The 54,058-nt window shown below is 55.0% G+C and carries 62 protein-coding genes and 2 tRNA genes (2 of these 64 cut by a window edge); 30 read left to right on the forward strand and 34 right to left on the reverse strand.

All coding sequences use genetic code 11. The features are described 5' to 3' along the window. Both CS910_RS00615 and thrC read left to right on the forward strand, forming a co-directional pair. Positions 1-430 carry the end of an eCIS core domain-containing protein gene (locus CS910_RS00615; protein ID WP_099209246.1) on the forward strand. 665 nt of this gene lie to the left of the window's left edge, so the window shows 430 of its 1,095 coding nt (coding positions 666-1,095); its start codon lies off the left edge, out of view; the stop codon is at positions 428-430. Then, positions 420-1,553: a threonine synthase gene (gene thrC / locus CS910_RS00620; RefSeq protein ID WP_099209247.1), complete on the forward strand. Its 1,134-nt coding sequence runs from the start codon at positions 420-422 to the stop codon at positions 1,551-1,553. The genes CS910_RS00615 and thrC overlap by 11 nt, the downstream gene beginning before the upstream one ends. Position 1,554: 1 nt before the next feature. On the opposite strand, the gene CS910_RS00625 is transcribed toward thrC, so the two are convergent. Then, positions 1,555-1,842 carry a hypothetical protein gene (locus CS910_RS00625; protein ID WP_145955314.1) on the reverse strand — a complete coding sequence of 96 codons (288 nt, stop codon included), beginning with the start codon at positions 1,840-1,842 and terminating at the stop codon, positions 1,555-1,557. Between the two features lie 109 nt (positions 1,843-1,951). On the opposite strand from CS910_RS00625, the gene CS910_RS00630 reads away from it, so the two are divergent. The 5 genes from CS910_RS00630 (at position 1,952) to CS910_RS00650 (ending at position 6,331) form a co-directional block, all read left to right on the forward strand. Beyond that, on the forward strand, positions 1,952-2,743 hold the full coding sequence (locus tag CS910_RS00630; RefSeq protein ID WP_099209249.1) for a DODA-type extradiol aromatic ring-opening family dioxygenase: 792 nt from the start codon (positions 1,952-1,954) through the stop codon (positions 2,741-2,743). A gap of 229 nt (positions 2,744-2,972) precedes the next feature. Further along, positions 2,973-3,197, forward strand: coding sequence for a hypothetical protein (locus CS910_RS00635; protein ID WP_099209250.1), 225 nt, complete (start codon positions 2,973-2,975; stop codon positions 3,195-3,197). Positions 3,198-3,209: 12 nt separating this feature from the next. Beyond that, the gene (locus tag CS910_RS00640) at positions 3,210-3,869 is read left to right on the forward strand and encodes a hypothetical protein (RefSeq protein WP_145955315.1); all 660 of its coding nucleotides are present in this window, start codon (positions 3,210-3,212) and stop codon (positions 3,867-3,869) included. A gap of 66 nt (positions 3,870-3,935) precedes the next feature. Then, a complete protein-coding gene (locus CS910_RS00645; RefSeq protein ID WP_099209252.1) occupies positions 3,936-5,021 on the forward strand; it encodes a hypothetical protein in 1,086 nt (361 codons plus the stop codon). 59 nt (positions 5,022-5,080) lie between these two features. Then, on the forward strand, positions 5,081-6,331 hold the full coding sequence (locus CS910_RS00650; protein WP_099209253.1) for an ATP-binding protein: 1,251 nt from the start codon (positions 5,081-5,083) through the stop codon (positions 6,329-6,331). On the opposite strand, the gene CS910_RS00655 is transcribed toward CS910_RS00650, so the two are convergent. Further along, entirely contained in the window at positions 6,312-6,773 is a 462-nt protein-coding gene (locus CS910_RS00655; RefSeq protein WP_099209254.1) for an alanyl-tRNA editing protein, read from the reverse strand. The genes CS910_RS00650 and CS910_RS00655 overlap by 20 nt on opposite strands. Positions 6,774-6,980: 207 nt before the next feature. On the opposite strand from CS910_RS00655, the gene CS910_RS00660 reads away from it, so the two are divergent. After that, positions 6,981-8,330 carry a cyclic 2,3-diphosphoglycerate synthase gene (locus tag CS910_RS00660; RefSeq protein ID WP_099209255.1) on the forward strand — a complete coding sequence of 450 codons (1,350 nt, stop codon included), beginning with the start codon at positions 6,981-6,983 and terminating at the stop codon, positions 8,328-8,330. A 30-nt stretch (positions 8,331-8,360) separates the two neighbouring features. Further along, the gene (locus CS910_RS00665) at positions 8,361-8,609 is read left to right on the forward strand and encodes a hypothetical protein (RefSeq protein ID WP_099209256.1); all 249 of its coding nucleotides are present in this window, start codon (positions 8,361-8,363) and stop codon (positions 8,607-8,609) included. A 147-nt stretch (positions 8,610-8,756) separates the two neighbouring features. Here the strand turns inward: CS910_RS00665 and CS910_RS00670 are convergent, their stop codons facing one another. Continuing rightward, positions 8,757-9,167 carry a secondary thiamine-phosphate synthase enzyme YjbQ gene (locus CS910_RS00670; protein WP_099209257.1) on the reverse strand — a complete coding sequence of 137 codons (411 nt, stop codon included), beginning with the start codon at positions 9,165-9,167 and terminating at the stop codon, positions 8,757-8,759. Next, positions 9,164-10,051 carry a thiamine-phosphate synthase family protein gene (locus CS910_RS00675; protein ID WP_099209258.1) on the reverse strand — a complete coding sequence of 296 codons (888 nt, stop codon included), beginning with the start codon at positions 10,049-10,051 and terminating at the stop codon, positions 9,164-9,166. Before CS910_RS00675 ends, CS910_RS00670 begins: the two co-directional genes overlap by 4 nt. A 115-nt stretch (positions 10,052-10,166) precedes the next feature. Here CS910_RS00675 and pyrB point away from each other — a divergent pair, with 115 nt between their 5' ends. Then, positions 10,167-11,102 (forward strand): aspartate carbamoyltransferase, encoded by a 936-nt coding sequence (gene pyrB, locus CS910_RS00680; protein ID WP_099209259.1) that lies wholly within the window; start codon positions 10,167-10,169, stop codon positions 11,100-11,102. Continuing rightward, a complete protein-coding gene (gene pyrI, locus CS910_RS00685) occupies positions 11,103-11,558 on the forward strand; it encodes an aspartate carbamoyltransferase regulatory subunit (RefSeq protein WP_099209260.1) in 456 nt (151 codons plus the stop codon). A gap of 28 nt (positions 11,559-11,586) precedes the next feature. Here pyrI and CS910_RS00690 read toward each other — a convergent pair whose 3' ends face one another. From CS910_RS00690 to CS910_RS00715, 6 genes are all read right to left on the reverse strand, one after another. Next, complete coding sequence (locus CS910_RS00690; RefSeq protein WP_099209261.1) at positions 11,587-12,210, reverse strand: ECF transporter S component; 624 nt, start codon at positions 12,208-12,210, stop codon at positions 11,587-11,589. 68 nt (positions 12,211-12,278) lie between these two features. Continuing rightward, the gene (locus CS910_RS00695) at positions 12,279-12,890 is read right to left on the reverse strand and encodes a hypothetical protein (RefSeq protein WP_099209262.1); all 612 of its coding nucleotides are present in this window, start codon (positions 12,888-12,890) and stop codon (positions 12,279-12,281) included. A gap of 60 nt (positions 12,891-12,950) precedes the next feature. Continuing rightward, the gene (locus CS910_RS00700) at positions 12,951-13,856 is read right to left on the reverse strand and encodes a hypothetical protein (protein ID WP_099209263.1); all 906 of its coding nucleotides are present in this window, start codon (positions 13,854-13,856) and stop codon (positions 12,951-12,953) included. A 48-nt stretch (positions 13,857-13,904) separates the two neighbouring features. Beyond that, a complete protein-coding gene (locus CS910_RS00705; protein ID WP_099209264.1) occupies positions 13,905-15,032 on the reverse strand; it encodes an ATP-NAD kinase family protein in 1,128 nt (375 codons plus the stop codon). Positions 15,033-15,036: 4 nt separating this feature from the next. Next, positions 15,037-16,473, reverse strand: coding sequence for a potassium channel family protein (locus CS910_RS00710; protein ID WP_099209265.1), 1,437 nt, complete (start codon positions 16,471-16,473; stop codon positions 15,037-15,039). Between the two features lie 24 nt (positions 16,474-16,497). Then, positions 16,498-17,442, reverse strand: coding sequence for a radical SAM protein (locus tag CS910_RS00715; RefSeq protein ID WP_099209266.1), 945 nt, complete (start codon positions 17,440-17,442; stop codon positions 16,498-16,500). Positions 17,443-17,536: 94 nt separating this feature from the next. On the opposite strand from CS910_RS00715, the gene CS910_RS00720 reads away from it, so the two are divergent. Further along, a complete protein-coding gene (locus tag CS910_RS00720; protein WP_099209267.1) occupies positions 17,537-19,180 on the forward strand; it encodes a bifunctional aspartate transaminase/aspartate 4-decarboxylase in 1,644 nt (547 codons plus the stop codon). Positions 19,181-19,194: 14 nt separating this feature from the next. Here CS910_RS00720 and CS910_RS00725 read toward each other — a convergent pair whose 3' ends face one another. Both CS910_RS00725 and CS910_RS00730 read right to left on the reverse strand, forming a co-directional pair. After that, positions 19,195-19,437 carry a DUF4405 domain-containing protein gene (locus tag CS910_RS00725; RefSeq protein WP_099209268.1) on the reverse strand — a complete coding sequence of 81 codons (243 nt, stop codon included), beginning with the start codon at positions 19,435-19,437 and terminating at the stop codon, positions 19,195-19,197. Positions 19,438-19,440: 3 nt separating this feature from the next. Continuing rightward, positions 19,441-20,286, reverse strand: a complete 846-nt coding sequence (locus CS910_RS00730; RefSeq protein WP_223211902.1) for a hypothetical protein — start codon at positions 20,284-20,286, stop codon at positions 19,441-19,443. Positions 20,287-20,326: 40 nt separating this feature from the next. On the opposite strand from CS910_RS00730, the gene CS910_RS00735 reads away from it, so the two are divergent. From CS910_RS00735 to CS910_RS00750, 4 genes are all read left to right on the forward strand, one after another. After that, a tRNA-Ala gene (locus CS910_RS00735) sits at positions 20,327-20,404 on the forward strand. A 46-nt stretch (positions 20,405-20,450) separates the two neighbouring features. Then, positions 20,451-20,996 carry a hypothetical protein gene (locus CS910_RS00740; RefSeq protein ID WP_099209269.1) on the forward strand — a complete coding sequence of 182 codons (546 nt, stop codon included), beginning with the start codon at positions 20,451-20,453 and terminating at the stop codon, positions 20,994-20,996. Further along, positions 20,989-22,095, forward strand: a complete 1,107-nt coding sequence (locus CS910_RS00745; protein ID WP_099209270.1) for a M20 family metallopeptidase — start codon at positions 20,989-20,991, stop codon at positions 22,093-22,095. Before CS910_RS00740 ends, CS910_RS00745 begins: the two co-directional genes overlap by 8 nt. A gap of 97 nt (positions 22,096-22,192) precedes the next feature. Then, entirely contained in the window at positions 22,193-22,942 is a 750-nt protein-coding gene (locus tag CS910_RS00750; protein ID WP_099209271.1) for a lipoate--protein ligase family protein, read from the forward strand. A 155-nt stretch (positions 22,943-23,097) separates the two neighbouring features. On the opposite strand, the gene taw3 is transcribed toward CS910_RS00750, so the two are convergent. Then, complete coding sequence (taw3, locus tag CS910_RS00755) at positions 23,098-23,721, reverse strand: tRNA(Phe) 7-((3-amino-3-carboxypropyl)-4-demethylwyosine(37)-N(4))-methyltransferase Taw3 (RefSeq protein WP_099209272.1); 624 nt, start codon at positions 23,719-23,721, stop codon at positions 23,098-23,100. A gap of 142 nt (positions 23,722-23,863) precedes the next feature. Here taw3 and CS910_RS00760 point away from each other — a divergent pair. Beyond that, a tRNA-His gene (locus tag CS910_RS00760) sits at positions 23,864-23,940 on the forward strand. A gap of 947 nt (positions 23,941-24,887) precedes the next feature. On the opposite strand, the gene CS910_RS00765 is transcribed toward CS910_RS00760, so the two are convergent. From CS910_RS00765 to CS910_RS00790, 6 genes are read right to left on the reverse strand one after another with little or no spacing between them, the layout of a single operon-like run. Next, entirely contained in the window at positions 24,888-25,712 is an 825-nt protein-coding gene (locus CS910_RS00765) for a DMT family transporter (protein WP_099209273.1), read from the reverse strand. 30 nt (positions 25,713-25,742) lie between these two features. Continuing rightward, on the reverse strand, positions 25,743-26,081 hold the full coding sequence (locus tag CS910_RS00770) for an ATP-binding protein (RefSeq protein ID WP_223211903.1): 339 nt from the start codon (positions 26,079-26,081) through the stop codon (positions 25,743-25,745). Positions 26,082-26,114: 33 nt separating this feature from the next. Further along, a complete protein-coding gene (gcvT, locus tag CS910_RS00775) occupies positions 26,115-27,311 on the reverse strand; it encodes a glycine cleavage system aminomethyltransferase GcvT (RefSeq protein ID WP_099209274.1) in 1,197 nt (398 codons plus the stop codon). Positions 27,312-27,355: 44 nt separating this feature from the next. Continuing rightward, on the reverse strand, positions 27,356-28,579 hold the full coding sequence (locus CS910_RS00780; RefSeq protein ID WP_099209275.1) for an ABC transporter permease: 1,224 nt from the start codon (positions 28,577-28,579) through the stop codon (positions 27,356-27,358). Then, positions 28,572-30,425 (reverse strand): COG1361 S-layer family protein, encoded by a 1,854-nt coding sequence (locus CS910_RS00785; protein ID WP_099209276.1) that lies wholly within the window; start codon positions 30,423-30,425, stop codon positions 28,572-28,574. Before CS910_RS00785 ends, CS910_RS00780 begins: the two co-directional genes overlap by 8 nt. After that, positions 30,422-31,114 carry an ABC transporter ATP-binding protein gene (locus tag CS910_RS00790; protein ID WP_099209277.1) on the reverse strand — a complete coding sequence of 231 codons (693 nt, stop codon included), beginning with the start codon at positions 31,112-31,114 and terminating at the stop codon, positions 30,422-30,424. The genes CS910_RS00785 and CS910_RS00790 overlap by 4 nt, the downstream gene beginning before the upstream one ends. Before the next feature lie 92 nt (positions 31,115-31,206). On the opposite strand from CS910_RS00790, the gene CS910_RS00795 reads away from it, so the two are divergent. Next, positions 31,207-32,043 (forward strand): universal stress protein, encoded by an 837-nt coding sequence (locus tag CS910_RS00795; RefSeq protein WP_099209278.1) that lies wholly within the window; start codon positions 31,207-31,209, stop codon positions 32,041-32,043. Between the two features lie 89 nt (positions 32,044-32,132). On the opposite strand, the gene CS910_RS00800 is transcribed toward CS910_RS00795, so the two are convergent. Both CS910_RS00800 and cutA read right to left on the reverse strand, forming a co-directional pair. After that, complete coding sequence (locus tag CS910_RS00800) at positions 32,133-32,720, reverse strand: endonuclease dU (RefSeq protein WP_099209279.1); 588 nt, start codon at positions 32,718-32,720, stop codon at positions 32,133-32,135. After that, positions 32,717-33,031, reverse strand: a complete 315-nt coding sequence (cutA, locus tag CS910_RS00805) for a divalent-cation tolerance protein CutA (protein WP_099209280.1) — start codon at positions 33,029-33,031, stop codon at positions 32,717-32,719. Before cutA ends, CS910_RS00800 begins: the two co-directional genes overlap by 4 nt. A 69-nt stretch (positions 33,032-33,100) precedes the next feature. Here cutA and CS910_RS00810 point away from each other — a divergent pair, with 69 nt between their 5' ends. Next, a complete protein-coding gene (locus CS910_RS00810) occupies positions 33,101-33,376 on the forward strand; it encodes an acylphosphatase (RefSeq protein ID WP_099209281.1) in 276 nt (91 codons plus the stop codon). Here the strand turns inward: CS910_RS00810 and CS910_RS00815 are convergent. Then, positions 33,366-33,953 (reverse strand): regulator of amino acid metabolism, contains ACT domain protein, encoded by a 588-nt coding sequence (locus CS910_RS00815; RefSeq protein ID WP_099209282.1) that lies wholly within the window; start codon positions 33,951-33,953, stop codon positions 33,366-33,368. The two genes, CS910_RS00810 and CS910_RS00815, sit on opposite strands and share 11 nt — an antisense overlap. A 107-nt stretch (positions 33,954-34,060) precedes the next feature. On the opposite strand from CS910_RS00815, the gene CS910_RS00820 reads away from it, so the two are divergent. From CS910_RS00820 to CS910_RS00835, 4 genes are all read left to right on the forward strand, one after another. Further along, positions 34,061-34,933 carry an ADP-dependent ribose-1-phosphate kinase gene (locus tag CS910_RS00820; protein ID WP_099209283.1) on the forward strand — a complete coding sequence of 291 codons (873 nt, stop codon included), beginning with the start codon at positions 34,061-34,063 and terminating at the stop codon, positions 34,931-34,933. Between the two features lie 79 nt (positions 34,934-35,012). Next, positions 35,013-35,300 (forward strand): hypothetical protein, encoded by a 288-nt coding sequence (locus CS910_RS00825; protein WP_099209284.1) that lies wholly within the window; start codon positions 35,013-35,015, stop codon positions 35,298-35,300. A 135-nt stretch (positions 35,301-35,435) separates the two neighbouring features. Then, positions 35,436-35,975 (forward strand): transcription factor E, encoded by a 540-nt coding sequence (tfe, locus tag CS910_RS00830; protein ID WP_099209285.1) that lies wholly within the window; start codon positions 35,436-35,438, stop codon positions 35,973-35,975. Between the two features lie 40 nt (positions 35,976-36,015). After that, positions 36,016-36,747 carry a DUF2110 family protein gene (locus tag CS910_RS00835; protein WP_099209286.1) on the forward strand — a complete coding sequence of 244 codons (732 nt, stop codon included), beginning with the start codon at positions 36,016-36,018 and terminating at the stop codon, positions 36,745-36,747. Here CS910_RS00835 and CS910_RS00840 read toward each other — a convergent pair. The 3 genes from CS910_RS00840 to CS910_RS00850 all read right to left on the reverse strand — a co-directional run bounded on the left by CS910_RS00840 (position 36,734) and on the right by CS910_RS00850 (position 40,110). Beyond that, the gene (locus CS910_RS00840) at positions 36,734-38,092 is read right to left on the reverse strand and encodes a hypothetical protein (RefSeq protein WP_099209287.1); all 1,359 of its coding nucleotides are present in this window, start codon (positions 38,090-38,092) and stop codon (positions 36,734-36,736) included. The two genes, CS910_RS00835 and CS910_RS00840, sit on opposite strands and share 14 nt — an antisense overlap. Before the next feature lie 129 nt (positions 38,093-38,221). After that, positions 38,222-39,121: an Mrp/NBP35 family ATP-binding protein gene (locus CS910_RS00845; RefSeq protein ID WP_099209288.1), complete on the reverse strand. Its 900-nt coding sequence runs from the start codon at positions 39,119-39,121 to the stop codon at positions 38,222-38,224. Positions 39,122-39,204: 83 nt separating this feature from the next. After that, complete coding sequence (locus tag CS910_RS00850; protein ID WP_099209289.1) at positions 39,205-40,110, reverse strand: ATP-binding protein; 906 nt, start codon at positions 40,108-40,110, stop codon at positions 39,205-39,207. Positions 40,111-40,437: 327 nt separating this feature from the next. Between CS910_RS00850 and CS910_RS00855 the strand changes: the two genes are divergently transcribed. From CS910_RS00855 to CS910_RS00880, 6 genes are read left to right on the forward strand one after another with little or no spacing between them, the layout of a single operon-like run. Next, the gene (locus CS910_RS00855) at positions 40,438-41,052 is read left to right on the forward strand and encodes a 4Fe-4S dicluster domain-containing protein (protein WP_099209290.1); all 615 of its coding nucleotides are present in this window, start codon (positions 40,438-40,440) and stop codon (positions 41,050-41,052) included. Beyond that, positions 41,049-43,019, forward strand: coding sequence for an anaerobic carbon-monoxide dehydrogenase catalytic subunit (cooS, locus tag CS910_RS00860; protein ID WP_099209291.1), 1,971 nt, complete (start codon positions 41,049-41,051; stop codon positions 43,017-43,019). Before CS910_RS00855 ends, cooS begins: the two co-directional genes overlap by 4 nt. Positions 43,020-43,053: 34 nt before the next feature. Next, a complete protein-coding gene (locus CS910_RS00865) occupies positions 43,054-43,461 on the forward strand; it encodes a 4Fe-4S dicluster domain-containing protein (RefSeq protein WP_099209292.1) in 408 nt (135 codons plus the stop codon). Continuing rightward, a complete protein-coding gene (locus tag CS910_RS00870; protein WP_099209293.1) occupies positions 43,458-44,510 on the forward strand; it encodes an FAD-dependent oxidoreductase in 1,053 nt (350 codons plus the stop codon). The genes CS910_RS00865 and CS910_RS00870 overlap by 4 nt, the downstream gene beginning before the upstream one ends. Further along, positions 44,510-45,034, forward strand: coding sequence for a 4Fe-4S dicluster domain-containing protein (locus CS910_RS00875; protein WP_099209294.1), 525 nt, complete (start codon positions 44,510-44,512; stop codon positions 45,032-45,034). Before CS910_RS00870 ends, CS910_RS00875 begins: the two co-directional genes overlap by 1 nt. 26 nt (positions 45,035-45,060) lie before the next feature. Beyond that, positions 45,061-45,531, forward strand: coding sequence for a hydrogenase maturation protease (locus tag CS910_RS00880; protein ID WP_099209295.1), 471 nt, complete (start codon positions 45,061-45,063; stop codon positions 45,529-45,531). Here CS910_RS00880 and CS910_RS00885 read toward each other — a convergent pair. The 8 genes from CS910_RS00885 to CS910_RS00920 form a co-directional block, all read right to left on the reverse strand. Then, positions 45,528-46,073, reverse strand: coding sequence for a TATA-box-binding protein (locus CS910_RS00885; RefSeq protein WP_099209296.1), 546 nt, complete (start codon positions 46,071-46,073; stop codon positions 45,528-45,530). The two genes, CS910_RS00880 and CS910_RS00885, sit on opposite strands and share 4 nt — an antisense overlap. A 79-nt stretch (positions 46,074-46,152) precedes the next feature. After that, positions 46,153-47,148: a pyruvate synthase subunit PorB gene (porB, locus tag CS910_RS00890; protein ID WP_099209297.1), complete on the reverse strand. Its 996-nt coding sequence runs from the start codon at positions 47,146-47,148 to the stop codon at positions 46,153-46,155. Between the two features lie 10 nt (positions 47,149-47,158). Beyond that, the gene (porA, locus tag CS910_RS00895; RefSeq protein WP_099209298.1) at positions 47,159-48,343 is read right to left on the reverse strand and encodes a pyruvate synthase subunit PorA; all 1,185 of its coding nucleotides are present in this window, start codon (positions 48,341-48,343) and stop codon (positions 47,159-47,161) included. An 11-nt stretch (positions 48,344-48,354) separates the two neighbouring features. Continuing rightward, positions 48,355-48,672 carry a pyruvate synthase subunit PorD gene (gene porD, locus CS910_RS00900; RefSeq protein WP_099209299.1) on the reverse strand — a complete coding sequence of 106 codons (318 nt, stop codon included), beginning with the start codon at positions 48,670-48,672 and terminating at the stop codon, positions 48,355-48,357. Positions 48,673-48,736: 64 nt separating this feature from the next. Further along, entirely contained in the window at positions 48,737-49,672 is a 936-nt protein-coding gene (locus CS910_RS00905) for a 3-methyl-2-oxobutanoate dehydrogenase subunit beta (protein ID WP_099209300.1), read from the reverse strand. 5 nt (positions 49,673-49,677) lie between these two features. Further along, complete coding sequence (gene porA, locus CS910_RS00910) at positions 49,678-50,865, reverse strand: pyruvate ferredoxin oxidoreductase (RefSeq protein WP_099209301.1); 1,188 nt, start codon at positions 50,863-50,865, stop codon at positions 49,678-49,680. A gap of 1 nt (position 50,866) precedes the next feature. Beyond that, positions 50,867-51,184 (reverse strand): 3-methyl-2-oxobutanoate dehydrogenase subunit delta, encoded by a 318-nt coding sequence (locus tag CS910_RS00915; RefSeq protein WP_099209302.1) that lies wholly within the window; start codon positions 51,182-51,184, stop codon positions 50,867-50,869. A 41-nt stretch (positions 51,185-51,225) separates the two neighbouring features. Continuing rightward, on the reverse strand, positions 51,226-51,783 hold the full coding sequence (locus tag CS910_RS00920) for a pyruvate/ketoisovalerate ferredoxin oxidoreductase subunit gamma (protein ID WP_099209303.1): 558 nt from the start codon (positions 51,781-51,783) through the stop codon (positions 51,226-51,228). Between the two features lie 195 nt (positions 51,784-51,978). On the opposite strand from CS910_RS00920, the gene CS910_RS00925 reads away from it, so the two are divergent. Then, positions 51,979-52,941, forward strand: coding sequence for an inorganic phosphate transporter (locus CS910_RS00925; protein WP_099209304.1), 963 nt, complete (start codon positions 51,979-51,981; stop codon positions 52,939-52,941). On the opposite strand, the gene hflX is transcribed toward CS910_RS00925, so the two are convergent. Continuing rightward, on the reverse strand, positions 52,879-54,058 hold the 3' portion of the coding sequence (gene hflX / locus CS910_RS00930) for a GTPase HflX (RefSeq protein WP_099209305.1). The gene runs 149 nt beyond the window's last position; the window shows 1,180 of its 1,329 coding nt (coding positions 150-1,329); its start codon lies beyond the right edge, outside the window — the gene reads right to left on this strand; it ends in the stop codon at positions 52,879-52,881. The two genes, CS910_RS00925 and hflX, sit on opposite strands and share 63 nt — an antisense overlap.

A 54,058-nucleotide genomic window follows, 5' to 3' on the forward strand; every position in this document is an offset into this window, starting at 1 on the left:
TCTTGTGAACGAGGCCTACAGGCACTACCCAGTCTCAACGGCCCAGATAATGCACCCCGAACTCTATCTGGAGAACATAACGCCCGTGAACGTTTCGCTGAACGTTCCGGCCAACTGGAGCGTCATGAGGGACGACAGGATGGGCGAGTTCTACGTCTACGTTCTCCTCAGGGACGTCGCCAAACTCGACAACGGGACCGCATGGAACGTTTCAAGCGCGTGGCTCGGCGACCACCTCGTCCTCGCGACCAACGGAACCGACTACGTTCTCCTGTGGAAGGTTGAGTTCTCAAACGAGAATGCATCGAAAACCTTCGCCGAAACCCTCAAGAGCCTCGCCGAAAAGGACACCTACGCAAGGTTCACAATTACCCTCGACGGAAAGACCGTCACCCTAAAAGCCGTGAGGAGGGTTCGGGTTGAAGCTTAGGTGTCCAATCTGCGGCAGAACCTACGAAAAGCCCGTCCAGAGGTGCGAGTACGGTGAACCGGTCGAGTTTGAACTCTTTGAGGGAGAACCCTACATCGGAAAGAGCGTCTGGGAGCGCTTTTGGGACTTCTGGCCGGTCGAGCCGGCCCTTGAGTTTTCACTCGGAGAGGGCGACACCCCGCTTGTGAAGTCGAGGCTCGGCGACGAGTTCGGCGTTAGGCTCTACCTCAAGAACGAGACCGTCAATCCGACCTGGAGCTTTAAGGACAGGGGAACGTTTCTGGCGATGAGCTACGCACTCAAAGCCGGCTACAAGACCGTTGGGACAGTCTCTACCGGAAACATGGCGGCGAGCGTCTCAGCTTACGCTTCACGCTTCGGACTCAAAGCCAAGATTCTCGTCTCCGAGAGCGCGGGCGACGAAAAATTAAAGGCCGTCTCTGTCTACGGCGGAGAAGTGATAAGGGTTCTCGGGGACTACGGGAGGCTCTACTTCGAGAGCCTCAAGCTTGGAGAAAAGCTCGGGGTCTACTTCATGAACTCCGACAACCCCTTCAGAATCGAGGGCTATAAGGGGATAGCTTTCGAGATAGCCGAGGAGCTTACCCCGGACTACGTTCTAATCCCAACCAGCTCTGGCGGTCTTTTCAGGGGAGTGGCAAAGGGATTCCTTGAGCTTTACGAGAATGGGCTTATTGATGGCCTTCCAAAGCTGATAGCGGTTCAGGCAGAAGGCTGTTCTCCAATATGCAGGGCCTTCCGCGAGGGTAAGGAAAAGGTGGAGCGCTTCGAGAGCCCGAGAACGATAGCGAAGGCAATAGCGAACCCCTATCCTCCAAGTGGAAACGCCGTTCTGAAACTTTTGAGGGAGTTCGGTTGGGGTTGCGTTGCCGTTTCGGACGAGGAAATCAGAAAAGCTCAGGAAAGGCTCGCCCGCGAGGGTCTCTTCGTTCAGCCGGCGAGCGCAACGGGGATAGCAGCCATAGAAAAGCTAAACCTTCCCGAGGGGACTAAGGTTGTCTCGATTCTCACCGGTTCCGGCCTGAGAACGCTGAAAGATGCACCCACAGGAGAGATAAAGGAGTGCCCGCTCGAAAAACTCGAAGAGTTGCTCAAAGGATAACTCAGAGGTACTTCCCGAAGTTTTTATTCCTCTCACTCTGAACGGCGGTGATTGTTGAGTTATCCCCCACTGACCCAGGGTCCTCCCCAGAGATGAAACGGTATAGGCGTCGGATTACCATCTCAACCCCAATATACCCCACAATCAACAACCCAACGAGTCTAGTCGCCACGTGGGCAAAGAACAGTGGAATCCCACCTATGAAACCGAACGTAAAGGCTGTCATCAGCCTAAGAAGCACGTTGTAACCGTAACGTTCCATAAAGAGGGTGATATCCATGGATGTCACCTAACTTTTACATTGATGTAAAAGATTATAAACTTTTAGCCAGATAACGACGTTCGTAATGATAAAACGACTTAAAGTCAATGAGATGTACATTCAAGAGGTGATTGAGATGCTGGTTGGTGTTGGCCTAATGCCCCACGGCAACCCGGTTCTGGAACCGAAGGACGAGGAAACCGAGAGGCTCGCGGAAGTCCTGAGGAGAATCGGCGAGGAGTTCAGAGATGCGGACTCCTACGTCCTGATAAGCCCGCACAACGTGAGGATGAGTGACCACCTCGGCGTCGTTCTGGCGGAAAACCTCGTTGCATGGCTCGGCTTCGAAGGGAAGGAGCTACCTGGAGAGTGGAAAACCGATAGAGAGCTGGCGGAGAAGGTTTACAGGACTGAGAAGGAAGCTGGAATGCCAGTGGTAGATTTGAACTTTGCCGCGCTCAGTGGAGAGTACTCGCGCTGGCCCCTGAGCTGGGGCGAGCTGATTCCGCTCCAGTTCCTCAAAAGGAAACCACTCGTCCTGATGACGCCGTCTCGGGGAGTTAGCAGGGAAACACTCGTCCGCTTTGGCGAAATCCTCGGCGAGGTCCTTGAGCGGGAGGAGAAGAGGGTTGCGCTGATAATCAGCGCGGACCACGGGCACGGGCACGATGAAAAAGGCCCCTACGGAAAGGTGAAGGAGAGCGAGGAGTACGACAGGCTGATAATGAAGCTTATCAACGAAGACCGCCTCGAGGAGCTTCTCAGCATTCCCGAGGACCTCGTTAGGAAGGCCCTCGTGGACAGCTACTGGCAGATGCTGATAATGCTTGGAGCTATGAGAAAGGCCGAGTTCGAGCTAAAGGCGAGCGCCTACGCCTGCCCCACTTACTTCGGCATGGCCGGGGCGCTGTGGGTGCGGAAGTCTTGAACGTTAGTCTCTTCTTTTTCTATTCCCCGAAGAGGACACCCTCAACAATCAGAAGTCGTTCACCTTCGAGGGCGACTTCACGGTTCACGGGTTCATTATGGTTCCCTGAGAGCACAACACTTTCGGTGCATTGATAGCTTTATTAAAACACACAAGTTGGCAATCTTACCAAAAAGATTTTAACTTAAAGTTGATACATTAAATTGAAAAACAGTGGAGGTGATAGTACGTGACTTGGAATGTTGGTCTTTTCTACTATACTGGTAGTGGGACAACCCCAACATCGCAAATAAAAGACTTTGTAAGGGAGTTTGATGGGGCCATAATTTTAGGGCCAGAAACAGAGAGAGACTCAGCGGACATTGACAGGCTAATAGAGGTAATCAACAGGTTTTGGGACTTAAAGCCCGGATTCCAGTTGATAGCCGAAATTCCAAACCCCCACGGCACATAGACATATCCCCAAATGAAAGACTGGCTCAATACTATAGAGAGGGGGATAGGTTCCAAGGTTAGAGGGTACTACTTAGTCCCGGAGGGAGCTTACACTATGTATACAGCTAGAGCCAAAGACGGGACATACTGCCGTGATAACATCCAAAAAATTGTTGAAGACATCAGGAACATGAAAAAATATGCCGTGTGGATTCCGATTGAGGATAACCTAAGCTTTGAATACATGGACAAGTGCCAAGAGCACATACACTTCACCAACATAGCTCCTCAGCCCCACTACTATCAGGTCAGGGATGATACGGGGTACAAATACACTCCGAATTGCATAAAGGTAAAAGACCCACACAGACCAAACGGCATGAACTTCAATCAACTGAAAGCATTCATGCTGGAGTGCAAAAAACGGGGCTGGGGAGTTGAATTCGAATGCGATAACGCTGTAAGGGATGAATATGAGGGTGGAAAGAGGGAGAACTGCGGATGCCAGTGCATACCGGAGGAAGACTTGAGATGCACTAACCGGGCGGCAGGATATTACTGTGCAAGCGATGCAGTTGGGGGATTTGAGTATATCTATCATTATTTCAGCAATGACATTAGAAATTATTTAAAAGTAAAAAAAGAGTACACTAATAATTCTTGCAATGAAATAGTGAACAAAACTTGTTGAGCTCTTTGTACACAGTTTAATTTTTATTTTTAAGTTTTAAGATAGAAATACTTTGGGGGCCTGCAAATGAAGACAACCATACCGATTGTGGCGATGCTTATTGGGATTATGCTCCTCCCTTTAGCTATGGCGGGTAATAGGCTGGAGATATGGGGGCTCGCCTCCAACGGAACGGCCGCGATGGTAACGTACTACACTGGAAGCGAGTTTCACACGGTCCTCTACGACGGAAAAACCTTCTACGAGGTGCCCATTCCCTCAGGAAGAGATGACATAAAGAAAACTCCCTTTTTCCTCCAGCCCAACGACTGGACCTACTTTGATAGGCTGAACCCCTACGTCATCGGCTACTTCAAAGGCCTATGGATTTTCGGCGGCGTCGAAAGGGTCGCGACCTTGGACTGGAAGACGTTTAGGGTGTATTCAAACCCCGGCTGTTCAACTTGCCAGCCAATCGAGTTCAGAGCGGGACGCGACAGGGCGGCGCTCGTCATGGAGAAGACCACCATGATGACGTTTCAAATCCTAGTCTGGTTCAACGGGACGGACTTCGAGACGACGAACCTGACGGCCGACGAGATACACGTCGCGCCCATCGGGAACGAATGGCTTGTCTACACCAAGACCGGAAACCGAACGTCGCTTTACCTCCAGCAAAGCGGTTCAAAGCTCTCAATAGAGTGCCCAAGCGGGCTTGAGGTCTACTCGATGTCGTCGAACGGCTCGGCGGTTCTAATAGCCACCAACAGAGGTCTGTACGTTTACAGAGATGGAAGAAACCTATCCAAGATTTCGGAGGCGGGTGCAAGCTTAGCAGTCTGGAACGGGCGCTGGTTGGTGTTTGAGGGGAGCAAAATCATCGAGTACGATGGGAGACACCTAAGGGAGGTTGCCCAACTCAACATCACGCCAACTTACGTGGCCCCATTCAAGGGCTCCGTTCTCGTTGCGGGCAGTGTGGGAACGAGGAAGTGGAAGCTGCTCATGGTCTCAGCGGATGGGAAAGTCGAGGACCTAACGAAGGAAATGACGTCCCCCAAGCCATGGACGGATAGAAACGAGGAAGAAGGGCGGAAAATCTGCGGGCCGGGACTGCTCGCGCTCCTGACGGTGGTTTTTGGAATGCTTGGGTGTCGGTTCACACCTCGCTGACCCCTATTGTGTATTAAAAATACACAATCTTTTTATATTATTGTGTATTAGAGATACATATGATTTCACTCACAGAAATCACCGAGGAGTACCTCTGCTCGCTCAGGTTCATTGAGGAGATTCCAAGGGAAGTGCCGTTGCCCACTGGAAAGGATATAAAAGCTGTAATCGGGCCAAGGAGAGTCGGCAAAACGTTCCTGCTCCTCAAAACTGCTGAAAAACTAAGAGAGGAGAAAAACGTCGTGTACATACCCTTTGACGAACCCGAGCTGAGGAAGATGAGCGCGAGGGAATTTGCCGAGGCCGTCAGGGAGGAGTTTCCAGAGGGGGAGGTAACACTATTCCTCGATGAGATACAGGAATGGGAGGACTGGGACGTCAAACTCCGCTGGCTTCACGACGTTAAGGACTTTGACATATACGTTTCCGGGTCTTCATCAAGCCTCATGTCCTCGGAAATCCCGAGCAGGCTGCGGGGAAGGCACGTTTCAAGGCTCGTTTTGCCTCTCTCCTTCCGAGAGGTGGGCGGTGAGAGCCCAAAGACGTTCCGGGAAAGGGGAAAGATACGAAAGCTGCTAAGGGAGTACCTTCGATGGGGAGGTTTTCCCGAGGTCTGGACGACGAGGTCGAGGGAAAAGATAATCTCAATCCTCGAAACCATGTTCTACAGAGATATGGTCGAGCGCTTTGCCTTCAGGGACGTCAAGGAGTTTCAGGAGGCGTTTTACCACATTATCTCCCTCTACGGGGGCTATTTCACATACCATTCCCTTCAGCGGGCGTTGAAGGGTATGGGGATTGACGCCAACGTCAAGACCGTGATGAACTACCTTCGGGCTATGGAGGAGGCATTTCTGGTCTTTCAGCTCCCCGTGTTTGTGCCCTCGATGAGAAAAATCTTGAGAAGCCCAAGAAAGCTTTATCTGGTTGATATAGCATTCGCAAACCTCTTCTTCAAGGGGCTCGACGAGGGCAGGAGAATCGAAAACATGGTTTTTATCGAACTTCTCAGGGAGAAGAGCTACTGGAGGCCTGAGATTGAGCTGTCATACTACTCCAACGGGGACATTGAGGTGGACTTCGTTGTTAGAGCCGGTGGGCACATCGAAGAGCTTGTTCAGGTAACCTACGAACTAAACGCATCCAATTACGAGAGAGAGGTTAGAAACCTCGTTAAAGCTGGAAAGAAGCTCGGAGTCAAAAAGCTAACCGTTGTAACGCTTGAAGACGAGAAAACCATTAAAGAAGGCGGGAAAACCGTAGAGGTCATCCCATTGTGGAAGTTCTTGCTCAGAGAACCTCAAAGCTAATCTCCAAAAGCTCCCTGCTCCTCCTGAAGCGGGCCTTTCTGATTCTTATCTCCCCTATTTCGCCCGTCGTCCTCGTGTGCTCCTTATTGCACGCGTTGACGTTCCAGCCCTCGATGACGACCACCTTGAGGGTTTTAACCTCCTTGGGAACGGGAAACAGGTCGTACATATCATCGCCGAAGCGCTTCTCCGCTTTCCCGCGCGGAAGCTCGTAAACTTCAACTGGAACGTTCTCCCTGACCTTCTCGTTGGCGAGACGCTCTATCTCCTCTACCTCCTCGGGCGCCGGCTTCCGATTGAACTTAACCGCTAAAACCCCGCGGTTGCCTTTGGCGTAGGTCGAGGCCGTCCACTTGGCGTCTCTGCCGAGGACCTTCACAACGGCCCCCTTGAGGACGTGCAGAGCCGTGTGAGTTCGAACTTCAACGTCCCCACTAACCATGACAATCCCCGAAAGTGTCTTCGGCAATCGTTTATTAACCAATCGGGTAATCTGGAAACGGCGGAGATTCAGCGTTTTTTGAAGGTTTTTCAGGAAATATCAGATGATTTCGAAGGAGTTACGTAAAAGTCTTTCATCACTAAACGAAAACCGTTATAAGTGTAAAGGGCAATACACCAGCGGACAAAGTTTTAGAGGTGAACGAAAATGGCCGAGAAGAAAAAGAAGAGGGTTCTGATTCTTGGAGCGGCCGGAAGGGACTTCCACAACTTCAACGTGTTCTTCAGGGACAACCCTGACTACGAGGTCGTGGCCTTCACCGCAACCCAGATTCCGGACATCGAGGGCAGGATTTACCCGCCCGAGCTCGCCGGCGAGCTCTACCCGAACGGAATCCCGATATGGAGCGAGGACGACATGGAGAAGATAATCAAGGAGCACGACATTGACATCGTTGTCTTTGCCTACTCGGACGTTCCCCACGAGCACGTCATGCACCTCGCGAGCAGGGCCCACTCGGCCGGCGCCGACTTCTGGCTCCTCGGCCCGAAGAGCACCATGCTCAAGAGCACCAAGCCGGTCGTGGCGGTTACCGCCATAAGAACCGGCTGTGGAAAGAGCCAGACCAGCAGAAAGGTCGCCCAGCTCCTCCAGGAGATGGGGTACAAGGTCGTTGCAATAAGGCACCCGATGCCCTACGGTGACCTCAGGAAGCAGGTCGTCCAGCGCTTCGCCAGCTTCGAGGACCTCGACAAGTACGAGTGTACCATCGAGGAGCGCGAGGAGTACGAGCCGTACATCGAGCGCGGCATGGTGGTTTACGCGGGCGTTGACTACGAGAAGATTCTCCGCGAGGCCGAGAAAGAGGCCGACATAATCCTCTGGGACGGAGGAAACAACGACTTCCCGTTCTACGAGCCCGACCTCTGGATAGTCGTCACCGACCCGCACAGGCCCGGCCACGAGGTCAAGTACCACCCAGGTGAGACCAACTTCAGGGCCGCTGACGTCATAATCATCAACAAGATTGACACCGCCAACAGGGACGACATACAGGCCGTTCGCGAGAACATCGAGAAGATTAACCCGAACGCCACCGTCATCGAGGCTGCCTCGCCGATATTCGTCGACAACCCCGAGCTCATCAAGGGCAAGCGCGTTCTCGTCGTCGAGGACGGTCCGACCCTCACCCACGGCGGCATGAAGTACGGAGCCGGCTACGTCGCAGCGAAGAAGTTCGGAGCGAAGGAAATCATCGACCCGAGGCCCTACGCCGTCGGCTCAATCGTTGAGACCTACAAGAAGTACCCGCACCTCGACCTCATTCTGCCGGCCATGGGCTACGGCAAGAAGCAGATTAAGGAACTTGAGGAGACCATCAACAGGGCCGATGCCGACGTCGTCATACTCGGAACCCCGGTTGACCTGCGCAGGTTCATGAACCTCAACAAGCCGGCCGTCCGCGTCAAGTACGAGCTCGAGGAAATCGGCCAGCCCAAACTCAAGGACATCCTCGAGGACTGGGTCAAGAACTGCAAGAAGCTCAAGAAGGAGTGAAGTTTTTAACTTTCACTCCTATTTTTCTTCATGGACTTCGTGCTGTTCCTTGGAATACTGCTGGGAGCTTTGAACGTTCTTGGGTTCGTCTGGGTCACCTACGACGTCGTTAAGAATCAGAAACTTATGCAGGAATCTGAGAGGTTCATCTGGATTTTCATGGCGTTTCTGTTCGGTTCGCTCATCGCCCTCGTCTACGCCATCTCAATTAAGTTGAGCGGGAAGTACGAGGAAGTCGAGCTCGAGAAGAACGAAAACGAAGAGGTCAAAGTGTGGTAGAAAGCCTTTTATGGTGAAAGGTCAAACTCAAATCGCCCGGGGAGCACCGCCGAGGGCGGAGTCAATGAACTCGGGCGGGTTATTACCCCCTTTCACAGCAGAACTCACACTTCTCAAGGTGTATAAATAGGTGAGAACCCGAAGTTCTCACTCCCCAACGACCTGCACGATAACGCGCCTGTGCCTCGGCCTGACGTCCAGCTCGACGAAGAAAATCTGTTGCCACGTTCCGCGAACGAGCCGGCCATCTATGACGGGGAAGCACTCGCTCGCGCCGAGAAGGGTCGCGCGCAGGTGGCTGTGGGCGTTGTCGTCTATCCTGTCGTGGAGGTAACCGGCACCTTTTGGTATCAGCTCCATCAACGCTCTCTTGAAGTCCTCCAGAAGACCCGACTCGTGCTCTATCGTAACTATCGCGCCCGTTGCCCCGGGGACGAAGACGAGAGCAATGCCGTTCTGGATTCCGGACTCTTCAACGACCCTCTCAACCTCGGCCGTTATGTCCACGAGGTCAATCTCGCCCCTCGTTGAAAAGCGGAGCTCCTTGCTGTAAATCATTCCACCACCTCCAACAGCGCTTTAACCTTCCCAACGACGTCAAGGGGATTCCTGCCGAAGACGTAGGTGAGTGGCTCAACACCCTCCCCGCCCCAGTCGAGGACGAAGTCAGGGGAATCGTTCTCAAACAGGCCCGCTATCCTTTCTATGGCATCCTCGTCACTCAGGCCGCCGGTCCTTATCCCGGAGTATTTGAGACCCAATTTCTCAACTGCCTCGGCAATCTCGCGGTCGAGGCGGACGTTCATGACGCTCCTCACTTCCGGAGCCTTCTCGGAGACCGAGAGGATTAGAGAGGCAGTGAACTTACTCGCGCCGGGCTCCGGCGGAAGGGCGTAGGGCCTGCCCTTGACGAGGGTTATCCTCCCGGGAATCGCGATTACATCGGCTGGACTCTTCGCTCCCGGGGGCGCGTAGGCCAGGTTGCTCCTGACCTCGGGGATGAGCTTTGGAAGCCCAGGCAACGAGAGGAGCTCGCGGAGGGCCAGCCTCATCTCCTCAACGGCAGACGAATGGATTGGGGCAAAGAGAGACCTGCAGATATCTTCACTCACCCCGGCGTACTTGGCATAGTGTCTGCAGAGTTTACCGGAAGAGAAAAGCTCAAAGAGCCTCCTTGAGGTGAAGACTACAATCTCATCCTTCGCAGCACCCGTCAGGATTAGCCCGGCAATCTCCTCGGCTATCGCATCTAAGAGCACGGCAACTTCCTCGGGAGGGTGCTTGTACGTCCCCCCAAGATACTTGCTCACCATCGCCTGAGTTATGCCAAGGTAGCTCGCTATCCTCGACTGCCTGAACCCCTCACGGTACAGGATTCCCGCTATCCTCGCGCGCAGATAGGGCATGAGCTCTTCGGCGATGTAAACGTTCGGCGTCTTCATACCATCACCCTAAAACCGAGTTATTAAACCGCGGAGGATTTAAATCGTTATTGTCCACAAGTTGATGTCAAAAAAGGCTTAAAAACCCATCGGATTTTACACCGGAAGGGCTCTTATGGACTGGAAAGGAAGGGACGTTGTAAGCATTAGGGACTTCTCGAAAAGCGATATCGAGTTTGTTTTGAAGGTCGCCGAAAGGCTCGAGGAAGAACTCAGGGAGAAGGGCTCGCTCGAATACGCGCGCGGGAAGATACTCGCGACGCTGTTCTTCGAGCCTTCAACAAGAACAAGGCTGAGCTTCGAGAGCGCGATGCACAGGCTCGGCGGTTCGGTGATAGGCTTCTCCTCTGCCTCTAGCACGAGCGTCAAGAAGGGTGAAAGTTTGGCTGACACCATTAAGACGGTCGAACAGTACAGCGACGTTATAGTTATCAGGCACCCAATGGAGGGCGCCGCGCGGCTGGCTGCCGAAGTCGCAGAGGTTCCGGTCATCAACGCCGGCGACGGGAGCAACCAGCACCCGACTCAAACCCTCCTCGACCTCTACACGATAAAGCGCGCCTTCGGAAGGATTGACGGCCTCAAGATTGGCCTGCTCGGCGACCTCAAGTACGGAAGAACCGTCCACAGCCTCGCGGAGGCCTTAGCCTTCTACGACGTCGAGCTCTATCTGATTTCACCCGAGCTCTTGAGGATGCCGAAGCACATCGTCGAGGAGCTGAAGGAGAAGGGCATAGAGGTCCACGAGACGACCGACCTTGAGGGTGCGATTCCAGAGCTTGATGTCCTCTACGTCACGAGAATCCAGCGCGAGCGCTTCCCTGACGAGGAGGAGTACCGGAAGGTCAAGGGTAGCTACCAAGTGAACTGCAAGCTCCTGAAGAACGCCAAGGAAACGCTCAAGGTCATGCACCCGCTCCCGAGGGTGGACGAGATTCACCCAGAAGTCGATAAGAGCGAGCACGCGCTCTATTTCCGTCAGGTCTTCTCCGGCGTGCCGGTTAGAATGGCGCTCCTTGGTTTGACGCTGGGCGTTCTGGAGGGATTTTAAATGCCCGAGCTGAAGGTTGAGGTAATCCCCGAGGGGACGGTAATAGACCACATCCCGGCAGGAAAATGGCTCAAGGTCATCGAAATCCTCGGCCTGACGAAGCCCAACGGTGGAACACTCCTCATAGCCTCAAACGTTCCCAGCAAAAAGCTCGGCAGGAAAGACATCGTCAAGGTCGAGGGACGCTACCTGAGCGAGGAGGAAGTGAACAAGATTGCCCTCATCGCACCCAATGCGACGGTGAACATCGTCAGGGATTACAAGATAGTGGAAAAGTTCAAGGTCTCGATTCCGGACGAGATAGTTGGAATCCTCACCTGCCCGAACCCCAACTGCGTCAGCAACCACGAGTACGTAAAGCCACGCTTCAAGGTCGAGAGCAGGGACCCGCTAAAGCTCCGCTGCCACTACTGTGAGAGAACTATCGAGGGAGACGAGATACTGGGGAACCTTTGAATCCTTCTCTTTTTTCAAAAATTGAGAATCAAAAAGCGGTCTCCTCAATGTCATCAACTGGAACATCCTCAACACCAAGGTGAGGCAACCTTCTGAGAACGGGAACCGCAACCGCGAGACTCAAGAAGACGTCTATAACACTCTGAACCGCGTTTGGCAAACCGATTGCCACCCAAAACGGGACGTGGGTCCAGTTCTCAACGGCCTGGACGACCTTTTCCCTCGGAAGGCCAAGCCAGATGGGAAGAGCCACGTAGTAGTTGAGCAGAAGCATCAAGGGGACCCGTATAACCACGCCGACGATGTACGCGACAACGCCGAAGAGGAGCAACCTGCGGGGGTTCCTGAAGTCCAGACCAACCGTTCTCCTCGCGAACTCAAGGCCCAGTATGACAGCGAAGGTTGCCGTTACCTTCATCATCGCCCCGAGCCAGCTCGCAGATGAAACCACGCTGAGGCCTATGAAGAGTAGACCGAGGGCAAAGAGGCTTCCCCAAAAGCCCAGGATGAAGTAAACGATTACTATCGGCACGGCGACGACGTCAATCTTCATGCCCCAGACAGTTGGAAAGTCTATTGGAGCAACGTCGAGGAGGAGCGCGAGACCGAGCATTACGCCTGAAATTGCAATCTCCCTTGGGCCGAGTCTCATTCCTCACCACCGGCCCAAGTTTGTTCCAGAACTTTAAAATTTTTGTTCCAAAAAAGAGACAAAAAGAGTTAGGTTCCAGGGCCCCCTCCCCCACCCGTCATCACGAGCACGGTAAAGTCGAAGTCAAACTTCCGGGTCAAAACTGAACCCGGAGATTGAGGCCAGATAATGTAGAAGCTTTCACTCCCGGTAACCTCCCCGGAGCTTACATTGTACACACTGACCTCGACTACTGGGAGCAGGAGGAGCGGCCTCACAACGGCAACGAACTCAATCTTCTTGTTGAGACCAAGGGAATGGCTTGACCCCACGTCCTGGACGAAGTACACCCACATTGGACCAAATGAGGGGACGTTGTACTTTTTCAAACTCTCTGAGAGTGTTGGATAGTACGACAGGGGCTTAGAAGAGAGAATACAGGAGGAAGTCATGCAGAACTGCGAATCGGTTGGAGAGTGGATGTACAGGTATTTACCAACCAGCTGGGCGCCCATGAAGGATGTTACAATTGATGCAAGAAGAAGCAATATTATAAGCTGTTTTAAGTGATAGTTCCCTTTTTGTATGTACGCGTTGTACTTCCAGAACCATGCTATGACCGCCACGAAGAAAGCAACGTAGTAAATCACGAAGAGCGTCCCAAACACAACCGGGGTGGTAGTGTGTGTATAATACACCATGTTTACTCACCAGTAAAAGTACGCGAGACCTTTAAAAAAGTTATTGAAGGGCTGAGATGTTCACCGAAGAACACCTTCGGGCAACTCGCCGTGGAGGACGTCAACGCTCTCGGGGCTCCTCGTTATCAGCGTTCCGGCCTTTTTGCCAACAAACTTCCTCGTCGGACCCGGTGGAACACCGCTCGTCTCGTAGACGAGGGACTGAACGTCAGGGTCGTGGTAGAGGAGGAGCGTCGGGCCGGCTATGTTCAGGAGCGAGTCGAGGGCGTACTGGCTCGCGATGACCGTAACCCTGTGCTTCAGCGGTTTTGTGAGGAGAGGAATTCCGGCGCTTCCAGCCGTCGTGTAGCCGAGGACGGCGCCGTCAACGAGGCCAACAACCGTCTCGCGCCTCTTCTCAAAGGCAGCCGCGAGGGTTAGGAACGCTATGCCGACGAGGGTTATGCTCCTGGTCTCGCCGAGGTTCACCCTAACGCTTCCTTCGAGCTTCGGTGGCTCGCCGCTGTACAGCGCCTCGTCGAGGGGAGTGTAGCTCTCAAGGATGACCTCCGAGTACTTCTCTTTCCTCTTTACCGCCTCGGGAACGCTCGAAACCTTGCCGAGGAGCACGTCAACGTAGAGCCTGTCTGTTAGCGACCTGTCGAGGCCGTACAGTGTTTGGACGATGGTGACCGCGGTGTACGGGTCGAAGTAGCCGGCCTTGTAGAGCTTTATCGGGTCGAGGCCGAGGCTGGCACCGTCGCGAACCTCTATTACTTCATCAAAGTCCCCCTCAACCTCCCCGGTGGTGTCGAAGACGACCGCCGAGTAGCCGAGCTTCCTGTACTCACCGATAACGTATGAGAGAAACCTGACGGGATAATCGTCCATCCCGAAGACCTTCAGCGTCCTGCCGTGGTAAACTGGGTCGTAGAAGACGAGTTCCTCACCGTCGAGAACCTTAACCGCTATCCTGCTGTGTCTCATGAGAACCACCGGGGAAAATAGGAAGAGGTTCTATAAACGGCTTCCGGTTTAAACAACTTTGACGAGCTTCTCCATCCAGGGACTCACGCGCACCCTAATGTAACCCCTGAACTTCCCGTCAACTTCCCTATCTCCTGTGTAAACGCGAATCGGGCCGGTCAGCTTGTCCGGCGTTGCAACGACGATTACGTTCTCCCTCGGGATTCTCCTGAGGACTTCGGCCGAGAACTGCTGGTTGCCCCTGCCGAAGAGGAAGTTTGCCCCGCCGATTACCGTGACGACGACCCTTGGATTCCTATCAGCAAACCGGAGCAGGTCCTTCTCAGTGGCGTCCTTGACGAGGAGTTTGGCTTCTCCGTCCCTTACCTCAACGACGTCAACGCCGAGGAGCGTCCCGTCTACCCCGAGCTCCTCCTTTATCCTCTTTATCGTCGAGCCCGAGCCGAGGAAATAAATCCCCTCGCTTTCAAGGATTTCCTCAGCGACGGCCTCGGCCAGGGCTTCAAGCTCCCCGGCCTCGTCGGCCTTGATAGCTTCCTTGCTCCCCTGCACAAGGTTCTCGACGACCGGAACGAGGGCCTTTCCGTAGGTCTTCGCCCTGACCTCGTCCCTCCTGAAGGCCTCTTCGTCGATGTCCCTCACTTCCCTCTCCTCGAGTTTGGCTTCCCCGCGCAGGAACCTAACGAGGACCTCCGATGCCTTCTCCGGCGAAACCGCAAAGACGCCGGAGTACATCTTGACCCCCGTCGGAATCCCGAGGATTGGAACCTTCCTACCGACCGCGCTAACAACGTCCCTCGCGGTCCCATCACCGCCAGCGAAGATTATGAGCTTAACTCTCCCGAGCATCTCGCGGGCAAGCTTTTTTGTGTGCTCCGAACTGGTGTCGGGGATTCTAACGCCGTTGACCTCGCGGTAGTGGAACTCAAGGGGGATAACCTCAAAACGAAGGCCGAATTCCCGAAGGTAGTCCTCGCCGAGCGGGCCAAGGCCCGTGAGGAAGGTTATCGAGCGGGCCTCGGGGTAGTGGGAAAGCTCGCGCAGGAAGAGCCGGACGAGGTCCGGAGAAACCGGCCTGGCCCCCCGCCTGATGGCCTCCTCAACCACTCCGTCGGTGCCCTTGAGGGCCACCTTACCGCCCATTCCCGCTATCGGGTTCACTATCAGCCCTATCACGCTCTCACCTCATGTACTTCCTCGCGAACACCGTCAGGAAGACCGCCCACATGAACATTCCGAAGAGCGCCTCGACCGACGCTATGACCCTGCCGACTCCTATCGGGTGGTAGTCGCCGTAGCCGAGGGTAGTTGCCGTTACAATGCTGAAGTACTCGTAGTCGAGGAAGCTCAGACTGTTGGAAAGCCCCTGAACGCTCCCCGTGACGAAGAACAGGACGGGAAACAGGACGTTGACGGCGAAGAGCCATATCATTATCGGCCTCTTCCAGTCGGTTCCGTACTTGCAGGTCAAGTCTGCGAAGAGCCACTCGAAGGCAACCTCAAAGCGGTCCACGAGCTTTTTAATGCCCTTCCGCCTCGCCCTCAGGCGCGCCTTCCTCCTGGCGACCATCTCAAGGTAGTAGTACTGGTCTGCCCTCTCGAAGTCCCCGCTACGCTCCCAGCTCGTCCTCGCGAGACGGTAGAAGACCTCCTCCGCGTAGGGGTTGTTGAAGCGGCAGTCCTCGATTATCATGAAACCCTCAACGGTGAGTTCAAGGGGCAGGCTCGGGAGGACCGTCATAATCCACGTTGAATCCACGTTGACCTGGCTCTTCCGGATTATCAGGTTGCTGTGGACGAAGACGTGAACGAACTCGGGGCTCTTCAGGTGGCTCCACTTGACCTCAACGTGGCCGAAGACGTCAAGGTTCTCTAGAACGAGGTTTCCGGAGAACCCCGCGATTGAAAGCCTGACCTGTCGTTTGAACCTCGGCGCGGTGTCGAAGGAAACGTCGCGGATGACGAGCGAGCGGACCTTCACCATCCTCCTGCCGGCCTCAGAAACGTTGACCCCATGCTCCTCGAGGATTTTCCTCAGAAGGGGATAGCGGGAGTTTATCCCGATTCTCCTCACGTCACGGAGGTTTGAAAGCTCGATTAAGCCCTTGGCACTCTTCCCCCCGTAGGTTTCCTCCTCTCTCTCGCCTACGTACTGGGTCGAGTTCACCATGAGGTACTTGACGCTTGAATCCCTGATTGAGATGTTGCTGGAGAAGTCCACGCGGAGCACGTTGAGACCAAAAACCGTCGAACCCTTGACGAGGATGACCTCAACCTTTGACTGGAAGAGAATAACCCTGTCCACGGTCGAGTTCAGCAGAACGAGACCCTTGAAGTTCGAATCCTCTATGACAAGGCTCTTGATTTGGGAGTTCTTAAAGACGAGAATCCTCTCGCTCCGGTAGTCTTTGATTGAGACGTCGTAGAGGTAGACGCCCTCGAAGTAGCTCTGACCGACCTTGAGCCTCCGCTTGAACGTCTCGGCCTTCAGCTCCTTTATGCCCTCGCCCAGTAAGGACTCGCCCTCGTCGTAGGGAATGTGGAGGGGACAGTACCTCGACCCCTCAACGGGCTTCAGGCGACATTTTTTGCCGTTTTCGTAGACGTACTCGCACATCGTTTCGAGTTCAGGGGAGGACTATTAAGGTTTTCTGCTCTTCAAAGCCCGCATGTAGAATGTCTCGCCCCGGTAGTTCAGCCGTATCAATTTTCCCTCCTCCAAAAGTCCCTCAACCACGCCCCAGCCGGCGTTGTTCTTCTCCAAGAGCTCCCTCAGCGCTTCCTCGCGCATTGGGTGAACGGCGGTAATTGATAGAATGTCCTCGACGACGTTTCCCGTGCTCGCGAAGGCGTTGCCCTCGTAGCCGATGAGGTATTCAACTTTTCCGCCGAGGCGCTCGCTGAAGAGCTGGTAGGCGAGGTTTATCGTTTCCTCATTGGCGGGCTCGACCCACTTCTCCGCCGGTGGCCTCGTGGGAACGGCTATGTAGGCCTTATCCGGTTTAAGTTCCGCGAGGAAGTCGGCTATCCTTTCGAGTTCGTCGCCGTAGTCGACGTTAATGAGCATCGTCTCGGTCACGAGCGTTCCATCGAAGTCGTCTCTAAAGGTTAACATGCCGTCGAGGATCCTCTCGAGCGAGAGGCTCTTGTGGGGCCTGTCTATCTTCCTCCAGAGGGGCTCGCTCACGGCATCGAGCTTGAGCGAGACGAAGTCGAAGGCCGAGAGGTCCGTCCTCACATCCTCGCGCCAGATGAGGGACGAGTTGGTCAGTATCGCGAGCGGGACCTCAAGTTCCCTCAGAAGCTCGACCTCAAGGCCGAGGTTTACGTCGAGCGTTGGCTCGCCGTCCGGGACGAAGGTGATGTAGTCAATCCTCTCGCCCCTTCCTCTTGCCTCCTCAACCTTCTTCGAAACTTCCTCGAAGAGGAACTCCGGTTCGTAGAAAGGCTTCCGCTCGATTTCCATCCTAAGCGTTCTCCCTATCTGGCAGTAGACGCAGGCGTAGGAGCAGACCTTGTCGGGTATGTTGTTGACTCCAAGGCTCCTGCCGAGCCTCCTCGATGGAACGGGACCGAAGGCGAGCATGACACCACCGAATTAGGTTGGCCTAAGGGCGTATAAGGTTTTGCCCAACCCTTTTATATTCCCGGGAGGAATTAAAACAGACGAGGTGTCAAGAATGAACCCCGTGAAGGAAAAAGACGACCTCGAATCGGTTCTGAAGAACCTGAAGAAGCTTGAGGAGCTCAGCCCCTTCGAGTTCAAGGAGCTCCTGATAAGGCTCGCCAAGAGGAAATCCGAGAGAATGATGCTCAACGCTGGCAGGGGGAACCCGAACTTCCTCGCCCTGGTTCCGCGCTACGCCTATTTACAGCTCGGAAAGTTCGCGCTGAGCGAGGCGGAAAGGCACTTCGGCTACATGGGCGACCTGATAGGAGGCCACAGCGACAGGGAGGGAATCGAAGCGCGCTTTGAGATATTCGTCAGAAACCATTGGAACGAGAGGGGAACCGCCTTCCTGAACTCGGCCGTCAGCTACGTTAGGGATTATCTCGGCTTTTCCGCCGGGGACTTCCTGCACGAGATGGTCCAGGGCTACCTTGGCTGTGACTACCCATCACCACCGAGGATGCTCCCGCTGGCGGAGAAGATAGTCGCGAGGTACCTCATGAAGGAGATGGGGGCAGGCTACGACCTCGGCTACTCCCTCGTTGACGAGACTCAACTTTTCGCGGTCGAGGGTGGAACCGGGGCGATGGCGTACCTCTTCGAGTCCCTCAAGGCCAACCACCTCCTCAACCCGGGCGACAAGATAGCGATAGCGGTTCCGATATTCAGCCCCTACCTCGAGATTCCGAAGCTCGACACCTACAGGCTGGAGATAATCGAGGTCAGGGCAAAGGAGGAGCTTGGCTACCAGATACCGGACGAGGAGCTCGAGAAGCTCCGCGACCCGGAGATAAAGGCCTTCTTCCTCGTGAACCCCGGCAATCCAACCTCGGTGAAGCTCGAGGATGGGGTTCTCGAAAAGCTCAGGGAGATAGTTGAGGGGGACAGAAACGACCTCATAATCATCACAGACGACGTCTACGCGACCTTCGCGGACGACTTCAAATCTGTCTACACCGTTCTGCCCCACAACACGATACTCGTCTACTCGTTCTCCAAGTACTTCGGCGCGACCGGCTGGCGCCTCGGCGTCATAGCGCTCCACGAGGACAACGTCGTTGATAGGCTTATACGGGAACTGCCCGAGGAAATTCAGGAGGAGCTTGAGAGACGCTACGCCCCGATAACGCCGAACGCACGGGAGCTGAAGTTCATAGACAGGCTAGTTGCAGACAGCAGGAACGTCGCTTTAAGGCACACCGCTGGCCTTTCAACGCCCCAGCAGGTCCAGATGGTTCTATTCGCGCTTTACGCCCTCATGGACGAGCAGGAGAAGTATAAGAACGCGGTGAAGCACGTACTTAGAAGGCGCTACCGGGCGCTGTACAGGGGTCTCGGCCTCGAACCCGAGGAGAACCCGAACCTCACCTACTACTACACCCTCCTCGACACTGAGAAGCTCGCGGAGAGGCTCTACGGCAAAGAGTTCGCCGAGTGGTTCATCAAGGCCCTGCCGATAGAGGAGTTCATAGTTCGCCTCGCCCTCGATGCCGGCGTGGTTTTACTGCCGGGCAAGGGCTTCGAGGTGCTCCACCCGTCGGTGAGGGTCTCGCTGGCGAACCTCAGGGAGATAGACTACATCAAGATAGGCCAGACGATAAGAAGGCTAATAGACGAGTACTACAAGAAGTTCAAAGAATCGAAAGGGGAGTGACCCTTTCCTTTTCTTCACGACCTCAGCCTTCTGAAGTAGCTCTTGAGGGCGCTCCAGTTGAGGGCTATGTGAACTATCGAGAGGCCGAAGAATGCGAAGCCGAAGTAGATGTGCAGTGTGTCAGCGGTCGAAACCGGCAGTGGGTGGCCGAGTTTCGCCGTCAGCGGGCCGATGAGGAGTATCGTGCCCGTTATTCCCGTGATTAGCCAGAGGGCGAAGAGCAACAGCGAGACGCACATTCTAAGGTTGCACTTCATGGCTCACCCCTTCCTGTAGGTTTTTCCGTCTATGACTATGACGTCTGCCTTGAGCGACCCGTCCTCCTCGCTGGCGAGTATCGTCACCCTCTCACCGGGTTTCAGTAGGGCGAGCATGTCACGCCAGGTGAGGCTCTCGTTGTCCGGCCCGGTCCAGCGTCCGCGTATCTCTATCGTGTAGTTCTCCACGACGACGGCCCTGAGGGCGGTGTCAACGGCCTTTATCACGCCGGTGACGTTCACGGAAGTCGTGTTCAGAACCTCCTCCGGCGAGGGGGCGCTCTGGTTGAGCTCGGTGCCGTTGGGGGTTCCTATGTAGAACTTCACCGTGACCCTCTCCTCGGTTCCGTAGGGACAGCCGGTGCCGTAGTGGAAGACCACATCGATACTCCCGTTGCCGAGGACCTTCACCGTGTACTGCTTGAAGGCCGTGTAGGCGTCCTTCAGCTCGGTCTTGGTCTCGTTCACGACCTCGACGTTAACCGGGTTCTCGGTCGTTATCTTCCAATCGGAGTACTGGCAGGGCTGGGCGTGCTTGAACTTGACGGTGACGTTGAGCGTTACGAGCGTTCCGGGTTTCTCGACGTATGCCTTCGCGGGGACGACGTAGAGGATGTCGTCTCCTTGATGCGACGTGGCAAACCCAACGTAGTACACCCCGTTGACGGGTCCTGACGGTGGACTCGGAAGAGGTGTAGAACCCGTGCCGATTCTCTCGTTGGCGTAGTTCACCGCGAACGGGAGTGCCGTGAAAAGGATGCAGAGGATTATGGAAAGGGCTATCTTCCGTTCTATAACATGAAATACATATGCAAAAAATTTAAACTTTTCGGGGATGGGGAATACCAAAACTTTTTAAAACCCTGCCCCACCCAGTATAAACGGGAGTGGGCCGGTAGCTCAGCCTGGTACGAGCGCCGCCCTCGCAAGGCGGAGGCCGCGGGTTCAAATCCCGCCCGGTCCACCATCAAAACGTTTTTACGCCCCTTTTCCAACACATCCCAGGTGGTTGGATGGCTCCCCTTGGGGGCTTCTTTGAGGAGTGGGACGAGGGTGCGTTCCTTGAGGCCGTTTCAAAGCTTCCACCCAAGGACGTTCTCAGCTATTTAATTGAGGTATCAAAACGCGTTCTGGCAGTTTATGCACGAATGAGGGACTCCCTCCCTAAAGGATACGGATGGATGAGGTTCTCAGAGTTCGTGGAAACCAAAGGGAAACAGGTAGAAAAGCTGTGCAAAATCGCCCTGAGACTGTTTCCCGAGGCATTATCCTCAGAGGTCAACGTAGAAAAGTTGGAGTTCTCCGTAAAAACTGTCGGGGACTATGTAGAGGTTCTGAGGGAGACGATAAGGCTTGAAGAACTTCAGCTCAGGGCTTGCAGATACCTCGAAGGGCACGTTGAAAATCAGGATATGAAAGCCATCCTCTCGGACTTGGCAGAGGAAATAGAGTTAAACATTCGAAAACTTGAGGAGGAACTTGAAAGGGTCGAAAAGTTCGAGAGAAAGACCAAGTTCTCCGAGTTCGTGAAGGAGTTGGTCGGTGATAGGGATGGATGAGGTCGAGCTCCTGAAAAAGCTTGTCTCGATAGAATCTCCCTTCGGGAAGGAGGAAGAGATTTCCAAGTTTATAACCTCGCTCCTTGAGGAAAACGGTTTCAGCGTGGAAAGGATTCCCGTGGAAGGATTCGGCGACGACGTTCTCGCCAGGCTTCCTGGAAAGGGACCAACGGTTGTCCTAAACGGTCACATGGACACTGTTCACCTCTCCCCAGGCTGGAGCAGGAACCCGTGGGGCGAAGTTGACGGAGACCGCCTCTACGGCCTTGGAAGCGCCGACATGAAGGCCGGCCTCGCGGTCCTTCTGAGCCTCTTCATCGAGATGGGAGAGCTCCCAAAACGCGAGAGGCCCAGTCTGATATTCACGGCCGTCAGCGATGAAGAGGGGTTCTCCAGGGGAACATGGAAGCTGATAGAGAGCGGCAAGCTCAGGGACGCCGACATAGTGCTCATCGCGGAACCTACAAACGAGAGACTCATGCTGGGGGCAAGGGGACGTTTCGTCATAAAAATCAGCGCAAAAGGGAGGAAGGCCCACGCAGCGAGACCACAGAATGGTGTCAATGCAATTGAAGAGCTGGCAAAGGTCGTCTCGAACCTCGGCAGAATACGGCTTAGAAAACACCTAAAACTCGGGAAGGGCTCCTACTGTACGCTGTCGTTCAGGGGAGAGGCCGACGGTCTGAGCGTTCCCGACCGCGCGGAGGCTATCGTGGATAGACACACGGTTGTTGACGAGAACTGGACCAAGGTGCGGGAGGAGATTGAAAGGCTCGCCAAGAAGCTTGGGGTAACCGCGGAGATTAGAGTAGAGAGGTACCCCCGCCCAACGCCGGAGATGCTGCCGTACGCGGTCAGGGAGAACCTGCGGGAGGTCAAACTCTTCAAACGAGCCATGAAGGAGATGGGCGTGGAGCCCAGGGTCACGTACGGGAAGAGCGTCGGCGACTTCAACTACTTCGCCAACTACCTGAGGAGAACAACGCTCGTCTTCGGACCGACGGGGGGCAATTGGCACGGAAGCAACGAATGGGTCAGCCTCAGCTCGGTGAGAAGGGTGAAGGAGGTGTACAGGGAGTTTCTAAAGACCCTGGTTTAGCTCAGTGGTGACCGCTCTCATCACCCTTCAGGAGGGCTTGGGCGTCATCATCGCTGGGCTTAAAAACTCGCGGGCCCTTTTAACCCTGGTGGTCGCTATGCGCTTCATCCCGCTCATCGTCGCAAGGCCAGAGGTTCAGATGGCAATAGACGAGGCGATAATGATTGCTAGAATCGAAGGGAAGGTTCCCGACACGGTGAGGCTGTACACCTTCTCACCGAGTTCGGTGACGATAGGCCGCTTCCAGAGCGTCGTCCACGACGTCAACCTTGAAGAGGCCAGAAAGCTCGGCATTCCCGTCGTGCGCAGGATAACCGGCGGAGGGAGCGTCTTCCACGACGAGTTCGGCGAGATAACCTATTCAGTCGTCGTCGGCGAGGACCTTCACCCGGCTTTGAGGAACGTCGAGACGAGCTACCGCTATCTGGCGGGCCCGCTTGTGGACGCTTTAGAGAGCCTTGGGCTTAAAGCGGGATTCTCTGGCCTAAACGACATCGTCGCCAACGGGAAGAAGATAAGCGGTTCGGCGCAGACGAGGAGGAAGGGGGTAATCCTTCAGCACGGCACGTTCATGTACTCCACCCGCGTTGAAGTCCTCGGAAAGGTTCTGAAGGTCTCCAAGGCGAAGCTCGCTGACAAGGGCGTTTCGAGCATCTGGGAGCGCGTTACAACCCTGGAGCGCGAGGGAGTAAAGCTGAACCGCTGGGAGGCCTACGAGCTGTTGAGGGAGAGCTTTTTCAACGCCTTCGAGCTTGAAGAGGGCGAGCTGACGGATTACGAGCTTGAGCTGGCGGAGGAGCTCATTGAGAAGCGCTACGGAAATCCAGAGTGGAACGAGATGAGGTGAATACCCCATCACTAGTGACGGGTCGTCACTTTTAAAGGTTTCCAGTGCCAAAGAGCCCCTCAAGCTCCCGTTTGTGGGCCCTCAGAATTTCCTCAATCTCCTTCAATGTCCTCATGGTTGAGAGTTTGAGTAAGGAGGGATAAAGTTTACGCAGTTCAGAACCCCACACCAAACTCCTCCGCCAGCTCGTAGAACAACTCGTCCTCGCCAAGCTCCTCTCTGAGCTTCTCGAAGTTCTTCATCAGCCTCGGAAGCCTGCCCTTCGAGCGTCTCAACATCGAGTTGCCGATTTCGAGGGCGAAGCGCAGGTACTCGTCGCTGGCCATTATCTTCCCGTCCCTGCCAAGTGGAGCGGTCAGATACTCGGTGGCGTTTATCTCGACGAGGTAGCGGCTGGAGATTACCTTGAAGGTCGTGTACTTGAAACCACTGGCGAGGCCGAGCTCGTGGAGCCTCTTCGCTTTCTCAAGGTCCTCGGCTACGACGTGGAAAATCGGGGGCTGGCTTTTGAGGAATATCAATCCCTCCTTGGCCTTTTCAAGGGCCTTCTTTGCCTCGGGGAACGTCATCTCGCGGTGAACCTTAATCAGCCACCTGCTCAGGGGCTTGGCGCCCAAAGCTGGCTCCTCGATGATTCCTATCCTGCCGGAGCAAGAGCTCGTCGTGTAGATTCCCTTGATGGAGTTGATGAGCAGGAGGAGGTCTATTATATCTTCGTCAACCTTACCCTCTCTCATCGCCGTGAAGAGGCTGACCAGCGCTTCCCTCTTCGCCTTCATTCCCCGGCCCCCGGCGAGGTTTTCAATCGGCGTTAGACTGCACGCGCGCCTTAATCTCGGGTGAAGGCGGGATTTGCCACCTCTGCTCCCGCCATCTGACGAAAACTTTATAAAGCTAACCCAAAAGCTTAAGCTGGACGTGGCCGGGGTGGTGTAGCCTGGTCAGCACAGGGGACTGTGGATCCCCTAGCCCGGGTTCAAATCCCGGCCCCGGCCCCATAACAGCCCTTGCTTTGCAAGCGCTGGCGGAGAAACTTTTCTGGTGAAAAGTTTCATCAAAGTGAAGCATGCGTTTTAGAGGGTCCATTCTCGGAGGGTTTGCTCCTAAATTTGCTGTTCTCGAGCGTGTTTCCTTCATTAGCGCCCTTCGGGCGCGTTTCGAGTTTAAACACCTTCCCAAAAGCCCTTATTAAAGCAAACTCAAAAACCAACGGGTTACTTGGAGAGGCATGCACTCTATCTTTACCCCCTGTGAGGGTTTGACCCTTTTGGTCAAGCTTTTCCCAAAAGCTTGCTTGGTGAGTGTTTCACTCCTCAAACGGCGTCCTTCGGACGCCAAAACTAAGTTGAAACTAATACTCAAGGCATCTTTGAAGTTAAACTCGTTTTAAAACCGCGTCTTAATTAATGCACGACTGATTTTTTGCTCTTTGGGGAGAAGGGCATCCTTTTGGTCAAGCTTTGTTAAAGCTTGTTTGCCTGCGCGACGTCGAGCTCTGCTCGACGCAAGGGACGAGAGTCCCGCAGAGTTTGACCAAGGTTCGTGATTGAAGCTTTTGGGAAAAGCTTCACCAAAAGTTAGTAGCTCCTCGTCAAAGGCCCAAAGGAAGAAGATTTTACTGAGAAAATCGAGCTTTACAAGAGAGAACTACCAAACAGCCCTCTCAAAGGGGTTTACTCTTCTCTGACGCCCTTCGGGCGTCGATTTTAACGTTAAACCCACAATGAAGGAGTAACTTGATAATGTTCTCCCACTCAAAACGGCCAACTGAAGAGAAAATCACCCGAAACTTAGCTTTTTAGAAGGAGCTACTAACTTTGATGAAACTTTGCGAAGGCAAAGTTTCCTTGGTGAAGCTTTTTCCAAAGGCCATTAAAAGCCTCAGACCGTTCTCACTCGTTCAAACGTCCCGACTGATAGCGAAAGATAAAGCCAGTTAAAGCGCCTACTCATCCCTTCCAAGGAGGATTCCCACCACTATCAAAATCAAGCCCAGAACGGTTGTCGGTTCTATCCTCTCACCAAGGATGAGGGAGATGAAGAGCAGACTAAGAAACGGCACTAAGTAAGCCAGGTTCGAGGCAAAGGCAACGTCGCTCTCAACCGCGCAGTACCAGAGGAGGTAAGTAACGCCCATCTCGAACAGGCCAACGTAAACCGCGCCGGCAATGCCCTTCAGGGGAGGGGGTGAAAAGCCCGCGAAGGGCATCAGCAGGGAGGCGTAGAAGAGGGCAAAGGCGAAGTTCCAGAACATCTTCTCCTCAAGCCTCCTGCCGTCCCGAACGTTCAGGAGCCAGTAGGCGGCCCAGATTAGGGCGCTTCCGAGACCGAGGGCATCCCCGATTGGATTCGAGAAGCCGAGGGATAGGACGTTGCCCCTGGTTGCAACAATGAGGGCACCGAGAAAGCCAAGAAAGAGGCCAAATAATGTCTTCAGGGCAAGTTTTCTCTTAAGCAGGGGGACGGAAAGCAGAACGAGCGCCAGGGGCCAAGTGTAGTTGAGCGCCTGCGCCTCCTGGGCGGGAAGAAGGTCATAGGCCGAGAAGAGGACGGTGTAGTAGAGGAGGAGTACGAGGCCAAGGTAAGCGGAGCGCAGGTTTTCTCTGGAGGGCCTGAAGCTCCGGAAGTAGAGGGCACCGTAGAGAACGAGCGACGTCAGAAAGGCCCAGAAGAGGAGCTGGAGAGGGCTCATGTAGCGGAGTGAGAGCTTGAAAGCACTTGCAACCGTTGACCAGAGGAGAACGGCACCGACGGCGTGTTTTTTGGACATAAAACCAAAAAGTAAGGGAAGGATAAAAGATTATCGCTCAGCTAAAACGCGCTCGATTACCGGGTCGATTAGCCTGTACCTTTTCCTGCCGGAGCTGAAGTCCGCCTCAATCCAGCTCATCTTTTCGAGATTCCTGATGAGTTCGGCCAAGCGGGACTTCGGGACGTTGTGACCCCTAAAGGCGAGGTAGTCCCGGATTAGCTCCCATCTGTTCTGTCCCCTGGCTATGGCTTCAAGAATCAAAACGTAGCGGGGACTCCTCCGCTCAAGCTCCCTGAGCTCTCCTTTAAGGAACCCTCTCGCCTGGCGGAACACGTACTCCAGCGAGCCCTCATAGGTAATGCCCCCAGGACCAGGTAACGGTACCATTACCTAATAAGGGTTTGGAGAAAAGGGAAAGAATCACTCCTCCCTGAAGAGGCCGTACTTCTTGGGGTCGTAGAACGGCGGTGCAACTGTTACGGCCTTCTTGGGCTTGCCCCTGATTTCCACCTCGATTTCGAGGCCCGGCTTGGCATACTCCTCCTTCACGAAGGCTATTCCGATTCCTATCCCGAGGAGCGGGGAGAGCGTTCCGCTCGTGACCTCGCCGATGACCTCGCCGTTGGCCAGAACTTTGTAGCCCTCCCTCGGGATTCCCTTGTCAACCATCTTGAAGTGGACGAGCTTCCTTCCCAAACCGCGCTCCTTCTGCTTGAGGAGGGCGTCTTTACCTATGAACTCCTTGTCCCAGAATATCGCGAAGTCGAGGTTGGCCTGGAGCGGGGTGACTTCGTCGATGTCCGTGCTGAGGAGCTGTAACTCTTTCGTCTCGTTGCCGTAGAGCGTGTAGCCGGCCTCAAGCCTGAGCGTGTCCCTTGCTCCGAGTCCGGCCGGCCTTATGCCGTACTTCTCGCCCTCCTCGAGGATTCTCTCCCAGACGTGGAGGGCCTTCTCCGGTTTACCCCTCTTCTCCGGGTCGGGGTGGTAGGGGTTCGCATCTTCGATGTAGACCTCGAAGCCGTTCTCGCCGGTGTAGCCGCTCCTCGAGAGGAGCATCTTTATTCCATCGAGTTCGACCCACCTGGCCTGGAACCACCACATCTCGTTGATGTCTACCCCAAAGAGGTCCTTGGCTAGGTCTCTTGCCTTCGGCCCCTGGACGGCGAACATGGCTATGTCATACGTTTTGAGCTCAATCTCAAGGTCGAGCTCGGTGTACTGCTCCACCATGGCCTTGAGGGAGGTGAACCATGCGTAGAGCTTCTCGAAGGCGTCGCTGTCGCATATCATCAGGTACTCGTCGTTGCCCATGTTGAATATCAGCGTCTCGTCTTTGATGGCCCCCCTCTCGTTGAGGACGAGCGTGTAGGTTCCGCTTATCGCGGGGGGCTTGCTAACGTCGTTGGTCGTCGCGAACTGGAGGAACTTGAGGGCATCCTTTCCGCGGAAGAGTATTTCACCCATATGAGAGGTATCGAAAACGCCGACCGCGTTCCTAACGGCGAGGTGCTCCTCCTTTATGCTCGAGTACCAGATTGGCATCTCCCAGCCCGCGAACTCCTCAACCTTCTTGGCGTGCTCCTTATGCCAGTCAAATATGTGCACCCTTTTGACCATGGCAATCACCGTTCAAACTTGGACCTGAACGTTATAACCCTTTCTCACTCGACGTGCCTTATTGCCTCGGCTGGATTGAGGTCGGCGGCTTTCTTGGCGGGGTAAACGCTCGCAAGGATTCCTATCAAGAACGTTATCCCAAAGGCTATCGCAACGACTTTCAAATCAACAACGGGACCGGGCAAACCGGGGGTTTTTGCCCTCAAAACCTGAACAACGACGTTGGCGAGAACGACACCGGAGGCGAACCCTATAACGCCCCCTATTATCGTGAGCATGATGCCCTCGAGGAGTATCATCTCCAGGATGAACCTCTTCTTGGCGCCGAGGGCCCTGTACGTACCTATCTCCCGCGTGCGCTCCGTCACGGAGGTCAGGAGGGTATTTACAACGCCGAGGGCCCCAACTATAAGGGCTATGCTCCCTATCCCTAGGAGCAGGTTGTTGAGCATGTCCTCAATCTGAACGACGACCTCTATTCCCTGCCTCTCCGTTATAACGGTAGCGCTGGGCAGAATGCGCTGGATTCTGGCCTTGACGTAGTCCACGAAGTTGACGTCGTCAACCCAGACCTCAATGAAGCTTATCCTGCCCGGTTCGTTGTACATCTCCTGTAGGGTACCGAGGGGGACGAAAACGCTCGTATCTATGAAACCTCCGATGAAGCTCTGACCGCTCTCCTGAAAGTTGCCGGAAACCTTGAACTCCCACGCCCTTCCACTGGAGTCGTAGAGCTTAATCGTCTGCCCCGGCAGTATCTCCCAGCTCAGCGTCCCGCCGCCCTGCTTCTGAATTCGCCCGTTGGCTATCGAGTAGCCAAGCAGAGCTTTGAAGCGCGAGCCCTGGGGAATGAACTGACCCCTCTGGAGCTGGGGGCCGGTTAGGGCGTAGAACCTCTGCGCGTCCCGCGGAACGATTCCCATGGCGGTGACGGGAACCTCCCAGCCGCGGTACTCCATGACGGTGAACTTAACGAGAACGGGGTTTATTGCCTCAACATGGTTTATCTTGGCTATCTCATCGGCAACGCTCTGGTTTAAGGTGCTGGTCCCTATGGTCCAGATGGAGGCACCCATACCTGGGAGGACTATTATCACGTTGCTCGTGCTCTGAAGGGTTCTGCTTATCGAGAGCTGGAAGCCCTCGGCGATTGATATCAGGGCAGTAATGGAAGCTATCGCTATGATTATGCCGAGCATCGTGAAAAAGGTTCTGAGCTTTCTTCTGTGAAGGTTCCGGAAGGCTATCTTCAGAACTTCCCTATCCACGGCCCCGCCTCCAGAGCAGGATTATCAGGAGCATGGCAAAGGCCGCCCCGAGGTAGTAGTAGCGCCTGTCCTTCGACGGCTCGATACCTGCGGGAATCTGAACCTCAAGCGTCTCGTTGAAGCTCACGAACCTGCCGTTGGGCGTCATGTAAGTAACCCTAACGACAACGGGGTACCGGCCAGCTTTAAGGGTCGAGTTGAGGATGACGAAGTTAACGCTGTCGTAGTCCATGGGCTCAACGCTTCCCACGTAGCGCTCACCGAGTGGGAACAGCCTCAGGGTCGGGGAGCTTATCGAGACAGTAACTCCCCTCGCCGGAGCCTTCCCGTCGTTCGCGATATCAACCTCGAAGTTGTACCTCCCGTCGCTCATCCAGACGTTGCCCACGTAGGCCTTCAGCTTGGGGAAACCTTCCACGTGGACTCCAAAAGTTGCCTGGGACTTGTATTCCACCCCGTTTTCATCGTAGTACGTTATAACCACGTAGAGAGGGTATATACCGTTGGACACGTCCTTGACCGCAAAGCTGAGGTTTCCCTTGACGGTGCCGTTCGCGGGAATCTCTTTGAAGTACAGAACGCTCTGCCTGCCTATCGGGTAGATGCTGGGCTCCTCAGGGGGCGTCTGTCCCGTGGGAAACAGGGAGTAGCTCTGGCTCTCCTCCTGGGGTTTGCTCGGGAGAACGGCGACCTTAACGTTGTAAGCGGGGGCGTTGCCAACGTTGGAAACAGCGAGACTGAGCGTGAAGTTCGAGGAGGGTGAAACCGGACTTGGCTTCGACTTGAAGAGGACCACCTCAACCTTCGGCCGCGAAACGTCGCTGAGGGGTATGCCGACCTCCACCTCCTCCTCTTTCGCTATACCGTTTTCATCGGTGTACTGCAGCTTTATGTAGAGCGGATAGACGTCGGGCCGCACGGTCTTCGAGGCTATGAGGAGGAAGTGAAGCGTCCTCGTCTGACCCGGGGCGAGTACGTCGGTGTACTTAACGGGACCTTCCCTGTAGGCGGCGAACGGTATCTCCTGGGTGAACGTGGGAACCGTGAGCGTGGGAAGGAGGGTTTTCTGGGGCTTTTCACTGCTCTGAACCACGGGCTGGGTGTAGAGGGAGACCTTAACGAAGCGGGCGAGCTGGTCGCCGACGTTTTTAATCGTGATGTTAACGCCGAAGATTCCACCCACCTCAACGGGGGGAAAGCTCACGTTGGTCACAACGACCGCGGCACCGTTCAGGGGGATGTATGCGATGTACTTAGGGGCAAGGATTTTGAGGGAGACGCTCTCGTTGGTCACGTTGTAAACGGTGACCTCAACCTCGTGCCAGTAGTGCGGCCCGGGGCCGAAGTAAGCGTAGTCCACGAAACCGTCCCGGTAGTAGCGCATGAAGACCTTGCCATCCCTCTGGCCGAGGACGGACAGTGAAACCGGGCCGTAGGAGAACGTCGAGTTGTAGCCCGTAGTGCCGGAGAACACCGTCGTTGGACGCGAGTAAATCGCCACGTACGCAACCCGGGTTTTGGCGGGCTGTTTCAGGTAGACCAGCGTTATCTTGATGTCACCGTAGGTAAAGGACTGCCCCTCCTGAAGGGAAAACGTGACGACGCTGAAGTTCGAGTTGTCCCTCAGTTTAAACAGAACTATCGGATTCGAGGACGAGACTCCGTAGAGAAAATCAACGAGGGTGAGCGTGTAGTTCCCGAAGCTAATCGACCGGCCCATCCCAAGGTAGCCGGAGAAGACCTCCAGGTAGCCGGGCTCCCCCGAAGAACTGGAAGAACAGGAGACACCGGGGAGTAGGGGAAGCAGAAGAATGAGCACGATTGCAAAAACGACAACGCGCCTCATAGGTTCTCCACCTCGTAGAGCTTTCCGTCCCTAATCCTCAAAACCCTATCGGCTTTTCTGGCGACGTCAAGGTCGTGAGTGACGACGACGAAGGTAGTCCCCTTCTCGCGGTTGAGTGTTTTCATGAGAGAAACTATCTCCTCCGAGGACCTCGTGTCGAGGTTTCCAGTCGGCTCGTCCGCGAGGATTATGCTCGGCTCGTTGGCGAGGGCCCTCGCTATGGCAACACGCTGCTGCTGACCGCCGCTCATCTCCGTTGGCTTGTGCTCCGCCATGTGGGGGATTCCAACGAGCTCAAGGAGACGTTTTGCGCGCTCGACCCGCCTCTTAGGGGGAACCCCCGCCAGAATCATCGGGACCTCGACGTTCTCAAGGGCTGTTAGGATTGGTATCAGGTTGTAGTGCTGGAAAACGAAGCCGATTTTCCAGAGCCTCATCTCGGAGAGCTCGTCATCGTCGAGCCCGATAACGGACCTGCCGTCAATGTAGAGCTCGCCGGAATCAGGAGTGTCCAGAAGGCCGAGAATGTTGAGGAGCGTGGTCTTACCGCTGCCGCTCGGCCCGATGATTGCCACGAACTCACCGGCCCGAATCTCAAGGCTCGCCCCCCTGAGGGCCGGAACTGTTACCCTGCCGAGCTGATAGCTCTTGTAGAGCTCGACAGCTTTTAAAACGATTTTTTCACCCATGATTGAAACTCAGAGAGGAGGCTATTAACTTTATCCCCGGAACCTCGGAAGTTCTAAATACGATGACGCCCTATAGAATACGAGGTGATGTCATGTTTGAAAGAATCCTCTACCCAACCGACTTCTCAGACGTATCGCTCCACGCCCTCAGGCACTGCATCCCCAAACTCTTCGAACTCGGTGCCAAGGAGCTCTACCTCCTCCACGTCATCGACATAACCGTTGCGGAACTCGAGGCGTTCGAGCTTGAAGAAATCTACCGCGAGAAGCTTGAAAAGCTCGCCGAGGAGCTGAGAAAGAAGGGAATCAACGCAAAGGCCGACGTGAGAGTGGGAATCCCGTCGCTTGAAATAGCGGAGGCGAGCGAGGAAGCCGGGGTTGACCTCGTCGTGACGCCGAGCGTCGGCGAGAACATATGGAGGCAGATGTTCATGGGGAGCACCGCCTCGAACCTCGCGAGGGCAACTAAAAAGCCGGTTCTCCTGCTCAAGTACGTCAAGAAGGACGACTCCTACGAGCTGGCCGTTGACTGCTCCGAGCTCTTCAGGAGGCCTTTGGTAGCGGTGGACTTCTCAAAGTGCTCAATCAAGATAGTCAAGACCGTTCGGAAGTTCGAGGAGCTCATGGAGAGGGGAATCCTCCTGCACTCGGTTGACTACGGCAAGGTTGACGAGCTGGAGCACAACATTGAGGTGGCGAAGGTGAACCTCGAGAAGACGGCGAAGGGGGTCAAGGCCGACTTCGAGCTTGAGGTCATGGTCGGAACCGCCAGCCAGGCGATAATAGGGACGGCACTGGCGAAAAATGCAACGCTCATAGTCATCGGCAAGAAGGGCAGGAGCGTTCTCAAGGACCTGATACTTGGTAGCACGGCGGAGAGGGTCATGCGGGACTCGAAACTCCCAGTCCTCCTCGTCCCGTGCGAATAGCCTCAGACTGGAACGGCTTCCTCATCAACTCGGTAGCTACCCTGTTGCCATCATCGGCTGTCCTTCCCTATTTTTCCGGCCTTATAAAGCTACTCCTTCGTGCTTTCTCCTGTCATGAAGGCGCTCGCCATTATGTGGGCGAGCCTCAGCGGTTCCGGAATCAGGCCGGTCTTCGTGGTTACTCTAACGACCTCAAAGGCGACCTCCGGAGAAACGCCAAGGGCCTGGACGTAGAGCTTTCCGGGAATCATCTCGAAGAGCGGGGGAGCCTTCCTCAGGAGTTCAACCCGTTCCTCCCAGTCAGGGAAGTGCTTCCTAAGCGCGAGCTCCATGGCGTTTAAATCGGGCCTCTTCCTCACGACGACGATTACCGGAAGGCCGGTTTCGCGGTGGAGCCTCTCAAGGTCAACGACGTTGAAGCCCCCGTAGGTTATCCCCTTGAGGAGGATTACTCTCAAATCCCTGAAGCGGGACCGGTTTACGGCATCAATCAGCTTCTCGGTGGCGTCGGTTCCGTCGACGGTTATCCACCTCGAAACGGCCCCGACGACCTCCTTCGAGCCCTTCATGACGACTCCGAAGAGAACCGTCTTTCTTCTTTCGAGCTTGGAAGAAAAGGAGAACGTCCCGTCATCGAAGCCAACGACCCTTATCTCGGGCTTCACCTTGCGAATCATCCGAACAGCACCCTCGCCATCCACTCCGAGTACTCCCTGTTGAGCTTGTCGAGGTCAATCCTGGCTATCAGCGGGACGTCGTAGGGGTGAAGCTCCCTCAGCGCGTCCCTCAAAGCTTTCCACTTGCTCACCTCGGTCTTCAGGAGAACGCCGATTTCCTTGCCCTCCTCTATTTTTCCTTCCCACCAGTACATTGCCTCGTGCTCCCGCATGTTGGCGCAGACTATGAGCTTCCTCTCAAGGAGCTCTCTGACGACTTTCCTGGCACTCTCCCAATCGGGGAAGGTCGTGTAGACGAACACAGCCTCCATCGGACACCCCTGAGTTAGTGGGCGGGTAAAGCTTAAATCCCTTGTGGAGAACTTGAAACGGGATGGTGTATGGCGAGGGTCAGAGCGCACCTCAGGATATACGGGCGCGTTCAGGGAGTCGGCTTCCGCTGGAGCATGCAGAGGGAAGCCAGAAAACTCGGTCTTGCCGGCTGGGTCAGAAACCTGCCAGACGGGAGCGTTGAAGCCGTTGTGGAAGGCGACGAAGAGAGGGTCGAGGCGCTGATTGGATGGGCCCACCAAGGACCGCCGCTGGCGAGGGTAACGCGCGTCGAGGTAAAGTGGGAAGAACCGGAGGGGCTGGAGGGCTTTAAGGTCACCGGTTGAGGGCCTCTATGAGAACCCTCTTCGGGCAGTACTTGACCTCACAGTAGTTGCAGACGAGCTTTTCCTTCTCCTTCTCCGGCGTGTGGAGTATGAGCCTCTGGAAGCCGTGGATGTCCTTTATCTTCGCGAAGGTCTCAACCGGGAGCGTTCCGTCTATGACGATGAATATCTTGCTCGTCTCCTCCCGCAGGTTTCTGCCGAAGACCTCCATCACCGGAACGCCGTTCTCCGCGAGAATCCGCATAACCTCGGCAAAGGCCCCCTGGTAGTCCTCCTTCTCCACGTCAATCTCGAGCACTTCCCAGCCCATGAGCGGAGCGACGTCTATCAGGCTCGGCAGGGGGTTGAGGCGCTCGAAGATGAGCTTTAGCGGATAGGTTTTCTCTATGTACTCGATTGTGTGGTAGATTATCTTCCTGTTGACGCCTATGGCTCTAGCGAGCTCGCTTATCGGGACCTCAACGTTTTTGAGGTAAATTTTACCGTTCCGCACGCTCAGGCCGTTCTCGAAGAGGAACTCGGCGACCTTCCTCCTGGCGGGATAGTTCTTGAAGTAGGCCTCAAGTATGAGCATCATCTTTGTTCACCTCTTACTCATACCTGGGTAGAAATGGATATTTAAATCTTTCCCCGGACAAAGGTTATAACATCCAACACCGTATTGGGGATTCCGGAGGTGGTGGAATGCTCGACGTGATAGGCATGGGAAACCTCAACTACGACATAATCTTCCTGCTCGACCGCTTTCCCGAGTTCCACGAGAAGGTCGTCTCCAGGGAGGCCCACTTCGGCCTCGGCGGTGCGGCCGGGAACACGATAAGCTGGCTCGCAACCTTCGGTTTAAAAACGGGCTTCATCGGGGCGGTTGGAAGGGACGAGATAGGAGAGGCTCACCTGAAGTACTTTGAGAGGCTCGGCGTCGACACCTCTGGAATAGACGTCGTTGCCGTTCCATCGGGAGTGGCCGTTGCGATGGTCCACGGGGACGACAAGAGGATAGTCAAGCACCTCGGAGCCAACTCCCTCAGGAAGTTCAAGCCCGAGTACGCAAAGAAAGCCAGGTTCCTACATCTCTCGTCCAATCCACCTGAGCTCATCGAGGAGGCGGTCCGCTTCGCCAACGCCAGCGGGATTCCGATTTCGGTAGACATCGGGGAGGCAACTCTCCCCAGAGAAGTGGAGGGTATGGTTGACTACCTCCTCATGAACGAGGACGAGTACAGGCGGAAGTACGGCTCGCTCGACACTTCCCTCAGCAACGCCAAGAACCTGATAATAACGCTCAACGGGGGCGGGGCGATAGTCCGCGAGGGGGATGAAACCTTCGAGGTTCGCGGGCTGAGCGCGAAGGTCGTTGACAGCACCGGTGCCGGCGATTCCTTCGACGCCGGCGTAATCTACGGAATCCTCAGGGGATGGTCGCTCAGGGATTCGGCAAAGCTCGGCATGCTCCTGGCGTATCTCACCGTCCAGAAGGTTGGGGCGAGGAGCGCGATAGTCCCGCTCGAGAGGGTAATCACACTGTCAAAGGAGCTGAACCTCGATTTGCCGTGGTGACATCTGTAACCCCTCGGAAAACCTTAAAAATTCGGGTTTCAAAAAAGGTTAGGGAGCCGGAAGAGCGGAGGTGAGTCCTTTGGAAATAGTGATTGACAACTTCAAGCCAAAGATAACAAGGCCCTTCAAGAGGAAGAACGAGTACTGGGTCAAGCTCATCCTTCCCGAGGGAGAGGAGTACATAATGAAGTTCAAGAGCCCCCTCGAGGCGGAAGACGCCATCTACGGCATGCTTGACGACCTTCAGGTTTACGGAGGTAAGGTCAAGCTTAAGCTCCGCGAGGGAAACGTTATCGAGGAGATTAAGGTCCTCGAACTCTACAAGCCGTCCGCGAAGGAACTCCTCAACGAGTACTTCAACGACTAACGTCCTTTTCTGTTCATTATAGTTGTCGTTTTGACAGGAAACTTATATATATCCCCGCACCCAATAGTTCTATTGGGGTCTACCCGTTTAACCAAACGTTGGACGTCTGGTTTAATGCTTTTGGAGGTCGTCCCAGTGGCAAGGCGAAAGAACAAGGAGCTCATTGAAATAGCGCGGGACATAGGCGGAGACGAGGCCGTTGAGGTAGTCAAAGCCCTCGAAAAAATGAAAGAAGCCACCGACGAAGAACTCGCTGAGAAAACTGGAATCAGGGTGAACACCGTCAGGAGGATTCTCTACCAACTCAACGACCAGGGACTGGCAGATTTCAAGAGAATCCGCGACCCCGAGACGGGATGGTATTACTACTACTGGCGCCTTGAAACCAAGAGACTGCCCGAGATAATAAAGGCCAGAAAGATGGCCGAGCTGAAGAGGCTCAAGGAGATGCTTGAAGAGGAGACCAGCGAGATTTACTACTGGTGCGGCGAGGAGGGCCATCCGAGGCTCACCTTCGACGAGGCGATGGAGTACGAGTTCCAGTGCCCGATATGCGGCAAGATGCTCATGCAGTACGACAACAGTCGAATTGTCGAGGAGCTCAAGAAGCGCATAGAGGAACTTGAAATCGAGCTCGGCATCAGGAAGAAGCCGAAGAAGAAAAAGAAGGGTTGAAATAAGGGAATGGTCCCAATGAACTTCGGGGATGGTGAAGATGGAAGACGTGGTTATTCTGGAGAAGGTTTACGGTGACAGGAGTGGTTTTGACAAGCTCCACAGGAAGCTCCGCTCCCTTCTGGGAGATTTGGAGGTTGAGTGGAAGTTATCGGCAACGACCAAGAACTGGGTTAAGGTCAGCCTCAGCGGTGAGGACGAGGAAATCAGCGCGAACCTCGTCAGGGACGAGTTCGGGGAGGTTCCCCACAGCCTCAAGAACGTTGAGATGGGGAAGACCTATAGGGGACGCTTCATAGACCTCGGCAAAGTCGGCTACGGCGCTTACGTTGACATTGGAATCTTCAAGCCGAAGCCCAAGGACGCGCTGATTCCTCTCTACTATCTTAAGAGAACCTTCGGAGATAAGCCCGTAAGGCAGATGATTCGGGAGTTCGGCTGGGTGGACAACCTGCCCATCGAGGTTGAAGTGACGGACGTCGAGTTCGGTGCCAGGGAAGTGGAGTTGGCCTTCAGCGACGCCCAGCTGAAGAGGATTAAGGAGTGGCTGAGCGACGGTTACGACAAGCTATTCATAACGGGGACGATAAGCGAGAAGGTTGAAGAGGCGCTCATCAAGACGGGCCACGGCAGGGACGTCAAGAGAATGGAGGAGCTCGGTTTAATGGAGACGCTCCTCGTCCTCAAGAGGGGAACCCAGGCCCCGGGAATCATCAAGGCAATCGGCCCGCACCTGAAAGGGGCCGTCTTCGGTGCAATCAAGTTTGAATGACCGAATGAACGAGCCTGACGGCAAGTATCGAAACGAGGGTTAGGGCGTAGGGAAAGAACCCGCCCACGAAGGGAGCAATTGCCAGAAAGGCCAACGTTGCAAGGGTTATGAAGGCCGTCGGACCCCTCCACCTTATTCTTCTCAGTCCTGTTAATAGGGCGTAGAAAATCACGATGAGGCCAAGAAGGGCCTGCTCAATAAGAGTTTTTAGGAAGGATGCGTGAAGAGAGAAGTGAACCCATCTCGAAAGCCAATCAAAACCGTAAAGCCTGCAGACAAACCAGAAGCCTAACCAGACCAGGAGGAGATAAGAGAGGTTCCGCAGCTTCCTACCGGGGTACGTGAGGGCAAAGAACAGAGGAAAGAGAAGGACGTAGGGATTGAAAAAGGATGCCAAAAGCGTCACCATCGAAAGCAGGAGTATCTCAACGGTTCTGCGCAGACCGGGCAGGAAAGAGGCGTTCGTCATTATAACAATAGAGAGGAGCATGAGAACGATTCCGGGAAGAGACGTTCCAACGGTTGCAACGTGGGAGCGGAAAGCCGGTGAAGAGAAGACCAGGCCAAAGGCAAGAAAACCCAGCTCCCTCTCGCGCCTTGGAGCAACGTAGAAGAAGAGACCCGTGAGGACCATAAGAAAAAGCCAGTGGGCCAGCCAGAGGTTCTCATCAATCGGCGGAACGATGGATAGAACACCGCCGATTATTGCACCGAGGGGGGAACTCGGGGTTGAGCCGGCCGCGACGGAGAGAGCCTTGAAGAAGACGCCCAAAAAGGCTCCCGACACCTCAGGCCTCTCAGAGAGCGTAAACCACACGAAGATTAACGAGAGCCCAAGGAGGAAGAACCTCGCGGAGTAACTCCTGTCCCTCCTGAGGCTGAGGCCAAAGACGAGCAGGAGCAGAAAGGAGAAAATTGAGAAAACCAGAAGCGAGACCACAGGGGGGTTCCATATCTCAGAGAAAGCCTCGTGCGTGAGGTAGATGTCGTCCTTGCTCCCCGTGATGAAAACCGTGCCGTTGAGTACGATTACCATGGGAGAAAGCGAGGCACTCTGAGGAAGGCCCGTCAGGTTCCAAAGCCTCTTCATCTCGGGGTTCTCGTAGACGTTTCCGACGAGAACGAGCGTGCCGTTCCCGTGCTCCAGGACTTCACCGAGCTTGGCATCAACGTAGCGGGCCCAGCCCTTTGCCCAGTAATCCCTGCCCGGAACGACGCGATAAGTGGTGCTGGAGTGCAAAAAGTGCTCGAAGCTTTCTTTATCCGGATAATAGCTAACCCCACCGGCCGAAACGAGCGGTGAAACGAGCAGGAGGAGCAAAATCAAAGCCAAAGCCCTTCTCATCCTCTCCCCGGGATAGGTAGGGGAAGGGGTTAAAAAGCTTAACGTAGCCTGGTCCAGCGCGGCCCCATCGCAGCGGCTTCCGCCGGCCTGAGCCGCGCCCAGGGAAGGATGAGTAAAGGGAGTTAAAAATCACTCGGTTTTCTCCTGCTCCTCTCCCCCACCCTTGAGCTCCTCGAGCTTCTTCACGAGCTTATCGGCGAGCTCCATGAAGGCCCTAGCGGCGGGGGTGTCATCGTAGAGGACTATTGGAATGCCGGCGTCGCTTGCCTCCCTCGCCTTGAGGTCTATCGGAACCTCACCGAGGAAGTCAACGCCCTCCTTCTCGGCCAGCTTCTTGCCCCCGCCCTTGCCGAAGAGGTCAATCTCGTTTCCGCAGTGCGGGCAGATGAGGTAGCTCATGTTCTCAACGACGGCTATGTAGGGAACCTCCATCTTCTTCATCATGTTGACGGCCTTGCCGGTGTCGAGAAGGGCAACCTCCTGGGGGGTCGTGACGATGACCGCGGCGTCGAGCTGGACGTTCTGAACAACCGTCAGGATTTCGTCGCCCGTTCCGGGCGGGAAGTCGATTATCATGAAGTCGAGCTCGCCCCACTTGACGTCGCCGAGGAGCTGTTTGATGGCCTTGGTGACGAGGGCACCGCGCCAGATTATCGGCTGGTCCTCGGGGACGAGGAAGCCCATGCTCATGACCTTGATGGGCGTTATCTGGCCCATGAAGTCGGCCATCGGCGGAAGCATCTCGAAGCGACCGTCTTCCAGCCTCTCCGCCAGAACATCGGCCTTGTCCACGCCGAGCATCTTTGCCACGTTCGGCCCGTGTATGTCCGCGTCGAGCAGGCCGACGTAGTAGCCCTTCTTCGCGAGCGCGGCCGCGAGGTTCACCGCGACGGTGCTCTTTCCAACGCCACCCTTACCGCTGAGAACCGCTATCTTGTACTTCCACTTCTTCTGCTTCTCCTTTATCCTCTCGGTGAGCGGGTCCGCTCCGAGACCTCCAATGTTCAGCGTGGGAGCCTTAATCGTCATCTTGCACCACCGACGGGAATAGTTCGGTGAACTTAAAAACCTTTGTCCCAAAAAGGGTAAGATTGGTCAGAATTGTGCAATATTCACTCGGCGTACTTCAACAGTATCTCCTTCAGCTCGAGGGCTTTTATGTAAGTTGGAGACTCCGGATTCCCGAGTATGGCCTCAATTTCCGGGTCGTACTCTTCCACGAGCTCATCGTACGGGATTATCGTTTTTGTCGTGAAATCGTTGAATCCAAGCTCGTCGAGTATCCTCTCGACCTTCTCAATCTGACTTTCCTTCTTTACTTTGTTTATCACGAGGTGGACATACTTAATGCCGAGCTGTCTCGCGAGCTTTGCGGCATCAACCGCCACCTGAACGGAGTTGTAAGTTGGCTCTGTGAGAACAACGGCCTGCTTGAAGCCCTTGGCCAAAGCCCTTCCAAAGTGTTCAAGACCCGCCTGAGTATCCATGAGAATTATCTCACCTTTCCTCAGGTTGATGTACTTAACAACCGCATCAAGGAGAGCGTTTTCAGGACAGAGACAGCCGGCGGCGGCCTGAACAACGCTTCCCATGACGAGGAGCATGACTCCATCGGGCCCAACAACACCGAACCTATCAACCACGTCCCGTACATCTGGGGTCAACGAGAAGTACAGCCCCCAGTTAGTTCCGGGTCGCGCCCCAGTTTTTTCCTCGATGTAGTCAAGGTTCTTGTTGAGAGGAACTATTTCATCCCTGATTTCCTTGGGAACACCGAGTGCGTGTGCAAGGTTCATCTGAGGGTCCTCATCAACTGCTAAAACGCGATAGCCGTCGCGTGCGAGTAGTCTTGCGAGAAGGGCGGTCATAGTTGTTTTACCCACACCCCCCTTGCCGGTGATTACAACTCTGAACCCCTCTTCCGGGGCCTGCTTTTTGGTTCGTTCTCGCAACTCTTCAGCTATCTGAAATAGCTTTTTTCGTCTTTCGTCTTCAACCGATTTGAGGGGCTTTCCCATAAGCAACACCAAAAAATTTGAAAAACCCAACGTATAAATGCTTTTAGGTTCGAATTTAAAACTATTAGAATGGGCAGAATTGTGGACTGTGGGGAACATAATTGGATAATATTGTATCTAATTGTTCATACGAACATTTCTGTTCAAAGGCGCATAACTAAAAGTTTCAAACCTTAGGATAACTTATCCGTATGACTATTCAGTCATAAGAACCAAATCTCATTACACAAAGATATGGAACTAAAGTGTAACAATTTGAATTACAAATTCACGGTTTTAAGTTGAAATGGAAACCCATTTATATACAAATTTGTTACATAAGCTTCGGTGATTCCTATGCCACCTGATTCAAAGCCTACAATTTTCATAAACCCAGCAAAGTGCATAGGCTGCCGGCACTGTGAAATAGCATGTGCAGTGGAGCACTCACAGAGCAAGGACCTGTTCTCAGCGATATTCGAGAATCCGCTACCGAAGCCGAGGATACACGTTCTCCCCATGGGAGCATACAACGTTCCCATGAACTGCCGGCACTGTGAAAACGCACCCTGTATGGAGGTCTGCCCGACCGGGGCGATTTTCAAGGACGAAGATGGCGCCGTTCTCGTCGATGTGGACAAGTGCATCGGTTGCAAGATGTGCGCAATAGTCTGTCCCTTTGGTATCCCAGAGTTCGACGCCCTCACCGGCGTGATGTTCAAGTGCGACATGTGCCCGGACAGAAGGGCAGAGGGACGGCTTCCGGCCTGCGTTGAGGCCTGTAAGACCGGCGCACTTATGTTTGGAACCATAGACGAGGTGGTCTCGCAGGTCAGAAAGGAGACCGCCAAGAAGATAATCAAGCTGAAGGAAGGCGAATACAAGGAGGAATACAACGGTTGGGACCTGTTTAGGTCTTTTCAGGCCGAGGTTATTCGGATTAATGAGGGGGAGTCAAAATGAAGAAGTATAAGGAAGTATCGATAGACCCCACCACCCAGAAGATGTACGAACGCGCCCAAGAACTGGGCATTGAAACCGTCTGGGAGAGGCTCGAGAAACAGCAACCCCAGTGCGGTTACGGTCTGCTTGGAATCTGCTGTAGGAACTGTATGATGGGACCGTGTAGGATTAATCCCTTCGGCGGAGAGCCCAAGAGAGGCGTCTGCGGTGCCGACGCCGATACAATCGTTGCCAGAAACCTCCTTAGAATGATAGCGGCCGGTGCAGCTGCACACAGCGACCACGGGAGGCATGTTGCTTTAACGCTCCTCGTCGCGGCCGAGATGGCCGAGAAGTTCAAGAAGGAAGGAAAGCCCGTCCTTGAGCTCGACAACATGGCCTCGAACACCCTGCCCTACCAGGTCAGAGACCCCGAGAAGCTCAAGGCGGTTGCGAAGAGGCTCGGAATCGAAACCGAGGGCAAGAGCATAAGGGAGCTCGCCAAGGAGGTAGCAGAGGTAGCTCTCAGGGACTTCGGAAAGCAGGACGAGGAACCGTTGGAATTTCTCAAGGCATACCTCAACCCGAAGACCTACGAGATGCTTGAAAAAGCCGCCGAAAAGGCCGGGATGCCGTGGTTTGAGAAGGGCGTCCTCCCGAGGAGCATAGACAGGGAGATAGTTGAGAGCCTCCACAGGACACACATCGGAACCGACCACGACCCGGTGAGCATACTCCTCCACGGACTCAAGACGGCCCTCGGCGACGCCTGGGGTGGCTCGCTCATAGCAACTGAACTCCAGGACGTCCTCTTCGGCACACCGAAGGTCATAAAGGCCGAGGCCAACCTCGGCGTCCTGAAGGAGGACTACGTCAACATAGTCGTCCACGGCCACGAGCCGGTTCTTTCGGAGAAGATAGTCGAGGCGGCCCAGGACCCCGAGCTGATAGAGCTCGCCCAGAAGCTTGGAGCCAAGGGCATAAACGTCGTCGGAATGTGCTGTACCGGCCTTGAGGTCCTCATGAGGCACGGAATTCCGATAGCGGGCAACTTCCTCCAGCAGGAGATGGCCATCGTTACAGGTGCCGTCGAGGCAATGGTCGTTGACGTGCAGTGTATAATGCCCGCAACGGTCGACGTCGCAAGGTGCTTCCACACCAAGATAATAGACACGAGCCCGATAGCGACTTTCCCAGGGGCAATTCACATCAAGTTCGACGAGAGGAGGGCCGACGAGATAGCGAAGGAAATCGTTAGAACGGCAGTTGAGAACTTCCCGAACAGGTCGAAGCAGAGGGTTGAGATACCGAAGGAAAAGATGTCGGGCTACGTCGGCTTCAGCGTCGAGGCCATACTCGAGCACTTTGGAGGCTCCCTCAAGCCCATCGAGGAAGCCATCGTTGAGGGCAAGATAAAGGGCGTCGCCGGCCTCGTCGGCTGTAACAACCCGAAGGTGAAGCAGGACCACAACCACATAAAGATAGCCAACGAGCTCATGAAGAGGGACGTCCTCCTCATTGGAACAGGTTGCTGGGCCACCGCGGCGATGAAGTACGGCATCTTCCTGCCAGAGTACGCAGACACAGAGAACGTCGGGCCCGGCCTGAGGGAGTTCGCCAAGGAGTGGGGCATTCCCCCGGCGCTCAACATGGGCTCGTGCGTTGACTGTACGAGAATGCTCGTCCTGGCCGACCTCATAGCGAGGGACCTCAATGTGCCCATCTCGGCACTGCCGGTCGTTGGTTCGGCACCTGAGGCAATGACCGAGAAGGCGGTCTCAATAGGAACCTACTTCGTCGCCAGCGGAATAACAACTCACCTTGGCGTCGTTCCGCCGGTTCTCGGCGGGCCCAAGGTCGTGAAGATTCTTACGCAGGACCTCTACGACATCGTTGGAGCGGCCTTCATAGTGGAGCCAGACCCGTACAAGGCGGCAAAGCTGATGTACGAGCACATCATGAAGAAGAGGAAAGAGCTTGGAATTTGATTTCTCATTTCTTCACTCTTTTTGAGGTGATACCATGGGGGAGGAATTCGAGGGGGTTAAAGCCGACGCCTGCATCGGCTGTGGACTCTGCGCTCAGGTGTGTCCACACAACGCGATATTCGTTATGGATAACGATAAACGGGTCGTTTCCTTCCACCCAGAACTCTGTGGGGAGTGCAACTACGAGTGCAACAGTATCTGTCCCACTCAGGCAATCAAAGGGAAGCCCACGAGAATTGACCTTGAATTTGAATACGCCCACTGTCAGGTCTGCGGTAAAAAGCTCGACTACACGGTCAAGACCGCGGAGTTTCTTTACCGCAAACTCGGAAAGTTCTACGATTACCCAGAGATTGTGTTCATGTGCGACAGGTGCAAGCACGAGCGCGTTAAGGAGTTCCCGAGCGAGTACCTGAAGTTCTTCGGGGGGATGCTCAAATGAGGGGCATGAAGTTTTCGTTTCTCTGCAGGAGCAAACCGGAGAAAACCGGCAAACGGGTGGCGATAATCGGGGCCGGCCCCGCGGGATTGACTGCCGCCGGTTACCTCGTCTGTAAGGGTCATGACGTTGATATCTACGATAAAATGCCGGAACCCGGCGGGCTCATGCTCTTCGTTATCCCGGAGTTCAGGATTCCGGTTGAGAGGGTTCGCCTCGGAGCTAAAGAGCTTGAGGAAGAGTTTGAGGTAACATACTATCCAAAAACGAAGGTCATGGAAGGTGAGAGACAGGACGAGGGCGACGAGTTCTACGAGAGGGTTGTCAAGCTGAGCGAGCTGAAGGAAAAGTACGACGCGGTGCTCATAGCGACGGGGATATGGAACGTCAGGAGGATAGGAATTCCCGGAGACGACCTTGAGGGCATACTCTCGCCTCTCGAGCTCCTCTTCTGGATAAAGGGGCACGAGCTCGGCTACGTTCCAAAGGAGAAGGTTCCCGATTTAAAGGACAAGAAGGTCGGCATCATAGGAGCCGGTTTGACGGCGGTCGATGTTGCCTTCGAGTGCAACCGCCTCGGAGCCGAGGTTGAGATATTTTACCGCAGGACGATAAGGGAAGCTCCGGCGGGAGCCTACGAGATAAACATTTTGAGAAACAGGGGAGTTAAATGGTTCGAGCTCGTAACACCGAAGCGCGTTATAGGTGAGAACGGCAGGGTTAAAGCCATCGAGCTCCTGAGGACGAGGCTCGGTGAACCGGACGAAACCGGAAGGAGGAGACCCATTCCCATTCCCGGCTCCGAGTTTCAGGTCGAGCTCGACTACCTCGTCTTCGCCATAGGAATGGTTTCAACTCCACCGGTGAACGGGGGTTACATCGCCACTGACAGGAGGGGAAGGATAGTCGTTGACTCAAGGCACATGACGAGCGCCGAGGGAATCTTCGCGGCCGGCGACGTCGTCAACGGCCCGACGAAAGTCGGCAGGGCCATAAAGGACGGCCTGTACACGGCGGTTTCAATAGACAAATGGCTCAGGGGGGAGCTCTGATGGAGCGGAAGTACCTCTACCTCGACTACCTCACCTGCATCGGCTGTGAGACCTGTGAAACCGTCTGTGCATTCATTCACGATGGCAATCCCAACATCAGGATTTACGTGACCGAGAACAAGCAGTACGTCCCGATAAACTGCAAGCACTGCGACGATGCTCCCTGTCTCAGGGTCTGCCCCACCCACGCGATATACCGCGACGAGGACGGTGCAGTTAGAATCCACGAGGAGAAGTGCATCGGTTGTCTAGCCTGCCTGCAGGTCTGCCCCTACGGCGTTCCATTCTACAGCCTCAAGGTGAAGGCGATAACCAAGTGCGATATGTGCGCCGACAGACGCGAGGAGGGACTCGAGCCGGCCTGCGCCCTTATGTGCCCGGCAGAGGCGATTCAGTACGGCCCGCTTGAGATTGTCCTCGAACTCGTTAAGGAGAGGCGCGCCAAGAACATTCCGGAGCACCAGCGCGAGCTAAGCGATAAGGAGCTGAAGAGGAGCGTTACTTCCGGCTACTCCGTTCTCTGACACCTTTTTGTTTCGGTGGTGTGAAAATGGAAAGGATAGGGCTGAGTGACGTTATCGGGAACGCAAGGAGAGTAGTCCTGTGGGGAATAGGAAACGAAAAGCGGGGCGACTACGGCTTCGGGGCCTATCTTGCTGAGGCCCTTATGATAGCCATTAGAAACCCGAACTTCCTCGTCCTCAACTGCAGGGAGGTTCCGGAGAGCCAGGCCGGGGTCACGGTTAGATTTGCCCCTGAGCTTCTTATCATCGCAGTCCCCCTCGAGCTCGGTGAGGAACCAGGAAAGCTCGTCGTTGCCGAGCCCTGGGAGGCCATTGAAGACATTCCCGAGGAGTTCAGACCGCAACTTGAGGTCACCCTGAGGCACGTGAGCGAGCTCTTACCTGACACTAAAATATTGCTTCTCGGCTGCCAGCCAGGAAGTGAAAAAACAATAACACCCAATATTAAAGAGTGCGTTGAAAATCTGGCGCTTGGAATATCAGCTTTGTACCTTTAGCTGGAGATTAAGCCGTATCGCTCCAAGTCATTTTTTAAGCGGTCAACTGCTTTTTTGATATCTTCCTCCGTCTTTGCCCCAGAAACGACAATTTTTCCACTGTTGAATATAAGGATAGTCATTGAAGAATCTCTCACCCTGTAAACAACACCGGGGAATATCTCAGGCTCGTACTCAACGTTTGGAAGGGTTAGTGCGATTTCCTCAAGCTCGACGTTTCCAAGACCTATATCACCCGCGGCCACAATGTTCTCAATTTTAATAGATGGACTTCCTTCAAACTTCATTCCCAGAGATTCAAGCATATGCCTGAGATACAGGACTGCGGTTTCTATCGTTTTAACGTCTCTGGCTCCGGTGCATACCAAGCGTCCGGAGTAGAATATCAAAAAAGTAACCTCCGGTGATTGCATTCTGTAAGCGGCTCCCGGAAAAGTTCTGGGGTTATACTTAATTGGAGCGAGATTTTTTACCACGAGGTTCATATCTATGGGGCCATGCAGGTCAATCGATGCCACGATATTCTCAATTTCGAGTGTCATTTAATCCACCAAGAGTTGACTAAAGAATGAAACCTTAAACTTAACGTTCCGAAATGGAAAAAACAGAAGAAAAGAAGGCTCACTCCTCCGGCTTCGGGAGGGTGACCTCGACGCCGAGGACCTTCCACATGGCCTTTATCTGCTCACGCATAACGTCGATGGCCTCCGGCTGCTTGAAGAGGTGCTTGAACCTGCCCTGAAGCTTGAGGTACTCCTCGATGGGCTTCTTGAACTCTATGGCAACTACTCTGCCTCCCTCGCGCTTGACCTTCGCGCCTCCTCCGGGGCTCTGTATCTTGATGTTGTGGAAGTCGCCGTTCTCAATCTCGAAGAGTGGCCATATTCCTGTCTCGATGGCGAGCCTCGCTATCTCAACTCCCTTCTCGAGCGGGCTCTTCCAGCCGGTAGGGCAGGTACAGTGCATCTGAATGAAGGCCGGACCATCAACCTTTGCCGCCTTTTTCACCTTTCTAACCAGGTCAAAGGGGTTGCCTATGCTCGCGGTTGCCACGTAGGGTATCTGGTGGGCTGCAGCTATAAGGGCGACCCATTTCTTGGGCTTGTCCTCACCGATGGAGTACTTGCCGGGCGGTGAGGTGGTCGTCCAGGCTCCGTAGGGGGTTGAGGAGCTCCTCTGGATTCCGGTGTTCATGTAAGCCTCGTTGTCGTACATGACGTAAACGACGTTGTGACGCCTCTCAAGCATACCACTGAGGGCCTGCATACCGATGTCCGCGGTTCCTCCATCTCCACCAAATGCAAGAATCTTGCCCTTGAGTCCCTTCTTCTTCCAAGCGGCCTCAACACCGCTCGCCACTGCCGCGGCGTTCTCAAAAGCCACGTGAACCCACGGGGCCTTCCAGGCGGTGTACGGGAAGACGGCGCTAACAACCTCCATACAGCCCGTTGCGTGGGCGATGGCGAAGGCATCGGGGTCGCCGTACTTCTCCTCCATGGCCTCGCTAAAGGCCTTGGTAACGAGCTTCATTCCGGTTGCACAGCCACAGCCAGCACAGGCGGCGTGGCCCGGTGCCCAGTACTCGCGAGTTGTAATCGGGGGCTTCCTAACGGCCATCTTCATCACCTCACAGAATCTCCTTCCTAAGGCCTATCCAGTTGACCTCGTCAAACTCCTCTCCGTTGAGGGCCTTCTGCGCAATCGCGAGGGCCTCGTCAAGGTCCTTGAAGGTGACGTCCCTGCCACCGAGTCCGAGGATGAAGTCCACTATGACCGGCTTCTCCTTCTCGTTCACGAGGGTCCTGCTGAAGTCCTGGAAGAGGGCTCCGCCGACGCTGAAGGTGACGTTCTTCTCAAGGAGAGCGAGAACCTTAGCCTTCTTGGCCAGCTCGCGAACCTCTTCAATCGGGAACGGCCTGTAAACGGTCATCTTCGCGGCTCCGGCCTTTATGCCCTTCTCGCGGAGGTGGTCGACGTATTCCTTGACGGTTCCGGCGAGTGAACCCATGGTGACGAAGATTATCTCGGCGTCATCTGTGCGGTACTCCTCAATCTTCTGGTACTTCCTGCCGAACTTCTTCTCGAACTCCTCGAAGACCTCGTCGATGACCTTCCTCGCGTTCTCGTTGGCCTCCCAGACCTTGTATCTGGCCTCCATGTAGTGGGCGGGGAAGGCAAGGGTACCCTGGGTTATCGGCCTCTTCGGGTCAAGGTAAGCGTGCTTCGGCTCGTACTCGCCGAGGAACTCGTCAACGAGCTCCTGGTCAGGTATCTCAACGGGCTCGACGGTGTGGGTGAGGATGAACGCGTCGAAGCCGACCATCGCCGGGAGAAGGACCCTCTCGTCCTCGGCGACCTTGAAGGCTATCAGGATTAAATCGAGGGCCTCCTGGTTGTTCTCGGCGTAGAACTGGAGCCAGCCGGTGTCGCGCTCGCTTATGCTGTCCTGCCAGTCGTTCCAGATGTTAATCGGTGCGCTCAGAGAGCGGTTTCCAATGGCCATAACTATCGGAAGGCGCATTCCAGCGGCGATGAAGAGTATCTCGTGCATCAAAGCGAGACCCTGAGAAGCGGTCGCGGTGAAGGTCCTAACGCCCGCCGCTGAGGCACCGACACAGGCTGAAATGGCCGAGTGCTCGCTCTCGACCTTGATGAACTCCGCATCGAGCTCGCCGTTGGCGACGAACTCGCTGATTTTCTCCGGAATGAGGGTCGACGGCGTAATCGGGAAGGCCGCTATGACCTTCGGCTTGGCAAGCTTCGCGGCCCAGGCGGCCGCCTCGTTGGCTTTCATAACCGTCCTAATCGGCATCTTTCACCACCTCACTTGGTCTCCCTAACCATTATTATCGCGTCGGTCGGGCACTCGTTCGCGCAGATTCCACAACCCTTACAGTAGTCGTAGTCGAAGACCGGGTAGTTCTCCTCGTCGAGGTAGATGGCCGGCTCCGGGCAGTAGATGTAGCAGAGGTAGCACCTAACGCACTTGTCCCTGTGGAACTCGGGCATGAAGACACGCCAGGAACCGGTCTTGTTGATTACGCTACTCCCCGGGATGTAGGCAATCGCTCCCGGCGTCATCTTTTCGCTATACTCCTTCTGAACCCTCTCTATGTCGGCCTTAAACGGGCTCTCAGCCATTTATATCACCCCTGGTGAGTTATCAGAGGGAAACTTAAACTTTGCGTGGACAAATATGAAAGGTTCAGCCGAAGACCTCGGCGAGCTTCTTAAGCTTCTCCCACTCGCGAAGCACCCAGCTCTGGAGGTTCTCGATGTCCTCCCTGGTCATGTACTTGAACCTGCCCTGGAGCTTGAGGAACTCCTCAATTGGCTTCGGCTCCTTCTTGGGCGAGGGCATGTTTATCTTGTACTTTCCGTTCTCGTACTCGAAGAGCGGGAAGTATGCGGTCTGAACTGCGAGCCTTGCTATCTCGATGCTCTTGTCGGTGGGTGAGCGCCAGCCGGTCGGACAGGGAGCAAAGAGCTGGATGAAGCTCGGCCCCTCTATCTTCCTGGCCTTCTTGAGCTTCCTTATGAAGTCCTCCGGGAAGGCGACGCTTGCCGTGGCCGCGTAGGGAACCTCGTGGGCGATGACGATGTCGATGACTTTCTTCTTGTGTCTCTTCTCAAGGAAGTGCCTCTTTCCTCCGGGAGTGTTGGTGGTCCAGGCTCCGTAGGGGGTTGAGCTCGAACGCTGAATTCCGGTGTTCATGTAAGCCTCGTTGTCGTACATTATGTAAACGGCATCGTGGCCCCTCTCAAGGAAGCCACTCAAAGCCTGAAGGCCTATGTCCGCTGTACCACCGTCGCCGGCCCAGCCGACGACCATAACCCCGTCGTCGCCCTTGACCTTTATTCCCCTCGCCTTCAAAGCGGCCTCGATACCGCTTATGACAGCGCCGGTGGTCTCGAAGGCGGTGTGGAAGAGGTTAGCGTCAAGCGCGGTGTAGGGCCAGGGGCCGGCTATGATGGTCGAACAGCACGCGGGGATGACGAAGATGGTCTTCCTGCCGTAGGCCTTGAGGACGTACCTTATTCCGAGCGAGGCGCCACAGCCCTGGCAGGCCGTGTGGCCGGCAAAGAAGTGCTCCTCAGCTGGGATGCTCAGCCTTTTTCTAACGTTCTCGGGAATCTCCATCGTTCTCACCTCTTGAGGTGGTACCACTCAACCTCTCTATCGAGCTTTCCTGCCTCGATAACCTTCTTCATGTTCTCCGCTATGGCCCTGACGTCCGGAACGGTGAAGTCCCTGCCGCCGAGTCCGACGATGTAGTTCTTGATTATCGGCCTGGCATCGGTGTTGTAGAGAACGCCCTTGGACTCGTTGAAGAGTATGCCCTCCTGGCCGAAGGAGTAGTTCCTGTCGAGGACGGCTATGCCCTTGACGCTCTCGGCTATCTCCCTCAGTTCTTCCTTCGGGAACGGCCTGAACCATCTAACTTTCGCGTAGCCGACCTTGTAGCCCTCCTTCCTGAGCAGGTCCACCGCTTCCTTGACGGTTCCCATGAGCGAGCCCATACCCATGAAGACGAAGTCCGCATCGTCAACGTAGCCCTTCTCAATCATCTCGCTGTAGTCCCTGCCGAAGCGCTCGCCGAACTCCTTACCGACGTCCTTGATGACCTTGACTGCGTCCTCCATGGCCCTGGCAATCTTGTACCTGAACTCATAGTAGTCGTTCGGCCCACCGAGGGCTCCGACCGAGAACGGCTGGCTGAAGTCCGCTAAGTCGTAGAGGGGCTTCCTCGGCGGAAGGAACTCATCAACGAGCTCCTGCGGAATCATCTCGACGACGTCGTAGGTGTGGCTCAGTATGAAGGCGCTCTCCACTATCATCGCGGGAAGGTTGACCCTCTCGGCCACCTTGAAGGCCATGAGAACGCCGTCGTAGACTTCCTGGTTGTTCTCGGCGTAGAACTGCATCCAGCCGGTGTCCCTCTGCGCCAGGCTGTCGGTTTGGTCGTCCCAGACGCTCCACGGGGGAGCCATGGCCCTGTTAACGTCGACCATCACAACCGGGAGCCTCGCACCGCTCGCCCAGTGGAGCATCTCGTGCATTAAAGCGAGACCCTGGGCAGAGGTTGCGGTGAAAGCTCTCGCTCCAGCGGCGGAAGCACCTATACAGGCCGCCATCGCGGAGTGCTCGCTCTCGACGGGGACGTACTGGATGTCTGCCTCTCCGTTGGCTATGAACTCGGCTATCTTCTCGATGATGCTCGTCTGCGGGGTGATTGGGTAAGCGGCGACGACCTGAACGCGGGCATGTTTGGCCGCGTAAGCGGCCGCGTAGTTACCGCTCACAACCTTCCTAATCGGCTTGTACTCCGCCATATCACTTCTCCTCCTTCTCCATCGTTATGGCGTCGGTCGGGCACTCGTTCGCGCAGATTCCACAACCCTTACAGTAGTCGTAGTCTATTCCAACGTAGCCATCCTCGCGGATGTAGATTGCAGGCTCCGGGCAGAACTTCCAGCAGATGTAGCACTTGACGCACTTGTCGTCGTTCACGACGGGTATGAAGGTCCTCCAGTCACCTGTGAAGTTGCTGAGGGTCGTTCCAAGGGTTATCGGCGCCTCGGGGTACTGCTCTACTGAGGTGAAGGTGAGCTTCTCAGCCTGGGCTTTCTTTTCTCCAAACAAGGTGTTCAACTTTACCACCACCCGCCTCGGTTAAGGAAGGGAAGAGAAGATTAGAGCTCGTAAACGGTGGTCTTGTTGAAGGCCTCTTCGGCGGCTTTGGCGTTCTTCTCGCCGAGGGTTCCTGAGAAGGTCTCCTTGATGGCCTCCTGGACGTACTTGAGCTCGACAACGCCGGTGGCTTTAGCGACGGCACCGAGGATGGCCGTGTTGGTAATCGGAAGGCCGAGTATGTCGAGGGCGATGGTGGTGGCGTCGACGAGTGCCAGCTTGGCCGGCTTCTTCTTGAGCTTCTCAAGGACCTCCTCCTTGCTCTTCTCGGTGTTGACGATAACGATTCCGCCCTCCTTAAGGCCGGCAGTGACGTCGACGGTGTCGAGAAGGCTCGGGTCGAGGACGACGACGATGTCCGGCTCGTAAATCTGGGTCTTAATCCTTATCGGCTTGTCGTCAATTCTGGTGAAGGCAGTAACCGGCGCTCCACGCCTCTCAACACCGAAGAAGGGGAACGCTTGGACGTACTTTCCCTGCTTGAAGGCAGCAGAGGCTAAGATGTTGGCGGCCGTAACGGCACCCTGTCCACCCCTACCGTGAAAACGTATCTCAATCATCTTCCCTGCCTCCTGTGGGTTTTTCACCTTCAGTTAGTCCGAAAGGTTTATTTAGGTTTCGGTATCGTGTTAAGGAACCCTAAACGGGATTTTCTGGGTAAGGGTGAACTTTGAATTCCTCCGATGGTTTTTTCCGCTCATCGATTCTCGAAAACTTTTTGAGTACTATATAGACTATATAGCCAGTGATGAGGGATGGAGGGACTTGCAATAGCCATACTGGCAGTGGCATTCTACATAGCGTGGAACATAGGCTCCAACGATTCAGCGAACGCCATGGGAACCGCGGTCGGCTCCGGGATACTGAGCTTTCGCCAGGCGACGCTCACGATAGCGATATTCGTGGTCCTCGGGGCTTACCTGAAGGGCTACAAGGTCATGAAGACCGTCGGAGAGGGTATAGTCCCGGAGGGCTTTCTCACGATGGAGATGGCATTGATAGCGCTTCTCGCCGCCGGAATCTGGGTCACGATAGCAACCGTGAGGGGCCTTCCAGTCTCCACGACCCAGTCGATAGTCGGTGGCGTTATAGGCGTCGGTCTCGCCATGAAGGCCCCGGTGAACTGGTTCACCCTCGGAAAGATAGCGGCCGCGTGGGTTATCTCGCCGATACTCTCGGGAATCCTCGCCGCGATACTCTACAAGTTCTACTCCAAGGTGATTTCGAAGATCAAGAGCGTCTCGACGATTGAAGCCCTCTACAAGGCCCTCGCGATTCTCGGTGGCTCGTACATGGCCTTCAACTTCGGAACCAACGAGGTCGCGAACGCCTCGGGCCCGATAGTCGGGGCGGGCTTCATGGAGCCCAAGACGGCGGGCGTTCTCGTCGCGATAAGCCTGGCCATCGGTTCCCTTACCTTCAGCTACGCGGTGATGCACACAGTTGGAAAGAAGATAACCGCCCTCGGCCCGATTTCAGCCTTCGCGGCCCAGTTCGGCTCGGCGATATCGGTCAGCCTCGCCAACTTCCTCGGACTGCCGGTCAGCTCAAGCCAGTCAATCGTCGGAGGCGTCGTCGGGGTCGGCCTCGTCGTCGGCCAGGGCGTTGACAGAAGGGTAATCAGGGACATACTCTTCGGCTGGGTCGCGACGCCTTTAACGGCCATCGTGATTTCCTTCGTTCTCGTCAAGCTCTTCAGCATCGCCGGGATGCTTTAGCCTCTCTATCTTTACCCCCATTCTCGTGAGCTCCTTCAGCATGCCTGTCTGGACGTAGGCCCTAATCCTCGTTACGTCGCCGTACTCAACCGACAGAACCTCACCAACCGAGCTCAGGAAGGCCATCACCGCCGGAACCCTAGAGGGGTCTTCAACGACTATCTCAAAGGCCCCGTACTTGGGGAGCTTGAGGAGGACCCGTTCGAGGAGAGAGTAGAGCTCATCAAGTTGCCTCTCCTTGGCCGAAACTTTCGCCACCCCCTCAATCGAGACCCCGAGGTTCTCGCTCAGCTCAGTCAAAAGCCTCGCCTTCTCCTCGGCATCTCCTCTCTCAATCAGGTCAACCTTGTTGAGGACAACGACCAATGGTTTGTCGAGGGCCTTGAGCTCGCGGAGAACGTTTACCGACGCCCGGAACTTCCTCGCTATCTCGCGCCAGGGCTCGCTCGAATCGAGGACGAGGAGGACTATGTCGGCCTTGACAATCTCCTCCAGCGTCGAGTGGAAGGCCTCAACTATGAAGGGAGGAAGGCCATCTATGAAACCGACAGTGTCTGTGACGAGAACCCTCTTGCTCCCGAGCTTGAAGCGCCTTGTGGTGGTGTCGAGGGTCGTGAACATCTGGTTCCTTGCCTCGACGCTCTCTCCAGCTAAGGCGTTAAGGAGCGTTGACTTTCCAGCGTTCGTGTATCCGGCAAGGGAGACGAGGATAAAGCCGACCTCCTCGCGCTTCTTCCTCCTGATTTCCCTCTCGGCCTTGACCCGCTCGAGTTCCTTCCTTATCTTGCCCATTCTGTACCTGATGTGCTTGAGGTACTGCTGGGTCTGGTACTCGCCCATTCCCTTGAAGCCCGCTCTATCGCCGAGCTTGATTCGCCTTATCGCTTCCTTCACGAGCGGAACCTCGTACTGGAGACTCGCGAGTTCCACCTGAAGTTTGGCCTCCTTTGAGTGGGCCCGCTTTTCGAAAATCTCAAGGACAAGCTGCCAGCGGTCGATAACCTCAACTCGAAGCTCTTTCCAGAGGCTGTAGGCCTGAGAAGGCGTTAAGCGGTTCGCAAAAACCACCTTGTCCGGTTTGAGCTCCCTGACGAGCTCCTTAAGCTCCTCCAGCTTC

Source organism: Thermococcus henrietii (genome assembly GCF_900198835.1).
Lineage (GTDB): Archaea > Methanobacteriota_B > Thermococci > Thermococcales > Thermococcaceae > Thermococcus > Thermococcus henrietii.

Bases quoted from the DNA above. Each gene is read 5' to 3' on its own strand.
- CS910_RS00640 (WP_145955315.1), top strand. From the start codon at position 3,210: ATGAAAGACTGGCTCAATACTATAGAGAGGGGGATAGGTTCCAAGGTT.
- cutA (WP_099209280.1), bottom strand. From the start codon at position 33,031: ATGGAGGCTGTGTTCGTCTACACGACCTTCCCCGATTGGGAGAGTGCC.
- CS910_RS00695 (WP_099209262.1), bottom strand. From the start codon at position 12,890: ATGGTGTATTATACACACACTACCACCCCGGTTGTGTTTGGGACGCTC.
- CS910_RS00675 (WP_099209258.1), bottom strand. From the start codon at position 10,051: ATGAAGACGCCGAACGTTTACATCGCCGAAGAGCTCATGCCCTATCTG.
- CS910_RS00850 (WP_099209289.1), bottom strand. From the start codon at position 40,110: ATGGGAAAGCCCCTCAAATCGGTTGAAGACGAAAGACGAAAAAAGCTA.
- CS910_RS00700 (WP_099209263.1), bottom strand. From the start codon at position 13,856: ATGAGACACAGCAGGATAGCGGTTAAGGTTCTCGACGGTGAGGAACTC.
- pyrB (WP_099209259.1), top strand. From the start codon at position 10,167: ATGGACTGGAAAGGAAGGGACGTTGTAAGCATTAGGGACTTCTCGAAA.
- CS910_RS00905 (WP_099209300.1), bottom strand. From the start codon at position 49,672: ATGGAGATTCCCGAGAACGTTAGAAAAAGGCTGAGCATCCCAGCTGAG.
- CS910_RS00880 (WP_099209295.1), top strand. From the start codon at position 45,061: ATGGAAAGGATAGGGCTGAGTGACGTTATCGGGAACGCAAGGAGAGTA.
- CS910_RS00650 (WP_099209253.1), top strand. From the start codon at position 5,081: ATGATTTCACTCACAGAAATCACCGAGGAGTACCTCTGCTCGCTCAGG.
- gcvT (WP_099209274.1), bottom strand. From the start codon at position 27,311: ATGGTCAAAAGGGTGCACATATTTGACTGGCATAAGGAGCACGCCAAG.
- pyrI (WP_099209260.1), top strand. From the start codon at position 11,103: ATGCCCGAGCTGAAGGTTGAGGTAATCCCCGAGGGGACGGTAATAGAC.
- CS910_RS00785 (WP_099209276.1), bottom strand. From the start codon at position 30,425: ATGAGGCGCGTTGTCGTTTTTGCAATCGTGCTCATTCTTCTGCTTCCC.
- CS910_RS00720 (WP_099209267.1), top strand. From the start codon at position 17,537: ATGAACCCCGTGAAGGAAAAAGACGACCTCGAATCGGTTCTGAAGAAC.
- CS910_RS00770 (WP_223211903.1), bottom strand. From the start codon at position 26,081: ATGGTACCGTTACCTGGTCCTGGGGGCATTACCTATGAGGGCTCGCTG.
- CS910_RS00920 (WP_099209303.1), bottom strand. From the start codon at position 51,783: ATGATTGAGATACGTTTTCACGGTAGGGGTGGACAGGGTGCCGTTACG.
- CS910_RS00865 (WP_099209292.1), top strand. From the start codon at position 43,054: ATGGGGGAGGAATTCGAGGGGGTTAAAGCCGACGCCTGCATCGGCTGT.
- CS910_RS00815 (WP_099209282.1), bottom strand. From the start codon at position 33,953: ATGATGCTCATACTTGAGGCCTACTTCAAGAACTATCCCGCCAGGAGG.
- CS910_RS00645 (WP_099209252.1), top strand. From the start codon at position 3,936: ATGAAGACAACCATACCGATTGTGGCGATGCTTATTGGGATTATGCTC.
- CS910_RS00820 (WP_099209283.1), top strand. From the start codon at position 34,061: ATGCTCGACGTGATAGGCATGGGAAACCTCAACTACGACATAATCTTC.
- CS910_RS00835 (WP_099209286.1), top strand. From the start codon at position 36,016: ATGGAAGACGTGGTTATTCTGGAGAAGGTTTACGGTGACAGGAGTGGT.
- CS910_RS00670 (WP_099209257.1), bottom strand. From the start codon at position 9,167: ATGATTTACAGCAAGGAGCTCCGCTTTTCAACGAGGGGCGAGATTGAC.
- CS910_RS00885 (WP_099209296.1), bottom strand. From the start codon at position 46,073: ATGACACTCGAAATTGAGAATATCGTGGCATCGATTGACCTGCATGGC.
- CS910_RS00745 (WP_099209270.1), top strand. From the start codon at position 20,989: ATGGATGAGGTCGAGCTCCTGAAAAAGCTTGTCTCGATAGAATCTCCC.
- CS910_RS00725 (WP_099209268.1), bottom strand. From the start codon at position 19,437: ATGAAGTGCAACCTTAGAATGTGCGTCTCGCTGTTGCTCTTCGCCCTC.
- CS910_RS00750 (WP_099209271.1), top strand. From the start codon at position 22,193: ATGCGCTTCATCCCGCTCATCGTCGCAAGGCCAGAGGTTCAGATGGCA.
- CS910_RS00845 (WP_099209288.1), bottom strand. From the start codon at position 39,121: ATGACGATTAAGGCTCCCACGCTGAACATTGGAGGTCTCGGAGCGGAC.
- CS910_RS00740 (WP_099209269.1), top strand. From the start codon at position 20,451: ATGGCTCCCCTTGGGGGCTTCTTTGAGGAGTGGGACGAGGGTGCGTTC.
- cooS (WP_099209291.1), top strand. From the start codon at position 41,049: ATGAAGAAGTATAAGGAAGTATCGATAGACCCCACCACCCAGAAGATG.
- CS910_RS00630 (WP_099209249.1), top strand. From the start codon at position 1,952: ATGCTGGTTGGTGTTGGCCTAATGCCCCACGGCAACCCGGTTCTGGAA.
- CS910_RS00660 (WP_099209255.1), top strand. From the start codon at position 6,981: ATGGCCGAGAAGAAAAAGAAGAGGGTTCTGATTCTTGGAGCGGCCGGA.
- CS910_RS00655 (WP_099209254.1), bottom strand. From the start codon at position 6,773: ATGGTTAGTGGGGACGTTGAAGTTCGAACTCACACGGCTCTGCACGTC.
- CS910_RS00870 (WP_099209293.1), top strand. From the start codon at position 43,458: ATGAGGGGCATGAAGTTTTCGTTTCTCTGCAGGAGCAAACCGGAGAAA.
- CS910_RS00800 (WP_099209279.1), bottom strand. From the start codon at position 32,720: ATGATTCGCAAGGTGAAGCCCGAGATAAGGGTCGTTGGCTTCGATGAC.
- taw3 (WP_099209272.1), bottom strand. From the start codon at position 23,721: ATGAAGGCGAAGAGGGAAGCGCTGGTCAGCCTCTTCACGGCGATGAGA.
- CS910_RS00875 (WP_099209294.1), top strand. From the start codon at position 44,510: ATGGAGCGGAAGTACCTCTACCTCGACTACCTCACCTGCATCGGCTGT.
- porB (WP_099209297.1), bottom strand. From the start codon at position 47,148: ATGGCCGTTAGGAAGCCCCCGATTACAACTCGCGAGTACTGGGCACCG.
- CS910_RS00790 (WP_099209277.1), bottom strand. From the start codon at position 31,114: ATGGGTGAAAAAATCGTTTTAAAAGCTGTCGAGCTCTACAAGAGCTAT.
- CS910_RS00710 (WP_099209265.1), bottom strand. From the start codon at position 16,473: ATGTGCGAGTACGTCTACGAAAACGGCAAAAAATGTCGCCTGAAGCCC.
- CS910_RS00665 (WP_099209256.1), top strand. From the start codon at position 8,361: ATGGACTTCGTGCTGTTCCTTGGAATACTGCTGGGAGCTTTGAACGTT.
- CS910_RS00840 (WP_099209287.1), bottom strand. From the start codon at position 38,092: ATGAGAAGGGCTTTGGCTTTGATTTTGCTCCTCCTGCTCGTTTCACCG.
- porD (WP_099209299.1), bottom strand. From the start codon at position 48,672: ATGGCTGAGAGCCCGTTTAAGGCCGACATAGAGAGGGTTCAGAAGGAG.
- CS910_RS00795 (WP_099209278.1), top strand. From the start codon at position 31,207: ATGTTTGAAAGAATCCTCTACCCAACCGACTTCTCAGACGTATCGCTC.
- CS910_RS00925 (WP_099209304.1), top strand. From the start codon at position 51,979: ATGGAGGGACTTGCAATAGCCATACTGGCAGTGGCATTCTACATAGCG.
- porA (WP_099209301.1), bottom strand. From the start codon at position 50,865: ATGGCGGAGTACAAGCCGATTAGGAAGGTTGTGAGCGGTAACTACGCG.
- CS910_RS00765 (WP_099209273.1), bottom strand. From the start codon at position 25,712: ATGTCCAAAAAACACGCCGTCGGTGCCGTTCTCCTCTGGTCAACGGTT.
- porA (WP_099209298.1), bottom strand. From the start codon at position 48,343: ATGCCGATTAGGACGGTTATGAAAGCCAACGAGGCGGCCGCCTGGGCC.
- CS910_RS00715 (WP_099209266.1), bottom strand. From the start codon at position 17,442: ATGCTCGCCTTCGGTCCCGTTCCATCGAGGAGGCTCGGCAGGAGCCTT.
- CS910_RS00690 (WP_099209261.1), bottom strand. From the start codon at position 12,210: ATGAGACTCGGCCCAAGGGAGATTGCAATTTCAGGCGTAATGCTCGGT.
- CS910_RS00810 (WP_099209281.1), top strand. From the start codon at position 33,101: ATGGCGAGGGTCAGAGCGCACCTCAGGATATACGGGCGCGTTCAGGGA.